This window comes from Leuconostoc palmae (assembly GCF_019656075.1).
In the GTDB taxonomy this organism is placed as follows: domain Bacteria; phylum Bacillota; class Bacilli; order Lactobacillales; family Lactobacillaceae; genus Leuconostoc; species Leuconostoc palmae.
Genome location: NZ_BPKZ01000002.1, coordinates 57672 through 115342, shown reverse-complemented (window position 1 = coordinate 115342; position 57671 = coordinate 57672). Strand labels below are relative to the sequence as shown.

The following is a 57671-nucleotide window of genomic DNA, read 5'->3' as shown; positions in this document are numbered from 1 at the left end:
AATCTCATTAGAAATGGAAGGCCTATTAAATTAAACGAACATTTATTAGTTACAGTAATGACTGGCATTATTGGCAAGTCAGTCATTGAGATCATAAGACGGACTTTTCTTAATTTAATGTATAAATATTGTGACAGCTTTTATAATATGTTATATTTGTCCTACTAAAAAGAATTGTTTTAGCGTGAGGTTAATAGCAATGAATCAAGAAGAAAAAAACAAGCGCCTGCAAAATTTGAATGCCAATGCGTATAATGTCACGCAAAATTCTGCTACTGAAAGACCTTTTAGTGGTAAGTATGATAATTTTTACGAAGACGGTATTTATGTCGATATTGTGAGTGGGGAACCGCTATTCACATCACGTCAAAAGTATGATGCTGGTTGTGGATGGCCATCTTTTTTTTCAACTCTAGATAACAATATCAAAGAAAAAAGGGATCAGACTCATGGTATGGAAAGAATTGAAGTGAGGTCAAAAGAAGCGGACTCACACTTAGGTCACGTTTTTACCGATGGACCTATTCAAGAGGGTGGTTTAAGATATTGCATCAACTCAGCTGCCTTAAAGTTTGTACCGAAAAAAGATATGGAAAAAGAAGGGTATGCGAAATACCTACATTTAATCTAGTAGTTTTATTGTTCAATTAAACTGTAGTTTAAAATTATATTATTTATTTCCGAATTAGTGTAGAATATCTATTATATAAAAAATATTTGAGGGTAACCATGACTAGTAAGATTGTGGCTTTTTTTTTGACTTTAACAATGATAATAATATTAATATGTGGTGGTTATTTTCTGAAACAAAATGATACTTTGAATCATAAAGAATCAAAAATACAGAACAAGCAATCTGCTACAAAATCTATTAAAAAGGAAACTATAGGAGAAAAATCAAATACTAAGAAACTTGATACAATTGTGAACAATCAAGAAATCGATGATTACATTAAAAATAAAGATTTTTCGGGCACTATTATGATTGTTAAAGATAATAAAGTTGTTATAAGCAAGGGTTATGGTTTGGCTAATCTATCTAACAATAACGTTAATACACCTAATAGTGTTTCTCCAATTGGCTCAACTGAAAAACTAATGATAGCAACGAGTATTTTACAGTTGCAAGAAAAAAAATTATTAAATGTTAATGATCCTGTGGCCAAATATATTGGAAATTTTCCAAACGGCAATAATATCAAAATTAGTAATTTATTACATCATACTTCAGGTATTGTTGGTCGTGATCAATCAAATGCTAATGTAACTAGTGATGAGATGCTTAAACAAATTATTGATAATGGTATAAGTGAACAACCGGGAAACTGGCATTATTTAGATGCGAATTATGTTGTTTTAACGAAAATACTTGAAAAAGTATCAAATACAGATTATAGAAGTTATTTAAAGAAAAATATTTTCAAACCTAGTAAACTATTGTCAACTGGATTTATGTCTGATAATTATTTAAAAATACCTAATGCATCAATTGGGTATCAAAATAATGGCACTCAATTGGTAAAAGGCGTATTTCCTAATTTTTCACAGTTATATGGTGTCGGAGATATGTATATGACTGCAAATGATATGTATCATTTTGATAAAGCGCTCTATGATGGTACATTAATTAGTCAACAGAGTAGAGACGAGATGTTTAAACCTGGTAGTGCATCACATTACGGTATGGGATTGTATAATGACCCAGCGCTTATGGTTAATCGTGGTTTTTTGGCTGGATGGAGTATTTCAAATGGTTTCAGCCACGACGGTCGTATCTATATCGTATTGTTTTCAAATATTAAGACATCAAGAACTTCTCTTAGTGAAATGAATGGTTATATTTACACTCATTTGGCAGAATAAAAAAGTGTGTTAATGCACACTTTTTTAATTTAAATTTTAAAACATGAAAAAAATTCATCTTTTAAAGAAAACGTCTCCTCACAGAGCTTATGGATTTAGGTTACTATTATTTTCAAGAGCCAAGGAGGATACATTGAAATGACAATTTCTAAAATTGCTACACGAAATAAAATGACAGCATCATTAAATATGGACAAAATATTTGCAGAAACAGCTGACCCTAAAAATATATCTTTTGGCATGGGATTACCTGATAAAACTATTTTTCCAGATCAAGCTTTAAAAACTTCATTCATGAATACCTTTAATAATCAAGGACCTGATATTTTTCAATATCATTCAACTCAAGGACCTGTAGCACTTAGAAATAAAATTGTGTCGCTCGTAAAAAAATATTATCACATCGATGTTAATGGTAGTAATATTATTTTAACTCAAGGTGGGCAACAAGCTATTGATATTGTTGGTCGTACTTTTTTAAACAAAAATGATCATATTGTTGTTGAAGGGCCAACATATATGGGTGCTTTAGAGGCTTTTGATGGGTATGAACCAATCTATCATGAAGTTAACGTTGAACATGATGGTATGGATATGACGGTTTTGGAACAAATTTTGTCGGAAACACCGAATATTAAATTTGTTTACACGATACCTGATTTTCAAAATCCTACTGGGGCAACCATGAGTTTAGCTAAGCGAAAAACTTTAATTCAATTAGCTGAAAAATATGATTTCTATATCGTGGAAGATAGTCCGTATCGTTATTTGAGATATTCTGGTCAAGAAGAGCCGTCTTTAGCTGACTTAGATACAAATGGTAGAGTAATTTTGATATCGAGTTTTTCAAAAATTCTTTCTCCTGCATTGCGAACGGGATGGCTTATTGCCAATGATGAATTAACTAGTATTTTCCTATCCGTCAAAGCGGCTTTAGATGTTCAACCATCACATATTAATTTGATGGCAATTGATGATTTTTTAGAGCATCATAATATTGATAGGCATATCGCAAAAATTAATACGTTGTATCGTGAAAAATGTCTAGCAATGTGTGATAATCTTGATAAATATTTACCAGAAAAGGCGACTTATATAAGGCCTGAAGGCGGTTTTTTTGTCTGGGTTACTTTACCGGAAAGTTTTGATACAACAAATTTATTGTTGGACAGTATTCTTCAAGACGCGAATGTTGTTTATGTACCATCAGAGTTACAGTACGCATCAAGAAGTATTAAAAACAAATTCAGATTGAATTTTACGAACTCTTCTTATGAACAAATCGAGACAGGAATTAAAAAATTATCTGAAGCATTAGAAGCTGTTTTACAATTATCATAAATAAAAGCAACTACTTTTTAGTAGTTGCTTTTATTTTAAATGAGATTTTATTTCTGATACAAGACTCGATACTGCCGGTGAAACAATGTTATTTTTGCTTTGAACTAGTGAGATAGTGCGATAAAACGGCTCGTCAAAGGGATAAATACTGACATCACCACTTAATTTTCTGAGGGCTAAATCAGGTAAGATACCAAATCCTAAGCCGGCTTCAACCATCGATACAATAGATTGATCATCTATAGAAAAATTAATAGTATTAGGCTGTACATCATAGTAATCTAATGTCTTTTTGGTGTCACGGTCATAATCTGCTTTTTGAAGCATAAATTGAAAGCCTTGTAAATCCTGCTTAGTAATTGATTGACCATTGTGTGGATGAAAATTAGAAGGGGTAACACATTTGATTTCATCTTCCAACAAATTAGTTACATTGACGTTATTCGTCACAGGCAACAATGTAAATCCGAGATCTAACTCTTCATATTCAACAAGTTGACTAATATCCGAAAAATTACTTTGTGTTAACGCAATTTCAATATTAGGGTGTTTTTTTGAAAAATTTCTCAAGATATCAGGTAACCAATTGATACAAACACTACTAAAAGCACCAATCTTAATAATCCCTGATTCTAAACCACGAATAGCTTGCACATTTTTTTCAAGTTCTTTTTCTTCGGCAATTATTTTTCTGAGTACAGGATAAATTTTTTCGCCACTTGATGTTAATTTAATTTCAGATTTATTTCTAATAAAGATAGGAAATCCATATGTCTTTTCTATTTGATTAATAGCGTGGCTTACAGCACTAGCAGTGACATTTAGTTTCTCTGATGCACGTTGAAACGATTTTTCTTCAACAATTGATACAATCGTTTCATATATAAATGTATTCACTCTGAAACTCCTATAATGTATTATATTAATTCATTTCACAAATATAACATAATCGTACCATACTTTTTAGATTTCTTCATGAATACTATGATATTGAAACAGTGATCAAACATACATAACTTAATTGATGAAATTGCCTATTGAAGAGACTTCAATGGCATGAATCAATGATATGCAGTGTTACAATGATTATTGTAAGTTACTTGCAATTAAATTAGTGTTAGCAAGTTAGAATGCTCAGAAGTCAATAAATTGGACTATTTTTATTCAGTCAATTAGGTTATGACCCATCAGTGATTAGTCGTGAATTAGACCGTGGCAATGTGCTAGACTTCTCTAATCTAGACCGTCACTCTTTATTAAGAATGAACATTCATGCTCGTATTAAGTATTCGGCGCAACGCGGTCAATATATTGCTACTAAAAAGCGTTTTCGTATGGGACAAGGACTTTTATTAACACCAGAAATAAAAGAACTAATTGAACACTGGATTAATGTGGAACACTGGACGCCTGAACAAATTGCCGGCAACGTGCAAGACGTAGAAGTATCGTCCTCAACCATTCGAGACTGGTCAAAAAGAGGGTTGATTAATATTCGTACCCACAAATATCATCGTCAAGATGGTTCTCCTAAACAACGTGAGTTAGCTAAAAACCAACGTGCACGCCAACGAGAGATTGCTCGCAATTGGAGACTTTTTATGAAATTATTACACAGTATTCTTTTGAAAATTGCTCTTAGTATGGGAGTTATCATGTATTTGGCTTATGCGATTCCAACGAGTCAGTACACCAATCGTTATTTAATCGGCATTAGCATATTTACAGCACTATTTTTACCTATATTTACATTTGTTAGTACCTATTTGGAAAAACAAACGTTCAGACTTACTGCCTCGATGTTTGCTAGCAAGTTTGCTAAATTTGTATGGCAAAGCCTTTATAATCTTTTTGCTCTTGGACTACTTATCAAAGGGCATGTCATCGATGAGACTAATTTACGAATGGTTGGTGGTTTAGTAGGCGCAGTGTGTTTAACTTCTTTGGCTTCACAAGGGTTACAATATCTTGCCATCATGATGAGCAACCATGCTAAAGGTAATCGATTTGCTAATATTTTTTTTGCTTTGAGTTTTAATGTGATTATTAGTGCGTTAGCTGCAATAGGTTATAAAAAAATTCAGATAATTTTTATCGTATTGGGACTATTACTTGGTATTATTGGTATATTTATAAGTTTAATAACAGATATTTGGGGCCTCATACCTTCTAAAGGTGGTGTCGGTTTATTTCTTGGTACATTTAATCCTGTGCACAAATCACATATTGCCATATTAAAACAATTTATAAATGAACGTCAGTTAGATAAGGTATACATTCATCCGACCGTTATTCCAAAAATGCATCAATATCTTTTAGATAAAGGTATGATTGAAATTGTTAAAGAGGAAGCGGGTAAGCGCTATTATGAAAAGTCTGCATCAGCTGACCCATTAGTTAATTTTTTTCCCACTGGCAAAGTTTTTTACGAAGCTGAAAATCGCGTATATATGCTAAAAACAGCGATTGAAGAGGCTGGTCTAGCGAAAAAAGTAGAAATCTTGTTTGAACCACAACTTTATCAAGATGATGGCTTTTATGCTATTATCAAAACTATTCGGCAGAAACATCCACATATGAGACTGCACGGTCTTCTCGGTACAGACGAGGGATGAATGTTGCTTCATGACATTTACGATGAAACAGGTGTCAAACCATACATCGTTTTAAGGCGAGACAATATCTCGGGTACCGCCATAAGAAAAGGAGCGCAAGGTATGACGATGCCAAAAGTAACCGAAGTATTAAACTTTTTGACTACTTTCAAAGACGGACACAGTGGCATATTACTGGGCAAGAAAGTAAATATTATAAATAACCGTTTGGAGGTTGTCGATGATTGATCCAAATAGTCTCAATTTAAGTAAAGGTCATAAACTTGTTGTGACAAAAGGTATGTTTCAGAAATAAATATCTAATTTTGTATCAGAGGTATATTTTAACCAAGCTAATTTTCAATTTAATCAATCGTTAAATGAGCTAATAATTGATATTATGAATGAAGACAAAATACTTGTCTGCCATTCAACGGTTTTTACAATTTATAACGCTGAACAGCAATGTCAGCTAACTGCTCGACTAATAAAAAGCAAGAAAACTTACAATTTATTTTAGAAGGAAAATTTCAACAAATAATTGAAAAAATGTCAAAATAGGAATAATTAACCTAATAAGTAACAAAAAAGAACAGCTTAATAGCTGTTTTTTTGATAAACATCATAAGGAGAATATAATAATGGTTAACAAATTTAATAAATTATCACTACAAGGCAAAAGCCTAGGCAAATTAACCTATGTAGGTCGTAACAAAGTTGGGATAAATGGTGACATTTCGGTTGCTGTGTTGAATATCAATGACACTTTAAATACTGAAAACATTACACCACAAGCTGGATTTAATTTTGCTAAACCTTTTTCATGCAACAAAGCATGTCAGGAGAGACTAACGATGATGATACGTTCCGTTTTATTACAGGGCTGGTTTGATACTAAGACCCAGAAATTAGTTTCTATCAAAATAAATACCACCAACTAATGTGTCATATATACTTGACACATTAGTTAAAATCTTTTAGACTAGTATTAGTCATATATAAATGACATTGGAGTTCAGTATGAATCATATCAAAGAGTATCGCAAAGCAAAAAAGATGTCACAATACGAATTATCACAAGCAATTGGGGTAGCGAGACAGACCATTAATTTGATTGAAAATGATAAGTATAATCCATCATTATCGCTTTGTTTGAAATTAGCTCATGTGCTTGGAACTGATTTAAACGCACTTTTCTGGGAGGAAGACAATGAAGACTAAAGAAACTTTAGCAATAAAACTACTCAAACGCTTTTATGGCGTTCAGGGGGTATTAGACGAGTATAGACGTAATGAAATTTATAAAATAGGAAATATCGGCTTCATCGTCATGTTTTATTATGCCTTAATTAGTAACTTTATTGTTTTATTAGTTTTTAGTCTCGATAACCATCGGCATACTGAAGATATCTTAATGTGGTACATTATAGCGAACATGATTTTCCTAATATGGGGTATTTGTGGGTATGTACTGATTACAACACGCCGTCGTCATTTATTAGAGAATGAAGTTCAAGATATTGAAACTCAAAAGAAACATCTTAAATACTTAGCCATACGTCAAGGAATTTTCTTCGGAGTGTTCACTCATATTTTAAATACATTCATGTCTCGTGGATTTAGTGATTTCTTTTCTGTGCGTGCAATGTTTGGAGTATGTTTTGCAGGTGCCATGTTTGGCTCAATGATGTACTTATTTCAAAGAATGAATTTAAAGAAAGTACAGTAAATTAATAGTCAAGTGAATAACCAATTTGAGTAAAGTGAGTATCATAATTAAAAAAAGGAGCGCATCATGAAGCAGCGTATTAAGTGAATTGATAAAAATAAACCATCAAAATCGCTAACAAAAATAATAATCATCAAAGTATTACCAGTCATTGCATTACTAGTGGCTGGTTTTTTATTGGTTCCGTACGGATCAATGTACTTTCAAAAGTTCACATTGTCAAAAGATCTATCCCAAAATATTTTGGCATAATATCTTGAACTTTAAAAATGAATCGAAACAAATTCAGACAATCAATGTACAAAATACCAATAACAAGCACTACGTAGCTGACTTTGCTATCAAGCCACACCGACATTTATGAAAACAACCAATAATGAACGAAAATGCGTATGTAGACAGCACGAGCTTTAAAGATTTAGAACATGTACGAATTAAAGCAGATTAAAAATATCACGGAATCTCAAAAAATACAGATCATCAAAACCTTTTACTTTCGATAATATATATTATGTAAACTTAATAAATTACGGTATTTGTCAACCCAAAAAGTAAAAAATAAACTAAAAAAATTGATTTTATTTTGGCTAATCCGTTGTCGCTGTTGTGATAGCGAATTTGTTTACAATCTGATTACAAAGACTGTTTTTGTGCTATTTATGGTTTTGCATTTCTAAATTTTAGCTACCATAATTTATTTTTGATTTTGGTCGCATATTTAGTTTTTGCATTGCCATTTTGACTTTTTTTAAGCCAATCAAGCACTTAATTCGTGTTTATCTGGTTATTATTATCGCAAAAATGCAGCTCAAAGCTATTGACTTTGAACTGTCTTAAAGTTGCAAGTCATTTACCAGATGTTTAATCAATTGGTAAAATTCCGGTTATGCAAATTCGATTTGCTTAGTATCTGTATTTTTTATATGCTATAATTATAATCTTTCACTGATTGCCATTGTGAGCGCATTTCTATCATTTATTGTTAGTGCAGCTTGAACATACAAACTCCAAGCAATAAAACGACAGTTTCCAATTTTACCAGTATAAACAGTACATTTTCTACTATCTAACCATATAATTTCTGTGGTTTGCACGTTAATGTCACTATAATAGGACTTTACATGTTCAAAAGCACCATTACCATTGATAAACAGGTATTTTAATTTTCCTTGCTGAATAATGTAGTCTGAAATGTGTTGACTAGCTTTGAGTACTTCTTGCTTTGTTACTAAATTTGCCCATTTTGGATAAGTAGCCCAAGGTGTAATGTCGAGATGAATTAACGAATTTTCAAAATAAGAAAATCCTAACGGAGATAATATTCGATTTAGCTGATTAAACCACTGTTTATAAGGAAATTTGTTAAAATAATTGATACAAGAATTATAAACTTTTTCAGCTTCTTCTAAACTCAAATAATCAGTATCCTTTTTGTGCAATATATCACGATCGACTAATCTCTTTTTATTAGCAGTTAAAAGTTGTTGTTTATTATCACGAAATTCTAAATCAGATGGATTCAAGCTGATGGTTGCCGAACGCGCTGTTTCAATATTGCCAAAAAATAATACAGGCACAGATTGTCTGATTACACCAATGTTATCAGGAATTGGTTGCCTAATAAAATTTATAATTTTGGTTTGTAATGACGTTGTTGATATTGGTGCCCCTTTCACTTCTAAATCAAGTAAATCTGTAAGTGATTTTGTAGTAGCAGGATTGGCTGTTTTATAATTAAATTTTTTCCTTTTAACGGTGTTTTCCCTTCATAAGGCTCCAAATCAAACCAGACCCTGCCTTTATCTAAACCAGTTAAATGATAACCAATCCGAGCTCCTAAACAATAGTCTGCTATGACCACTTGATGATACATGACAACAATATGATTAATCTTATTATTGATAATTGTATCGATTTTTATTTTCCATGCACCTGAAACACGCTGTCTCAATTCTTTTTCAGTACTAAAATTTTTATTTAACTTGATAATCATTACTTTTGACTTAGACATTTTCAGCTCCTAAAGTGTTGTGTAATTCTAATTCATATTAGAATAGAGGACAAACAAATTTTAGCATACAAAATTGATAATTTATTCAATATATTTTTATTTTAATCGTTGTTTTAATTTATACGATATCTCTGCATTGGGTTATATTCCTTATCAAACAACTCAATCGGACTCTTACCTTGCATTGCTATTCTCATAGGCATTGCGTTCATTTTATCTGCCACTTCATCTAGTTGTCGTTGCTTCACTGGCTTAAAACTTGTGCCTTTGGGAAACCAATCACGCAGTTTACCGTTGCGGTTTTCGTTAGAACCTCGTTGATGTGGTGATGATGGTGTGCAGTAATAGAGCTTGATTTTAAGCTCTTTTTGAACGTACTCCAAAAAATCCCAAGAGATGAATTCAGAACCGTTGTCAGCGGTAATCGTTCTTACTGCTTTACCATAACGTTCATAAAATAATTTAAACGCTTCAATCATATCTTTAGATTGTTTACTTTTAACTTTGATTAAGGCATAAAAGCGTGTTTTTCGTTCAACAACCGTCATAATGGCTGAATGGTCTTGGTATTGATTGTTATTTTGTTTCATTGGTAACACTAAATCAATTTCCCAGTGACCAAATTGTTTACGCTTGGCCACGACTGGCGAACGATCATAGATGGAATGACGGACTAATTCACCACTTTTTTGTAAGTTTTCTCGTAATCTGGCAATTTCTCGTTGTCTTGCTCTTTGATTCTTGGCTAATTCTCGTTGCTTAGGTGAACCATCTTGACGATGATATTTGTGGGTACGAATATTAATCAACCCTCTTTTTGACCAGTCTCGAATGGTTGAGGACGATACTTCTACGTCTTGCACGTTGCCGGCAATTTGTTCAGGCGTCCAGTGTTCCACATTAATCCAGTGTTCAATTAGATCTTTTAGTTCTGGTGTTAATAAAAGTCCTTGTCCCATACGAAAACGCTTTTTAGTCGCAATATATTGACCACGTTGCGCTGAGTACTTAATGCGTGCATGAATGTTCATTCTCAATAAGGTGTGACGGTCTAGATTTGAGAAATCTAGTACATTGCCACGGTCTAATTCACGACTAATCACTGATGGGTCATAACCTAATTGACGCCCAATATCAGTTTGTGAGAGTTGTTCATTATTTAGTCTCAGGTTTACCTGTGTTTACTTTCTCCGTAGATTTTGGTTCTTTTGGTGTTAATGGTACTAGTGTATCAGCATACACTGTCCAATCAGTCGCGTTATTACCAACAAAAGCAAACTTTAATCCTTGTGGCACTAATTTTGTACCAGGTTTCAAATCAACTTGTAATCTTTCACTTTCGGTTGGATCAATTAAGATACGAATGAATGTATCATCATCGTTAATTTCTCCTGACTTGCTTTGTTGCATGAAATTAAATTGGTAATTTGAAATGATTGGTTCACCATTATCATCACGAACTGGATTATTTTGATTATCAAAAGGTTTAGCAAAATCAAATCCGGCTTGCGGTGTAATATTCTCGGTATTTAGAGTGTCATTGATATTTAACACAGCGACTGAAATATCGCCATGTGTCCCAACTTTATTACGACCTACATAGGTCAATTTTCCTAGGCTCTTGCCTTGTAGTGATAATTTATTAAATTTGTTAACCATAATTTTTCTCCTTTGATATTTTTATACAAAATAAAAGAACGCCTAAAAAAGACATTCTTTGCAATAATATTTAATTCCACAAATCTTCGGGTGGATTTTCTGAATCTACATAAGTAAAATTCATTGTTCAAAAAGATACTATCAACATTTTCATACTTACGATTATTACCAATATATTCTTTGGCTTTTTCTAAATCCGATGTTAAGTAGAATCCGGCTCCAAAATCTAAGGCATTATTTAAATTATAATTGACATCAATGCCTTTTTGTAAGGATGTAAGCTGACTTTGTGTCGTTGCATGATACCACTCAGTAGCTTGTAATGCTTTTTTTATTCGATTTTGGTATTTTTTAGACAGATTATTAAACTCGTCAATTGTGGTCAAAATAAATTCCTAATTTCATTAGTTTCAGTACTAATTATAACATTATTCAATGTGATTTATATTTAATATAGTATATGTTTTATATACTGTAGCACGTGTCATATCATTCTTTTTATTGACTAAATCACTTTCTTTAGTTTTTCACTCACTAATGATATTTCACGACATAAGCCTTAGGCGCAACTTATATGCCACTATAAGTGCTCATCTCATTGGTCTTATGATTTTCTTCAACACAGTACCAGACTTTTCTCTCTGTACCTGCGCTTGATTGTTGGCTGATAATCATATAAAATTAGGTTATTGAAAATAACTTTAAATTTTGATTCTCATTAATAACGTTGTCGAAGGCATTATTTTATCAATCAAGAGTATATTTAGTTTTCAATGTACTGAAACACAGCTAGTAAATCTAGTTGTGTTTTTTTGTGCTGATTTTAATGTTAATACTTTCTTAATAAATATTCGTATTTAACAAAAAGAATAAGCACAAGGAATGTTACAGAAGTATTTAAACTACTGTTTCACACCTTATGCTTATAAGTTTATACTTTAAGTGAAGTCATTTACCAGATGTTTAATCAATTGGTAAAATTCCGGAAATGTTTCTGTAATTTCCCTGATTCTTTTTTTATTTGTAAGACACTCCTTATTCTATTATACCAATGTCATACACCAATGTTAAATCACTGTCCACGCTTTCTAAAGCTTATTTTAAGGCTGTTTAACATCTTGATTCCTCAACTAAGTTGCTAAAAAAATACAGATACTCATTATGCAAATTCGATTTGCTAAGTATCTGTATTAAAGTACCAAGATTAAACAGTGGCCTTAGGGCATTGTTTTTTTGTCCTTGTTGTTACTTATGGAACCACTTCTTGATTGGCTTGCGGAACCCAAATGCGGCGCCTACTAATGAAATATCACCATATAACCAACCCTTTGGCGCTTCACCATAAAGTATTCAGTGGTTAAGCGCGTTGTAAATACCATTGCTGTAATTTACGTGAAGATTATGTCATGGACAAATTTATTTAGACAGCAGTGATCCGAGTTTTTGACCTAATAATGTATGCCTATGCCCTTTAAAATTATTTTTTTAGGGCGCTAAATGAGCTAAACAAAGAAATAAACAACAACACACAAATATTAAAAAAATAGCAAAAGAAGCGCAAGAACAGCAGGAAGTCCTTGCATAATAATAATTTTTCTGGCTGCAGTGAGACTACCATAGACTGCCGCTAGCAGAACAAAAAGCATTTCTAACCTTAGCATTACTAATTGTTGTGATCCTGTCAAAAGCAAAACTGTTCCAATAATCAAGGCGCCAAAAAGTCCATTATATATACCTTGATTTGCTAATAAAGTTTTGACTCCTGGTAATTTCACAAAAGCTTCTTCCAATTCAAATGCTTTAGCCTGCTGGCCCGATGAGCCAAACATTTCTAAAATCATGATACCAATGGCCTCGATAGCCACGAAAATAACTAAAATAGTTCCAATCATACATTTCTCCTTAGTGATTTAAAAATTTAAGCTTTATCTTTTATTTTAACAACTACTTTCCCACGGGCATGATGTGTTTCAATACGCTTTTGGGCAGATTGAATTCCGTCGGTAGTAAACGGATAAGTACTGTCTAGTACGACTTTCAAATGATTACTCTCAATTTCATTAGCTAATAACGCTAAATCCTCACCATTAGGCTGTAACCAACCTGCCATGACGTGCTTATCCGATATTGCTTTTTGATCATCAGTTAATGAACTTGAGATTGTCACAAAATGTCCGCCGCTCCTCAGTATGCTAACCCCACGTTCAATATCGCCTACGGTATCAAGCACAGCATCATAATTAGACAGTACTTCATCAATGTTATTTCTGTGATAGTCAATCACTAAATCAGCGCCTAATGATTCAACAAATTCACTGTTATTAGCACTCGCAGTAGTAGCAACGAAAGCACCCATTTGTTTGGCTAATTGAATCGCAAAAATTCCGACTCCTCCTGCACCACCTTGAATCAATATTTTTTGTCCTGCTTGCAAATTAAGTTGCCTCAACATTTGCAAAGCTGTTAAGCCTGCCAAAGGGACCGCAGCGGCCTGTTCAAAATTAATATTGCTAGGTTTTAAAGCTAACTTGTCAGCTTTAACAGCAGTATATTCTGCGTAGGACCCGTTTAAACCAATAGGATCAATATCTGGACGAGCAAAAACTTCATCTCCTATATTAAAATCTGTTACTTGATCTCCAATGGCAACAATTTTACCAGCTACATCCCATCCCAAAATTACTGGAAATTGCCAGTTAAACATTGATTGAAGTAGACCTTGACGTGCTTTGTAATCAATGGGATTGATACTCGTAGCCACGTTTTCAACTAAAACTTCATCATTATTGACAACAGGTTTATTGGTATTCGTAATTTCAAGTTGTGTAACATCACCATATTCTTTTATAATCGCTGCTTTCATTAATTCTCTCCTAGGCTAAATAATTGGCAATCAGGGGCAATATAATTCCAGAATGAGTTGGAAAGGCAAAAATTTGGCTATGTATGTCACGGGAAGTATACTCATTATTAATAACTGGAACCAGTGCATTAACAACCTCTGGCGCGAAATCACCAATTAGAGACGCGCCCACTAATTTTTTGTCTTGGTCAATTACAAGCTTAATTTTTGCTTTAACGTCATTCAATGTTTGAAAGCGCATGAGTTGACCATAAGGAATTTCCTGAATCCGTAATCTTTTATCATTTTTCGCATCATCAACTGAAATCCCCACTTGAGCCAGTCGTGGAAGTGTAAACGCAATAGACGGTACTACGGGGTATTTAATGGGATCTGAATCACCCGATAATTTTTTTGCAATATACTGTGATTCAAAGGTAGCAGTGGGTGTGAGACGTGGTATAGCTTTCGCAATGACATCGCCACTTGCATAAATATTAGGATTAGAAGTTCTAAGATAGTCATCAACAACAACACCACCCTTATTATATTCAACACCCGCTGCCTTCAAACCTAAATTATCAATGTTAGGAACGCGTCCTGTTGTGTCCATCACATAGTCAGCATTATATCTTTTACCTTGAGCTGTCTCGACCAAATATTTTTGCTTTTCATCAAGTGCAACATGAGATACACGTTGTCCAAAATCAAAATGTATGCCCCTATCAATCATATCTTCTACCACTTCTTGAGAATATTCTCTATCAAAACCAGATAATGCATGATCACCATATTCAATAACGGTTACTTGACTGCCAGCAGCACGAGCAATTGAAGCAAATTCCATTGCGATATAGCCTCCACCAATAAACACAATTGAATTTGGCATTTCAGGCAATTCTAAAAATTCGGTGCTATTATGTAGCAATTCAGCTCCTGGAATTGCTAATTTTGCGGGCTTTTGACCTGTAGCAATCACGAACTTATCTGCTTGATATACTACATGATTAACTATTAATGTTTGTTGACCAGTAAACTCAGCGTGACCTGCAATAATGTCAATACCATCTACCGAAAGCATGCGCGCCAAGCCGTCAGACAATGGGTCAATCACTTGGTGCTTATATGCCATCAATTCTGGCCAAATAATATTTGGTGTATCGTTAATACCTATACCATGATAGTGATGCAAATGATGAATTAGTTCTGCTGGTCCATCCAATAAAATTTTAGCGTTACACCCAAAGTTTGTGCAAGTCCCAGCCAGTTTATTTTCTTCTATCAAGGCAACTTTTTTTCCTTCACGTGCTAAGGTTTGTGCACCGTGCCATGCTGCATGTCCGCTACCAATAAAAATCACATCATAATTCGTCATTAATTTTCTCCTCTATTTTATTATTGTGCGATAAAATCATTGCCCGTAATGTCTTGTTTAAAGACTCATTTTCGGTAATCATTGAAATTACAGATTTTTCGCTAGCCACCACTAGTTCATCTCGGACAACTGCAACATCTGACAGTATGTGCTCAAAAACTGGGCGTTTCGATTCAGATATTTTTAGATATTTTACACGTTTGTCCAATTCACTAGGTACTTTTATGAGCCACTCTTTATTAACTAATCTATCAATAACGGGTGTTAATGTATTACTGGACAACTCTAACGCCTCGCCAATATCCATCAACTTCGCTTTTTCTTTCTTGTAGATAATGAGCAATGACATATATTGTAAATAAGATAACTCATAACCCCCTAACAGTTCTGCATACAAGCGATGAAAATAACGATTTGTATTATATATCGATAAACACAGTTCGTCATATAATTGTCCTTTTTTAATCATGACTAACTCCTCTGGAAATAATTATATCGTACGCGACATATTTACTCAATATAAATTTTATTTACAGAAATTTTTTACAAGAGGGAAAACAATTATGAATCGAATTACTAAATCTATTACGGATCTTGCCACAGATGTTTTCAGATTATTGTTTTATTAATGGTTATCCAACCACAGTTGATTGTCATGTCTGCACTTTCCACAAGCAATCGCATTTTGGTATTAAGAATCTATTGAATTATCCCTCAGTGATGAAGAATCCTTTTTCACTTTGTCTCACACAACTGTATGATTAGGAGGATACAATCATGTTAATCTTTTGTGCATGTTTATTGGCGATGTTCTTGTTCTGATTGCCTGGAAACATCCTTGACACCTTCCTGTATTTAGGAATCTTATTTGTTGATCACTGGATTTCATATTGGTACTTTTATTTACCACTTATTATTTTGATAAGTCTAGCTATTGCTTTTGGCATCAAAAGTGTTTTAGCGATGCTGGTGCTAATTATTCTCATTCTTTCACTTGTATTAACACTAATGATATATTGGCCGCGTCATCACAATTCATAACAAAAAAAGCCCTGATAATCAGAGCTTTTACCAAACTATAATAGTCGGTATCCAATGGTTAAGCGCGTTGTAAATGCCACTAACCAACGTAAATTGACCATACTAATTGAACAAGATTGCGTTCTATCAAATCAATAGTCTAATTCAGCTTTTAAACAGCACTTGATATCACGTCAGACACAAAAAAGGCTGGTTTGAGTGTCCCATCAAATTAATTAGCATTATATAAAATATCCAGAATTTTAACTTTTTCATCAGGACTAGCTTTCTTATATCTGTTTTTCAGTTCATTAACACTCTGTGTTCTCGCCCTGTAAGCTGCCATATCTTTTTTCAAATTAATGACTTTTTTCTCGCCAACACTAAGGATTGTTTGCAGGTCACTGTTTTTGTAAATCAAGTAAACATCACCATTTTTATCAATCCAATTATTCTTAATTGACAACAAGAAACGATCACGCAGAATTGCATAAGCCATTTTTGTTTCAAGTTTCATGTCGGCATAGAATTCATTTTCAAACAGTGCTTTTGGAATTTTATAGAATCGTTCATTAGTTTCTACTTGATTTCTACTAACACGCTCCATTTTCATGGGTGTATCTTGATCACTTATCATTAGCAGTCCCCTCTAATGTCGCAACAATCTCTTCAAATGGCACATCCATAATTTTGTAAAATTTGATGAACGTCGTCAGTTTCGGATTATAACTTGGATCGGTTTCAGCTTTTGAAATCGTCTCCGTTGATAACTCCCCTTTTGATTTCACAGCTAATTCCAATTGTGTGAGTCTTTTTCGTTCCCGATAAGCTTTTACAATTGACCCAAAAGAATGTTTCATGTTGTCTCGTTCTCCCTTGTTTTAGTTGTCAATTTCCATTGATTTTATTACAAATAATTAACCGTCATGAAGACGGTTTCTTAACAACTTCTTAATATTTAGGCTGTTTTTAAGCAAAAAAAATAAGCCCACACAGGACTTATGAGCTTTTAAAACAACGAATGTTACAAATACGTTACTTTATTTCAATCTATTGACTTCGGATTTTTTTGAAAACGTGTAATCCTTTGTGCGCCAACGTATCAACAAGCCTCTGTTACGTTAGATTATGCACGGTACACTAAAACGTTTGTGGCGGATTGCAAGTCATTTACCAGATGCTTAATCAATTGGTAAAATTCCGGAAATCTTTTTGTAATTTTACTGGTTGTTTTTTTATTTATAAGACACTTGTCATACATTAGTTCCCTTAGAGAGCAAAAAAAACACTCATGAAAACCATGAGTGATTAGTTATATTGAGTTATAAAAATTACATAATGGCAAATACTGGTCTACCAGCGTTCCAATCGTTCCTGTCGTGACTCAAATTATTAGATAGAGTGCTCACACCATACCAACCATTATAATAATACTTACTGTATGGGTCGTATACTTGTGTTGCTCCATTATTATAACCATAAGTAGCTATGGCATGTCCGATATTTCCCGCAACATTGACATAGAATATTACTGGCACACCTTGTTGCAATAGTTGTACTGTTCGTCCCAAAGTATTGATCTGTTCAACTTGGTGTCCATAATATTTAACTGTATTGATTAAGTCAACACCAGTTGCACCGAATGAAGATACGCTAATATTGTTCATGACGTTTCTAACATCATCAGGGCTAACGCGTACCCCATAAGAACCATTTAACACCATAGCAATACTTGTAGGGACACAACCTGCTTGCCCCATTGTATAATCATTAAATCGATGACTAGACCAACGACCGTCTAATTGTGAAAAATAAGTTGGCTGATTTGCAATAATTAAATCGCCATTACTACCAAAACGATAATTACGTCCATTAATCGCTATAGACATATTTCTTAATTGTTTGAAATTTGTGCCGTAGTATTCTACTTGATTTGGTTGATTCCCATAATATCGAAAACCTGTTAAAGCATCACCATATTGTCCTATGAAATAATACGTATTACCCGTACGAACATAATTGTTACGTACTTGTTTAAAGTCTTGATCGTAGTATTCCATTTGGTGATTGCCGTAATAGCGTTCGCCTGTTAACGCATCACCATATTGTCCAATAAAATAATAGGTGTTGCCAGTACGAACATAATTGTTACGTACCTGCTTAAAGTCCTGACCGTAGTATTCCATCTGATGATTGCCGTAATAGCGTTCGCCAGTCACAGCATGACCATCTCTAGTATCAAAATACATGTAAGTGTTATCAGTCTTTAGGTAACCATAATACATATGACCTTTGTTATCATAAAAAACTGTTTTGTAGGTTAAATTTGTTAGACCTGTAGAATACAGACCTGACTTGTCAAAATTATACCAATAATTATCAATCTTTTTTTCGCCTGTCACGAGATTGCCGTTTTCATAATAATAATTGTTACCATTGTTTAGAACCCAACCATTTTTTACTGGTTCTGTATCAGGTGTTTTTTCATTTGAAGCACCACCATTAGTATTATTAGTTACAGGTTGATTTGTATCAGTTGTTGCAATATTGTTTGAAGCTCTATCAGTAGTAACGTCAGTTGCAGGCTGATTTGTACTAGTTGTGGCACTATTGTTTGAAATCTTATCATTAGTCACATTAGTTGTAGGCTGGTTTGAGCCAATCGTTGCTTTATCACTAGTATTATCAGTTGCTGGTTGAGTTGTCCCAGATGTCATATCACTGTTTGAATTCTGATTATCAATGACATTAGTTACAAGTTGATTTGTATCAGTTATTGCACTGTTGTTTAAAGTTTTATTATCAGAAACAGTAGATATTTGTGTATTATTATTTTTAATGGTATCGGCATTTACCTCAGTTAAACATGAAGTTAATATGATACCAGCAGCCAATACAAGGCCAGTAACTAAAACCTTGCCAGCTTTATATAGTTTATAATTCGTCAATTTATTTCCCTCTTCTTACTCAAACAATAGCGTTACTTAATTATATAACTATTTACTTTTTCAGCCAACAAACGCTTAAAAAATCACATCTCCGTATTTTGAGAAGTTTGGCGTACCATCTTTGAATTGGAAGTCTTGTCTATCGCTTTCTAACTATTTAATATACAGTTCTAACTGTTCTGGCTGTAACCATTTTCCCTTTCAAGTTTCAGTACAGAAAAAAGCTAGTACTTCTGTAAGCACTAGCCTAATAATTAATATTATTGTTATTAGTATAAAGAATTTCACTCAAAATACTATGATTGATTTATTTCGGGTATATATTTGGATAGTATGTTGATTGCTGCTTCTTGATTATATTTTCCCTGATTTAAGCTGACAATATTACCTTTTTCATCAAAAAATCTGCCTGTCACATCACTCAAATTTTCATCCAGAGCAAGATACTCACCCACTGGCACTGATGTATTACCTAAAGAATGTGTATACGGCATTAGATCACTTCTTACATCTCCTGGAAAAAAACTATTAACAGTTGATTGCTGTGTTGCTAGTTTATCTATTAAGAGCTGAACTAGCAGTGTTTTGTGAGTAACAGTCCATGCAGCACGCATCATATCATTTAATTGCTGTTCGCAAATAGGTGCTATTTGAATGGCTTGTGGATTACCGGTTACAATTAAGACACGACTGCGATGTAAGACATTCAAAAGCGCCATTGTTAAATAATAATGAGATAACAAATTGTTATCAATATTATCTTGAGCATTTGTTGGATATATTCCAGCACTATGAATTAAAATATCTACTTGAACTGTTTTTTTTAAAATAAACTCAGCAACGACTTTACGGCCTAAAGTCGTTGAAAGGTCACCAACTATATAGTCAACATTTCTTCCAAGTTCTTTTTTCGCCAACTGTAATTTATGTTGATTACGACCAATTAAAATTACTCGGTTATCTTTAGACAAGTCTCTTGCTATGGCTAGACCTACACCCGAACTACCACCACTAATCACAACATTCTTCATTATAAACAATTACCTTCCAAAAGCTGTTTTAACAATAAAGTGTATCTTCAACTTAAAGATACACTTTATTAACTATTTATTTAATATTATCTAGCAGACCCCACTTATTATTTATTACACTATCTAATCTAGTTAAACGCCCCAGATATAGTCTTGATTCATTACAAAATCATGTTAATCCATATTTTATGCTGACTTCACATCGTATTTACTTCGCAATGTGCTTTCAGACGAACGCTAGTTGATAATGCTTTTTACGCGTACAACCTATAAGTATTGGCTATGCAATCCTCAGATAGACGGCTCATCAATTGAATAAAGCGACACCAAATACCACAACCAACACAATCGATACTACTATCGTCAGGGCCATACCGATTGGATTTCGTGGGTTAACTGCCCAACCAAAACCAATAACTTTGGGAACAAATAATGGCGCTTTCATCCCTGTTAGTTCAGGATAAGTAAGCCAGCAGCGATAAGTCGATAACGCAATCAAAATTAATACTAGTAGGCCGATAATAACCAGAGCAAGTTTTTGAGCCGTAGGATGAAAGATTACTAAGCTCATTACAACAAGCAACATGAGAGCCATTAAGCTAACTAAAATAATATCTAAAATTTTTAATTTTTTCTCTGAATTCATCCTATCAATACCTCTTATTTTAATACCCACTCATTATCAGATGATTAGGTTTAGAAAAATCAGACACGCTATTACCAAAATTTAAACCGTCTTATAGCAAAGCTATTTGATTACTCTAATCAAATTTGCCGAGCAAAATTAAAAGTGATGTACACACTTTGATTGGAAAGTATATATTTTTTCTACTCTTCTTGTCTTCTACACTCAAAAAACTGTTACCAAAAGTTTTTAAGTATTAATGTTTATTAGTCGATCAGGTCAGAAATCAAATACCTGAAATTACTAATATGATGTTAGTTCGCTCACTTGATACTTTGTTGTCTGAAAATTTTATTTCCAAATCAATGTCTGACAATAAAGAGCCATTCCATTCAAAATACTATTTGACCGATACAGCTAAGGAGTTATTACCGCTACTTTTGAAACTCAATACGTTGGAAAATGATGTAAATATTAGACCAAGATAAAATCTAAAGTTAAATACTTACTTACCTAATTAATATCAGTCATTAATTGATGTCTAACGACTTGTGCGTTTTTCTTATTCATCCTAATATAAACAATGTCTCCAGCTCGCAAAACTAAATCCCCCTTTGGTATCAATAGATAATCAGATCTTTTAACTAACGTAATCAAACTATTGGAGATTAACTTTAAGTCTCTAATATATTGATCTTCAAGGTTACTACCCGCTAGTATTGGCACTTCTATTGTTGTCATGCCAGATACCACTGTATTTTTGGTGTTTCTTTTTAGCAATCGTTCTAATAAAGATTCATATATTGGTGCCCCATTCATTAAGTCCACAACTAAATACGCCACTAAACTAACTAGTGCTAGCGGTAAGATGTGTGTTACACTACCAACCATTTCAAAAATGAGAACAATTGCTGTAAACGGTGCTTTCCCAATACAAGCAAAATAACCTGCCATGCCAATGACAACGAAATTCAAAATATAATTTCCAGACATCAGATTTAAAGATACAAAGATCTTAGCAATTATGGCACCACTCAAGGCACCCAAAGTTAAGATGGGCAAAAATATGCCTCCTGGCAAACCAGAACCATAGCTAATCAAGGAAAAAACAAATCGAACTATTAACACTATTACGAGCAACTTAATGCTTATAGAGGTATCTTTTAGAGACAAAATCAAACTGTTACCACCACCTAAAAAGTTTGGCCAGATAATCCCAATTGGTATGACTAAAATAAATGGCACAATGCCATAGAGATACTTTGGTATTGTCAATTTACTATACATAGTCAAACTAAAAAGTAATATTTTCTGATATGCGAAGCCAAATAAGCCTAATACTACCCCGAATATTAATAGTAAACCATATGATTTTACAGGAAACACATCTAAATGGCCAACAGACAAGACCGGCGTTTGCCCGAACATAACCGTTGACACAAAGTCAGCAACCGTTGCACCAGTCAGCGCTCCTACCCAAACAAAAGGCGAGATACTATGATAGACTTCTTCTAAAACAAACATAACACCAGCTAATGGTGCATTAAAAGCAGCAGATAGTCCCGCAGCAGCACCGCTAGCTATTAAACCTTTTGATTGATTGTGACTTAAATTACGATAAGTAGCTACACCTTGTCCAATTGATGCACCTAATTGTATAGATGGACCTTCACGTCCTAACATTAAACCGCTACCAATAGAAAGGATACCTGCAACAAACTTCCGCCATAGTGTTGACCACCAGTTAACGTCTATTTCACCCATTAACAAGCCTTCAACCTGTGGAATACCAGAACCAGATATATTTTCTTCCTTCTGTAGCATCCATGCAGCAATTAAGAAACATACTAAATTGAGCAATATGACGATGATTAACTTTTTTATACTGCCATGACCAATTGCAATATACATAGTTTGAAAGTAGACTAACAATTTTTCAATTGACCATCGGAAGAGACTAACAACTATACCTGTAAAAAAACCAATAACAGCACCATATATTACTACGGATAATTTAGAAGTGTTCAATTGCAATCTTTTTTTTAACATAGCAACAGTGTACAACAAAATTTGGCGGCAATACAAATATTTACGGAACTTTCAAATAAAGAGATTAAAAACATGATCTTAGCGTCCTATCAGTTAATCTTTAATAAATTACCTTTGCCCATAAAGAAAGAGCTAAAAATTTAAATCAAATTATGTTCGATAAAAAAGCACACGTCCAAAAGTAGCGTTTGAACGTGTGCTTTAAAATATTTAGTTATCAATTTATTATAATATCGATTTTTTACCAATCTTAAACAAGAGTAAACCAAAAATAATATAGCTACTCAAAATAATAATTGGATAGGTAATGGCATAACCATCAAAAAAGGCAATGTTTCTGAGTAATGTTCCAGTTGCTCCAGGTGGCAAAAGTTGCCCAACTGTTCCCCAACCAGAAGGCAGCATTTCAGGAGCAGATGTTAATCCTGACAAGGGATTTCCTAATAAAATAAGTAGTACAGCAGCCATAGCTAGTCCGGCATTTCCCAATATTTCTAAAATACCGAGCACTAAGAATCCTGTAGCAGCAATACCAAGCATTGCTCCTAATGATGTTAACAGATAGTTACCATCAAATGTACCTATACCAAATTGGATTACTGCGACAAGACCTAATCCACCGACAACAGCAAATGCTATAAGGGCATATAATTTTTGACGCTTACCTTTTACAAAATTTGCAATGGCTACTGTGCCAATCCATCCCCCTAATGCAATTGGTAATGCACCTGCTGCTAATCCTGTTCCATTTGGATCAGCTTTTGGAAATGATTTTAACTCAATAATTTTAACTGTTTGATGATTGAGCATAGTTAATTTTTGGTTTAGGACTTTAATTGTAGTAAGGTCAGTAGTTTGATTTAATAATTTTTGAATCTGCTGTGTGCCAAGAAGTTTTTGTTGATCAACAATCGTATTTCCTACTTGCGTTATAGCTTGTGCAACAGCTGTTGAAGCTGCGGTTGCTTTATAAACAATGACTTCTCCAGAACTATCTAGTTTTATAGCTCCATAAATTTTTCTGTGATTAATGTCGTCTTTCATTGTCTGTGTATCATGGTATTCCGTTACCTTAAAACCTTTGTCTTTTAAGGTATTTGTTACTTTCTGATTCATTTGTTCACTATTTGATACTATCCCTATTGGTACGTTGTGAATGCCTGAATTGACAGCTGGCAATGAAAAAGCCGCCATCATAATACCTAGTACAGCTGTTAATACAATTACTAACAGCAAAATAAATTTCGATGATGATTTCATGTATAATGTGCTCGCTTTCCGTTGATAGTTAAATCGTAACAAAGCCATTAAATCAAAAAAACCATCAATATACGATAATTGTTGGATAAAATCAATTTATTAAATCAAGATACAATTTTGGTATGATTTTACTGACAATTTCAGCAAATTCATCAGGACTTTCTTTAAAATCATTTAATACCCAATTTTTAACTAAATTCATAAAGACGCTTTCTATAATTGAATAAGCGTAAATAGTTGGAATTTTAAGATTTTTGTATAATATCGGTCTCCAGTAAGAAGTTTTTCGAAAATTTCATGAGACGATTCATGAATAACGCATCAGATTGATCACTGAAAAACAAATAAATAATTTGCTTATTAGCATAAATCCTCTCAATTAACATTCTAATACGTAAATTAATAACCTCAACATTGTTCAGTGCGTGCATATTTAGTTCAGGCAAATTATCTATCAATTGTAATATTAAATGGACTTCTATTTTCTCAATCAAATCCTCCTTATCAATATAATGATCATAAAATGTTGAACGGTTAATATGCGCTACTTTAATAATTTTACTAATCGTTATTTTCTGATAACCTTCAGACTTTAAAAGAGCTAGAAAAGTTTCTCTAATTTTTGTATCTGTTTTCTTATAACGTAAATCTTTTTTATTGATTGTCATTTTGTTTTTCTTGGATAAATTGACTAATTCTAGGAATTAATGAGGTTAGTATATCTGTATCGTTCATAGTATATATATGAATACCATCAACACCATGATTAATTAAATCACAAACTTGATTATAAGCAAACTCTATGCCTACCTGCTTCAATAGTTCAGGATGGTCAATGTTGACTAAAAATTTTTCAGGGATGGAAAAGTTCATTTTATGAATTAAGTTATAAATTTGCTTTTCATTAATTAATGGCATAATTCCTGCAGAAATAGGAACTTTGATGTTGTATTGATTTAATATTTGTAGCATATGATAATATTTTGTGTTATCAAAAAAAAGCTGTGAAATTAAAAAATCAGTACCCGCGGTAATCTTATCTCTTATACTGAGCACATTACATGAATGCATTGATTCCTGTAAGAAATTTTCCGGATCAATTGCTGCGCCAATTGTAAAATCATGATCAGTCTGAATAGCAGAAATAAGATCTTTTGCATAAGGGTAAGCACTATTGTTAAGATTTTTTACAGATGTATCACCACGTAACACGAGCAAATTTTGAATATGATTTAATTCAAGATTATCTAATATTTTTGCCAACTCTTGAGGTGTTTGATTGATAGCAGTAATATGATGCAAACTAGGTACGTTATAAGTGTTTTGGATATAATGGGCAATGTTCGTTGTTTGCTCATTATTAACTCCTCCACCAGCATTATAGGTAATACTGATGTAATCCAAATCAACAGTAATCTGTTTTAGCGTAGCTATATTATTGTACAACTCATTCATTTTAACTTGATTTTTTGGTGGAAATATTTCAAATGATATGACGGGGGTTAACTTATTACTATAAATTTTATTAATTTTTTTCATAATTTTTTATCTATCTACTGGAAGTTGATACTTGATCATTAAGCTAATTTTTCAGACATTTTTGCGTTAAAAAGTTTATATTCATTAATTTACCAGTTGACAATACAACTAAATAAACCAAATATCACTTGAATATCTTAATTTTAATCAAAATTCGTTTTCTGATGTTAAATGAACACGCATAGTCATGATAAAACGAAGAACTACCTCTAACTCCTCGTCTTTAAACTGATTAAATACCATTTGATAACCTGAAATGGCTTTTTGATGTAACTCATTATGCCTGGATACTAAATTCTGTCCTGCCTTAGTCAGTTTAAAATTTTTAGTACGTTTATTTTGTGATTCTCTGATAACTATATAATCGCTATCTATAAGTTTACTGACTATTCTAGACACTGCTGGTTTGCTAATACCAAAATTTTGAGACATTGCACCAACGGTATTGACATGATGTTTAGCTATAAAAGAAAGACATTCTAATTGTCTTAAAGTTGTTTGCTTGGCATTCAAATTCTTACTGAAATGATCTTTCCTATTTCTTAGGGACGCCTGTAAATCAAACATATCAATCAGTGATGATATAAGTTCATTTTGCAATTTTGGTGTCATTTAATACGTCCTATATCATGTAATTCGTCATCATCCAACGACTGGGTTAGTTCTTCACATTTCACAATTTTGCTATTGTTAAAAGTAAAAACAGCGAATACTTCTACGTGGCTAACTTTTCCATCTAACTTAGTAATATCTACAATATAATGTAAAAATACCTTGCTATTCGTTTCATCAAACATTTTTTCTTTAAATTCTTTGATGAAAACATGTTTCACAACTTTTTTTAGCATCTTTAAATGGCAAATAAATTCGTTATAATTTGACCTTGTATTATCAGTTATTTGATTGTATTGACTATCAAAATATTTTGGTACACTCTCAATATTAAATTTATTCAACACTTCATCGTAAACTGCATTAATAACATTAGCCATATCTTTTTTTAACATACTTTCTCCTCTACCCTAATACAGTTAACATGTTAACTGTATTAGGGTGCTTTTGTCAAAATAAAAAGAATTAGTAGTTCATTAATATTTGTGTATACTGATTTTATATAGCATCAACTGATTGATCAAGGTAATATATGGGTAGACACGAATGCTATGCTGGAAATTGGTAGAGGATGGTCAGTTGGACGTATTCCCTATCTAGCTTACATTTATAATGTCTGCAGTAAGTTCCTTTCTGACGATATTATTACTGATCAGTGCTTATTTTTTTGCTAATCATGCTTTCAAAAGTCTAATCGATGTCTATTTTAAAATGAATATTACAGCATATGGCGGTAAATCATCTATTTTCGAAAGACTAATAGCATTTAAACATGTATCGTTTGACACAATTATTAGTAATAGTTGGATATTTAGTTTAGCCTTAACTAGTATCTTAATCTTATGGGTATGGCAAAAAAAATTAGCTGTCTTACTCATCTTGGTATCTGTAACAACATTTGTTATTACGTATGGTGTTGGTCAGGCAAGATTATACTCTTTTTTACATTTGTATGCAGTTCTCGTGTTGATAGTTATTATTGGATCAATAACATTAACTATACAATATAAGTATTCCTACGTTTTACTCGTATATTTGTTTTTATTTTTTTCGATTATACAAAATCCGTTTTTTGCTAAGATGCCCTACTTTTGGAAAAAAGAAACAATCGCTCCACAATCATTTGGCACAGTAATCACAAAAGATACAGGCACAAGAGATAAAAGTTTAATTTACTACAACATAATTGATGCAGGAGTTGAAAGATATACAAATGTGCAAGTCGCAAAACGTTTTAAGTATTTCGAACGTACCAATGTACCCGACAAATTATATCCGCAACAGCAAAAATATTTAGAACATGTCATTAAAAATTCCGAATCGACATATGTTGTTGGTTTGAACTGGGGTGCTCAACAAGCTATTAATTTAAAAGATGATAAAATTGTGGAATCACATATCCCACAAGAAGTCTTACGCAATTATAAGTTAATAGCACGTGACTATTCTTACTATCCAGTTGAAACCGACAAAAATCAATTTCAACTGGCTTTGTTAAAAAGACGTTAACCATATTTTTTTGTTATTAACGTCTTTTTTGATTTTATCCAAATATTAGAAAATTTTGTCACTCAAATGCCTTATGGTTCAACCTAAGAATATGATCAATTTTTATAATACGTTCATTGTTTCTAAATTTTTGCGTAGCAGACTCAAAAACCATTAAACAACTTGTACCATCAAATGATATTTGTTCAAGGTATGGTGGTACGGTTATTTCTTTTTTTAAATCAGCATTCAAGAATAATTTATCTTTATCGTAATCATTGTAGACTAGAATTTTCGAATTTTTACTACCGTAAGATTGAGAAAAAATAATTTGATTGTTATAAAAAGTAACCCCTTGTATCTCAGGTTCAATCTGGTCATCAAAAACATCAGCATCATCTCGAACCATTACATGATGATTTGATTTTTGGCTGATTGAAGATTTATGATTGATAGCGTAACCATATAACTGGCCTTCACTCTTTTTGAAAAAATCGCCAACTACAAGGGTATTTTTGTTTATAGCAATAAACGATGCTTTACGAGTTTCTAGTAAATTAACTGATTCTGTGTACTTTATTGGTTTAAAATTTTGTCTGAAATTATAATTATTTATTGCTGATAAGCTAATAGAAGATACTCGACCATTTTTTGCGTTCTCTTGATTATCACAAAACCATATTTTTTTATTTTTGTCGTCGTAAGCAATTCCCCCTATATGTGGTATGCCATCCAACACAATTGTTTTAATATAATTCCCTGTTTGTTTATTAAATACATAGATGACAGAATTATATTTTTTGTCGTGACTGTATGCAGAAATTAAAATATAATTATCCGTTGATGTCACACCCTGAGGATCCATTGATGCAGACACGCCCGGTTCATACTTATTAGATGATATTTTACGCGATGTCTCAGTTTTTTTCAAACCAGGAACAACATAAAAGCCATTATCTTTAAGGATATTATTATAAAAACTAGGCATTTTTTCAAGAATTTTTTGCTGTTCTTTTAAAGAGTACAGTGTTGCATTAATATTTGTTTTATCAGGATTGACTGACTAAAAACTAATAGGATAACCAAACATAGTCCCGCTGTTACAGCAGTCATTCGAAACAATTTTTTAGGCATAAGACATTTTTCCTCTCGTAATTTCAGATCAATACAACAAAATTTAGTTTGAAATGGATAAGTTAAGATTATTATACTTGTTTTTTTATTTACAAATAAACTTGATTGATAAGTTGTAATCCTATAAACTAACAATATCTCAAATTATGATTATGCTCTTTTAAGATAAAGGAAATAACAATGACACCCCGTCAATTTTTAAAAAAACAAACCAACCAAGTTATTAATCAATCTAGTCGCTCAATTACACAATTCAGGCAATTTTTATTTGCTCCAAATCTACTAACATTTGTGATATCAGTTGTTGTTGGTAATAGTTTTGGCTCAACTATCAAAGAACTCGTTAATACAATTTCAGGGACACTTGATTTTATACATGTTTGGATTTTTAGTAAAAATCATCTTCTTAATTATGCATTGATTTCCAAACCATTTGGACAATTTTTTAATAGTTTAATTACTATGATTTTTATCGCATTCATTGTGTTTTATACCATTAAATTTATAAACGATAAATTAATTGTTAAATCCGAAGAAAAATGGGGCTATAATCAAGCACATGATGATGCACTTAAACTGCATAAACAACAGGAAGAAACAATTGATTTACAACGAAAAATACTTAAACAACTCGAAATCATGAACAGTGATAAACAAAAAGAGAACAAATAATTTGTTCTCTTTTTGTTTATCTTTAACCAGTAACAATCTGCTGTAGTTCTCTTTGTACAGTAACTATATCATCCCCATGACTAATCAATTGATTAGCGGCAAATGTTTCAAATAGCATTGACTTACTATTGGTTACAATCAACATAACTGTATCGTCTAAATTAGCTTGTTGAATAATTTTAGTATCAAAATTTCCTAGTAAATCACCAGCAATTACTTCTTGTCCAACTTTAACATTTTCTGTAAAACCCTTCCCATTTAGAGAAACAGTATCAATGCCGATATGAACCAGCATTTCTAAATTGTTAGCTGTTTCTAAACCAAATGCATGTCCAGTATCAGCAACTACTGTCAGTTTCCCACTCTGAGGTGCATAAATATTAACCACACCATTTTCAGGTTTAATTGCGACTCCTTCGCCCATTATCCCTGAAGAAAATACAGGATCTTGAACATCACTTAACGCGACAGTAGTTCCAGAAACTGGAGAATATATCTTGTCATCTTCAATTACACTAATTGTTGATTCATGTGGTTTATCTTCAACCAATATTTCTTTTGGAATGGCAAACATATTTGTTGCCACAAAAGCAACTAGAACGGATGCTATTGAAACTAATGCATAAATAATCAGGAAACGACCGTTATAAATGTACATCAAATATGATAGTATAACAGCTAAACCATATGTGTTAGCCGCAACATTTAGCATACCTAACACCGCTGCTCCACGTCCGCTTGTCAAAACAGTTACAATCAAAGGTTTAAAATTATACCTGATTAATATACCAAATAGTGTTTGTTCTGAGACACCAAATAGTTGAGATGAGAATGCACTGATAAATGTCGCCTTAGATTTTTTTGATTTTGTTCTGAAAAACATTGCTAAAGCGACACCCAAATTAGCGAATCCGTACAATCATATTAGGTGTCAAAAAGGATTGCGCTAATCTCCCTTCGGCATCTTTATTTAAAATAATAGTTTTTGCTCCCCACTCTATTACTGCAGATTTGTTGAGGTTAGCTAATCCGCTGGATAAGCCACTCAAAATGATTAATAAATAACTGACCAAAAAAATTAGTACCATAACTAAACGATATCTTAATTTTTCATGTTTTATTTCTTTAATTGCTAAAAGCATGCTTCACCCCTTATGATTTTTAGATAAAAAAAAAGCTAACAAGCCTATCTTTTAATTAGTATTAGTTAGCCATGAATTTTATCTTGCAGTTTGTCGCCTAAATTATCAATCCCTTTGGCTGTAAAAATTGTACCGCCAATAATGACACCGCTAATAATTAAAGTTGATGCGATCATAAATTTAAAAATACCTTTTAACATATGTGACCTCCTTTATACAATTATCTATTGTGTTGGATTTCTGACTAAAGTATAACTTTAAAAACTTCAAATAACAAGTTTTTATGTGAACTAACTTATCATTAAGGCGACAACTACTAAATAAATTGACCAAGACCATACTGCATGCCCTAAAATTTCAGATATATGCTCTGACAAAGGTTGGTTCATAGGACTTGGGATAGTTTTAATCACTGGTAATAACACAATGTGAAAAACAAACCAGATAATTATGCCATATAATGTTCCCTGCCACAATGAAATAAGCGGCCATATTTTGTAAAAAAGAGCAAAACATTCAGCAAAAAATATTGAAAAGCCAAAGTGGAGAAATAATGCCACATAATACACTTTTTGATCTTGTGAAAAATAAAAATAAGCATGCGTAAATTGTCTTGAAAATCCTAATTGTTGCAATAATTTTTGTGGTGGATTGACTTCATTTCTTGACTGGGTTCTTGGAGGCAAGATAACTTCCCATCCAATTTTAACCATACCTGAAATCATACCAGCACCAAACCCAACTGCTAATAACTTAAATAACATAATTTTTCTCTTTCTTTAGAAATTTTATTCTTTGGATAGTATCATTATAATTCAGGATTATACTTGCCTATTACCCTTATAAAGCGAAACATCTAACATATAAATAGGCTCAGTCTTTTCACCTTTAATTCTAGTTTCTAAAACTTGTACGGCCATACTTGCCATCTGTTCAATTGGTTGCACAATTGATGCCATTCCTGGCAGTATAGCTCGCATTAATCTGGTACCATCAAAACCAATAACTGCTATGTTATCAGTCTGTTCAGAATTTAAAGTGGCCATTAGTTGAGCAGCATCTGTATCATTACCAGCAAAAACAGCCTCAATCTGAGAATTTTTTGATAACATCTTTTTTATTGATGATCGTTTTTCATCAAAAGTTTTTTCAAAAGAAATTTGCCATTGCAATGGTTTTAGACCATGATTTGCCATTGCATCTAAATAGCCTTGATGTCTATAACTACTTGGCATACTTTCAGATATATCACCTACTATGTGTAAAATATGACGATATCCTTGATTGATTAAAAATTCTGTGGCTAAAACACCCCCTTTATAGTTATTAACCGATATAGTTGGTATTTCATCAGTTAGAGTTCTTTCAATTGAAACAATAGGTAAGCCACTATATTTTTTATATGTTGATATATTAAAATTATGCGTGCCGATAATTAAACCATCTACCTGATGAGACAATAATTGGCTTAAATAATCTTCCTCTTTCTCAGGATTTTGCATTGAATTACCTAAAATCACTTTATATCCTTTTTGATACAGAATGGTTTCTAGGTGTTCAATTAGCTCACCAAAAAAAGGGTTTGATGCTGTTGGAAAAATTAATCCAATTATTTTTGTATGTTGGCGTTGCAACTGTTGTGCTGCTGCATTTGGCTGATAATTTAAATCGGCCATTGCTTTGTAAACTTTTTCAACAGTTTTATTGCTCAAGTATCCTCGTTTATTAATAACTCGTGAAACTGTTGTTTTGGAAACTTCGGCTAGTTTGGCAACATCTTCTAATTTATATTTAGTCATCGATTTCTCCCCAAAAATAAAAAACCGATTAGGTTTAACTAATAAGTTTGATATGATATGCTTTATTATACTATAAATTATTATTTCCTTTTATCCTTCTAATAAAAAGTCATACGCTTCAAAACAAATTGGTTTTTTATTACCACTCATATAAATATTTAGTGGACTATCCACATAATATCTCTCAGTAAATACACCCTCTCCGTCTTGAACAAAGATTTCCATGATACTTTTATCAATAAAAATATCTAGCTTTAGTTGGTCACTAGACTGAATATGACAATAACGTCTGTCCTTAGGATGATCAATATGCTCTAACGCCAGCCGATTAGTATTAATATCAAAGTCAAGTTTTATAATTGTATCTTTTTGATTATCTAGGAAATTTATTGTAAATGATTCTGTTTTCATTTGAATTTTGAATTCACCGGACAGAATTTGTGAACTATTCAGTCAACTTTTCTAAACGTTGTTTGAATAACCATCCTTGTTCTTGGAACGAATAAGCATTTCCATCTGTAATATAAGTTGGTGGAAATTGATTGGTCAAATGATTAACTAAGGAAGCCGCTTTTAATTGGTGCGATTGCTGCCAATTTTTTTGTCCTAATTCGCTCCATGCAACTGTATTAACAAACCACTTCATTATGAATGAATCTGATTTTTTATGAGTAACTTGTTCTAAATCAACAGGTCCACAATAAGATATTGCACCAATGATCTGATTTTCATTAAGCAATTGTTTAAACTGAAGCTGATGAGCATATTGTTTATTTGTTTGAACCAAGGCATACTGTAAAGCAATTTGTGCTCCTGCGGAGTCACCACCAAATATAATTTTTTCAGTATTGAAATGTACCTCTTGACTTGCTTTTAAATATTCAACAACTTCATTAACTTGCTTGAGTTGGATGGGATAAATTGCTGATGGTGCTGTTTCATAATTCATACTGACAAAAACAACATTTGTATCGCTCACTAATCGCGTGGCAAATTCTTTCATCCCTGATTTATCACCACCAACATATCCACCACCATGAACCCATATTAAAATTGGTGTTTGTTGCGTTAACTTTTTTGGAGTATATACATCCAAAAAATTATTTTTAGCAGTCGAGTTATAAGTTAAGTTAGTATGAACATTAACATTTTTTTAGCTTTATCAAAATACTTTTGGTCCTTGATATGCACAGTGCCACTAAATTGTTTTTTAATAATTAATGCACTTGGCCAAGGTGATACTATAAATGCAATTGATATGAGAACTGAACTAAAAAATAACAGTAAAGCAACCCTTAAGAATACTCGTTTGATAAGTTTATTCATTTTCAAGTTCTCTTTTTCAAAGATAGGTTATTTTTGACGCTTCTCTTTTATTTTTCTGTCAATTACTTGATAAACGCTAAATAGGAATTGCCCAATAGCAAAAATCAGAGATAGTTTTCCCCCAAAACCCATGTTTTCTTTTTTCTTCATAATCATTCTCCATATGTCCTTGCAGCTTATTTTGACAACTACTATTGTAATTTACAGATTCAAATGTCGAACAAACTATTATCACATCTTTTTTATCCTCATTTAAATCCACAATCATTATATCTTTTTTTGGATTCATTGTTGCAAAATAAAAACCTGTCTGTTACTTAACAAACAAGTTTTATTTATCTGATATACATATCAACAGTTTTTTTAATTATTTTTTGAAAGGAAACATACCTTCTGATAATGCTCTGATGTTACATTATCATGATTAAATTGATTTTTCAGGTTCACTCAAATGTCTTGGACTTGGATTTTGGATTAACGCTTTCCCCTAATACCCAAAACATATGAGATAATCAAAACAAGAATGACAGCACCAATTATTGACGGAATCAAAGCCATACCAGCCAGACTTGGGCCCCAGCTTCCAAATACCCACTGACCAAATGAAGACCCAACTAATCCGGCAATAATATTGCTAATCCATCCCATTGATTCACCACGATTTGTAATGGCTCCAGCGATTGCCCCAATAATAGCTCCTACAATTAATGACCAAATCATAATTAAAACCTCCATATTCTTTAATCCATATAAGTAGCGCTACTTATTATCACAAATATATCACAAAATATTATCTTTCTCAAATTTTAATAACATTTTGAAAATTTTTACTCTTTTAATTTTTAATAATGCTATAATCAAAATTATGAGAGCGATTACATTAACAACTGAATGGTCTTGGAAAGATGTAAAGCGGATAGACATTGTGCCATCTTCAGAAGAAATGGTATCTGTAAACTTCTGTCCCAATAAAATTGCCGTTAGCCCACAATATTTTTTGCAAGGATTACCCGGCGCTCTCCCAGAATTATACTTAAGACGAAGTGTATTTAAAAAAATTTTATTAGCAGCTAATAATTTACCAACTGGCTATAAATTCTTGATCTATGACGGATGGCGTTCTATAGAAACACAGCAAGCTATTTTTGATATTTTTTTTAATCAAAATGCACTGTCAAACCCTAAAAAAACAACTGATGAACTCACAGACCAAACTTTAAAAATTGTGGCACTGCCTTCTTCAGATCCCAAAAAACCTTCACCACACAGTACCGGTGGAAGTGTTGACGTAACAATACTAGATGAATCTGGTATTCCCTTAGATATGGGTACTAAATTTGATGACTCTAGTATTGCTTCATCAACAGCCTATTTTGAAAAAGTTGACGATATTATTACAGAGAATCGCCGACTTTTATATCATGTCATGACCGAACAAGGATTTACCAATTATAGTGAAGAATGGTGGCACTTTGACTATGGCAACCAGAATTGGGCCTGGGTTTTAGATAAGCAACATGCCATTTATAGTTTTACAATGCCTAGTTTTGCTTGGCAATCACCATTTAAAAAAAGCGATGACTAAGATAAAACATCGCTTTTTTTAATACTTTTACTTTTTTTATAGGCTTCAATCGCTCGGATTCTCGCAGATGCATGGTTAACTATAGGCTTTGGATACGTATCACCAATAATAATGTCAAGTTTTTCTTGATCAGATTGTTTTAATTTATTTGGTTCATGAATATTTTGAGCATCTACTTTTTTTAATTCTGGGACATATTTTTTAATGAAGTTTCCATTTTTATCAAATTTTTTGGATTGAATTGTCGGATTAAAAACCCTAAAATAAGGTACACTATCTGTCCCTGTAGAAGCTGCCCATTGCCAACCTCCGATATTACTAGCTGGATCATAGTCAATTAATTTTTCTTGAAAATATTTTTCTCCCCATCGCCAATCAATTAATAAATCTTTAGTTAAAAAAGACGCAACAATCATTCTTAACCTATTATGCATCCATCCTGTAAGGTTAAGCTGTCTCATGGCTGCATCTATAATTGGAAAGCCTGTTTCACCTAATTGCCATTTTTTAAAATCATCCTGATTGTTAAGCCATGCTACATGAGTAAACTCACTTCGAATTGGTTCATTTCTTTGCTTTGGATTCATTGTATAAATCATATTGTAATAATCTCGCCAACATAATTCTTGAATGAATGTATGTTGTCCATTAGAATCAGGTGCTTGTCTAACAGCTTCGAAAACTGTTCTGATAGAAATTTCACCAGTTCTTAAATATCGTGATAAATGGCTAGTATTATTTTTATGAGGGAAATCACGGTCAGTATCATAATGCTCCAAATCATCTTGAATGAATTGTCGAAGCCTAATTTGCGCATGTTGTGAACCAACTCTGTTCTTAAAAGCAAATTCATGTTCATTATCAATCAGATCATCCATTCGCTCATTTCCTAATTCACTATCAAAGATGGCTTTTTCCATTAAATCATCATAGGTTACTTTATGGATTGGATTTTGTTTAGGCATTTGTATCCATCTTTTGTAATATGGTGTAAAAACTTGATAACCTGAACCGTCTTGTTTTTTTATTTCTTTTGAACCATGCAAATTAAAGTCCATAAAAGGATGGGCATCAACACCTAATTGTTCGCAATAAGAAACTACGTCTTGATCCCTTTTCCTACCATAACCTCTTTCATCAAAATTAAAATATAAATCATGCCATTCAGGTAAATGGGTTTTAATTTTTTGAAATACTGAGTTTAACTCCTCTCGAAAAATGTGAATCTTAATCTGCTTATTTTGTAATTCATTTTTAAAATGATTTACACTTGCAAAAAAAGCACTTTGACTAACCGTTGGTTTGTCTCTTATCTGTTGGCTATCAACATTGAAAACCATCATAACCTGATCACTGTTTTCCAAAGCATGTGTCAGTGCTAAATTGTCTTCTAATCGTAAATCTCTACGGAACCAAACTACACTTGTTTTTTTCAACACAGTCCTCTTCATCTTTTGTACTTAATAATAACGTTCTTATATTCTATATTAAAAAAGCACTATAAAAGCATGATTCCTTAGATGAATCATGCTTTTTAATACTTATTTAACACTATGTGCTTTATCAGCTTCATAAATGTATGAACGTGTCATTGGAAGGTTTTCCCCTGATGGTCCCTTAGTCATCAAATACTGAATAACATCAATATTGCCTGATTCAAATGAAGCAGCGCAAGCTTGCAGATATAAGTCCCACATACGATAGAAGCGTTCTCCATATTTTGAAATAACTTCTTCATCAACCTTATGGAAATTATCACTCCAAATTTCTAAAGTTTTTTGATAGTGGCGTCGTAATGGCTCAATATCAGCAAGTTGCATATTTGCATTCATGATGTGTTCAATATTTTCTGCTAGGTTAGGAATATATCCTCCTGGGAAAATATATTTATTAATCCAAGCATCAACACCATTACCAAAGTGCTGTCCTGTTATACCATGAATCAATGCGGTGCCATTTTTGGTTAACCTATTATTTATTTGAGCAAAGTAAGTCGCAAGATTTTCTTTCCCTACATGTTCAAACATACCAACTGAAGTCACGTGATCATAAACTTGTTTAAGTTCACGATAATCTTTTAAATAAACTTTCACTTGGTTTTGTAAGCCTTCGTCAATAATACGTTGTGATACAAAATCAAATTGTTCTTGGCTTAACGTCACACCAGTTGCATTAAGACCATACTCTTTTGCTGCTGTAATAATCAGTGTTCCCCATCCACAACCGATATCTAAAAGCGTTTCACCTTTCTTAGCATTTAGCTTATTAAGAATATGACGCACTTTATTCCATTGTGCATCTTCTAGTGAGTCTTTTTCACTAACAAAATATGCACATGAGTATGTTAAAGTTTGATCAAGCCACATCTCATAAAAATCATTTCCAATGTCATAGTGACTTTGAACATCTACTTTGCTATCTTTTTCACTGTGAGAATGCTTTGGAATGAACTTGGCAAACTTTGAATTATTCAAAAAGCTATCTTTTGATTCATAAATAATCTTAATCACTTTTTGAACATCACCAATGATATCTATCTTGCCATCCATATATGCTTCGCCAAAAGTCAAAGATGCATTAGACATAATATCTTTAATTGGTATAATTTCATGTAAAATTACTTTAGCAATAGGACTACCTTCGCCGTAACTTACCTGTTCTCCATCCCAAAATTCAACGTCGATTGGGGCGTTAAAACTTGCTTTAAATATTTGCTTATAAATCGTTTTATCTAACATGATTTCCCCTTTACTTATATACAGCATTTTAGAAAAAAAATAGACAATTGTCAACATTAATTTGTTAAACGTTAAACAAATTAATGTTAATTCTGAAAATTTGTTTACACTTACGTAGACTATATTCACTTATAGATAACCATGAATTAGAAATAGAGAGTTAAATTATTCAAAAAATTGCTCGAGGAATATTTTAATCACACACCCAATATTGTTAATATCGTTTAAAAATTACCGATAATTAAAATACATAAGGCAAAATTTTGATCAACAATTTTGTGATTCTTCTAGTATCCAATATACTAGTTTTTGAAAGCTCTTGAAAATCTCTTAATCGCATTACCAAGAGTTCTAGCTGAAAATTTAAAATGGTTTGAGCTGCTCTACGAATGCAGATTTATTTAACTAAATTTAATCAAAGTTATGCTGCCTAACATAACTAAAATACCAATGATTTGAAAACGACTAACTACTTGTTTTGGTGATTGCCAAAGACCAAATTGCGAAACAACAATAGACCCAATAATTGATCCACTTAATCCTAACGTCACTGTCATACCAGCACCTAATATAGGGACTAAAAATGTTGTTGAAAACACAAAAAATGCGCCCAAAATGCCACCTGTAAATAGCCACTTTGGTTTACTTAAAATATGTATATTTGGAGGCAATATGCTATGTTCCTTAATTAAAACAATGAAAAAAATGAAGATCGTACCAATAAGAAAAGACATACCCGCACTCGCTATAGGTGAATTAATTAAATGTCCCACCCTACCATTAATTGCTTGTTGCAAGGCAGAAATTGCACCGACTATAACACCCCAAACACGCCAAGAATTGATATGACTGTTAATTTGATTATGTACTAACTTATTATCGAGGCTGCTCCTATTTGTTAACACGACAGCAATCAGCCTACTCATTGTTAGTGGTATTGGTTTAATACTGAACCAACCAAAAGTATCAATCAAAAGACTCATCATAACCTGACCAATAATCGGTAAAATGATAGTCTGTATCGCACCGAGTTTAGGGAACATCAAAATATTAGAAGTCAAAAAAATGACACCCAAAAATCCTCCTGACCATATCCACCACGGATTAGAAACAGCAACATTGGTAATAGGATTCATTTTTTGATCCGAAAAAACATAGCAAATAATTAAAAAAATTGTGCCAACAGTAAAAGACAGCAAACTGGACCGAAATGGTGAGCGCAATAATGAACCCAATTTTGCATTGATAGGGCTTTGATTTGCCAAAGTAAATCCCGCTATTAATCCTAAAACATACAACATCAAATATTTTCCTATTAAACATAGTTAACTTCACTTAAAAGTATAGCGCAAAATAAAGAAGTTATTAGCACACATCGTTCAGATAAAATAAAAAGCACCTTTGGTGCTTTTTATTTATTAAACTCAACTTTTGAAAGTGCCTCTTGTGCCAAAATATTAAGATAGTTTAGTGGGCGATCAAACCACGGTTGAAATAACATATCTACAAATGCCAAATCTGTTAATGTCATATTATTTTGAATAGCTACTGAAGCAGTATTAGCAGATTGAGAAATATCATATCGGCTTTGAAGTTGAACACCAAGTATTCTTTGCGTTTCTTTTTCCCAAGTAATTGACATAAGGACTGGTTCTGTCGAAGACATAAATTCTGGTCTGAAATTATCTGTCATTGTCAGGCTATCAACATTTAATCCAAGTTCTCTAGCATGATTAGCAGTTAAACCTGAAGACGCCATATTTAAATCATATAGTTTCAAACCTGATGTGGATTGTGTACCCATGTACTGAACTATTGGATTTAACAGATTATATCCCACCAAGGTACCTTGTCGAACAGCATTAGTCGCCAATGGAATATACGCATTATCTCCAGTTGGGTTGTAATGTACGGCAACTGAATCACCAGCAGCAAATACATCTGGATGACTTGTTTGCATATATTTATTTACCAATAATGCACCGTTAACCGTTGTGTCTAATTGTCCCTTAAATAACTCCGTATTTGGTTTGAATCCAACAGACATAATTACCAAATCAGCTGGATAATCACCGTCCGTTGTCTTAACAATGACACTTTCAGGTCGTGTTTCAAAACTGTTTACTAACTTTCCAGTTTCAACTGAAACGCCATGACTAACAAATAATTCGGCAACGTTTTTAGTAAAAGCATCATCAAAATATCTATTCAGTACTGTTGGCTGATTATCAATGAGTGTCACTTGGCATCCTTTTACATTAAACGCTTCAACAAGTTCAGTTCCAATATATCCACCCCCAATAATCACAACACGCTTGATTGTTTCGTCATTAGCATAGTTAATTAATGCTTTGGCATGTGCATAATTTTTTGATAAAACAATCCTCTCATCATCAATACCAGGGATCGGTGGCATGATCGGCCATGATCCCGTAGTAGCAACTAATTTATCATAAGTTTCAACAAAGTGTTCCCCCGTTACCAAATTAGTGACGTTTATCGTTTTTTTTGTAACATCTACAGCAGTTACTTCATGGTTCATGTGAACATTCGCACCTGATTTTTCAAGTATTTCTGGAGAGGCGTAGAATAGATCATCGATGTTTTTTACTTCCCCTTGTACTGTTAAAGCGATACCACAAGAAAGGAAAGAAACATTATCATTTTTCTCATATACATCGATTTTTACTTTAGGATGACGCTTTGTTATAGTTTTTATAGCGGCTGTCCCTGCATGTGTAGATCCTATTACAATAACTTTCATTTTGTCCTCCAACATTGAGCTAACTTTATATGTGGCTTTATTGTATAATTAAATTAATCATTAAAAATTGATCTATATCAAGAAAGAGTGAAAAATGTCACATAATTCTTTTGCTTGTGTTAAAGCTGCCCCTATATTTTCTTATTTGCCTGATGATATCATTTCACAACTAGCTAATATTTCTACGCATCAAAAATTTTATCCTGCAGGAAGCTATATTTATCGCCCTAATGATGAATTATCAGCATTATTTGTTGTTGACTCTGGACAGGTTGATATTTTCAGTAGCAATGAAGATGGACAAGAATTACTTCTGTATTCTCTAATTCAAAATCAAATGGATGTTGAAGCTGCACTATTCACAGATGAAAAACATCATCATTTTGCACGTGCCAAATCTAATTCAAAAATTTGTTTTATTCGGCGTCATGATTTTCAAACATTACTTAAAAATCACCCAACCCTAGCTATTCAAATGTTAAATAGTTATGGCAAAAGATTAACAGAGCTGGAACAAAAACAAATTAATTTATCCTTAAAAACAGCTGAAGAACGTTTGATTGATTATTTTAAACAACAATCTGAAAAAACAAAGAGTAAAAAAATCAAATTACATATGACAAAAAAAGAATTAGCAAAATCACTTCACATGACTCCAGAGACACTGAGTCGAATATTTAACAAATTGATCTTAACAAATATTATCTTAGTTCACAATCGTGAAATAACAATACTATAAAAAGAGAGACTAATCGTTAGTCTCTCTTTTTATAGTATTATGGTGCTGCAAGATATCTTGAACTGGTTTGAATGATCGACGATGTATAGGAGTTAATCCTTTCTTTTTTAATCCAGCCAAATGCTTTGATGTGCCATAACCTGAATTTTGCTTAAAATCATATCCTGGATACACGATGTCATAATCTGCCATTATTTTGTCACGGGTTACTTTTGCAATAATACTAGCTGCACCAATTGAATTACTCAATGCATCACCTTTAATCAGAGATTGTTGCGGAATATCTAGGGATAACGTCATAGCGTCAATCAACAAAGTGTCGGGCTGTGGGGCTAAATTATTAATTGCTTTGGTCATGGCAATTTTGGTAGCTTGATAAATATTAACTTCATCAATCATTTCAGCATCCACCTCGCCAATACCAATCGAAATAGCTTGTTCTATAATTGTTTGATATAATTCGTTTCTTTTTTTTACAGATAATTGTTTTGAATCAATGACATCAATAGCATCAAAAGTTTTAGGTAAAATAACGGCAGCTGCCAAAACTGGGCCAGCTAACGGCCCACGGCCAACTTCATCAACGCCAGCTATGAACTGATAATTTTTTGACCAAAGTTCACGTTCGTAACTGAATCTTTTTAAAAAATTATTTTTTTTATTTATCTGGCTGGTCATCTTTTTTTCCCAGCTATTTAACAATTGATGCACACCTTTACGAGGATCAGCATATAACAAAGCTATTTGAGGATCATCCTGATTTGAAATATTGGCTAACATTTGCTTAATTTCTTGAATTGTTTTAGTCATCGTTTTCAGATACCAAATCTAGTGTGAATTTCCCTAACTTACCCTTACGCAGATCATTTAACAATCGTTCACTAGCTTTATCATAATCATCTTTAAATCCTAATTTTTGCGTAATTTCAAGTAAGATATCAACATTTGATTGTTTTAAAAAATCCGATTTGGTTAAGTGGTATCTATCTATAATGGCAGCAGGATTATTTATTTTAAAAAAATCAATCAGATATAATGCCGCATCATCTTTTGAAAAAATCGTATCTTTAACAGCTCCTGTCAAAGCAAGTTTCATACCAATCGTTTGATCTTCAAATTTTGGCCATAATACACCAGGGGAATCCAATAGTTCTAATTTTGTAGGTGTTTTTAACCATGCTATTTTCTTAGTAACACCAGGTCTGTCAGCCGTTGGGGCAACATTTTTCATAACTAAATGGTTCAATAAAGTTGATTTCCCAACATTTGGTATGCCAGTTATCATCGCTCGAATGGGTTGATCTTGAATACCTCTTGCCAAATTAGCTACCGTCTTGGATTCCACAGCTTTTCGAGCTGCTTTTGTAACGAGTTGCGGTGTTTTAGGATCTCTTGTATCTAAAACCAAAACTGTAAAACCTTCTGATTCAAACTTTTTTTTCCAATATCGAGTTTGATCTGGATCAGCTAAATCAGCCTTTGTCATAATTAATAATCTTGGATGGTCTCCGATTAATTTATCTACTTCGGGATTGCGCGAACTTTCTGGAATTCTCGAATCAACCAATTCGAAAACAACGTCCACCAACTTTAGGTTTTCACGCATTAAACGAAAAGCTTTTGCCATGTGACCAGGAAACCATTGAATAATTTGAGCCATTTATTTAAATTACTTTGTTGCTATTCTAAGCAACATATCCCTTCCTCTTTATTTTTGATTTAAATACTGCTCCCAAGCATTATCAAAAGTTGTCATGCTAATCAGATAAGCACTGTTCTCTTCAAGATAAACCGACAACTCCTCAAAATCATGGCTTTGTTTTGGAAAGCCAGAATCTAAAAATGCATTGTTAGCAAATTGTTGTATATCATCAGTAGCAATGGTATTACGATTTGTCATTAACCAGTCATAAAAAGATCTGTCATTTTTGATCATCAGATAGTCCTCCTTCAAAAATAAATTGATCAGTAACTAAATTTATCTTCTTAGCTTTAAAAGACATTCCCTTTGTAACTGGAAGCTTAGACATATTGACAAAAAATTGTTTCTTTTTAGGATTTATTGTAACAAAATCAGGCGCATGATAATGAAATTTTACATATGTCATTACTGTGCTAATGGGTAATGACATATTTCCTACAGACATTTTTTTAGCGGTCAAGATCACATTTCCATTCTCTGTTACCTCAGGAATTAAAATCACACCAAAACGGAAATTTTGCCCCAAGGCTTGCATATTTCCGTACATCATAACATTTTGATCAACACGAAACTGATAGTTATCTGTATGTTGATCACTTAAATAATGGGCTACCAAAGCGTTAACTTGCTTTTTATTTAGAGACACATCAAATGTCGCATCTGTTTGAGCTATTTTCGATTTTTGATCAATTACTTCAACATTTTGACTGGCTAAAAAAGTGACAAATAATGCACTTAGAATTAGCATTACAAATAGCACCCAAAAAGCCCAAAACCAAGGTGATTTTTTTCCTTTAACTAAATCTTTAGTTTTTAATTGGCTATTAACCACTTATACTGCACCGCCTTTACTCTTTTAATTAATTGTGACGTCATATAATCATAACCTTTACTGTTAGGGTGATAATTATCCTCGGTGCTTATGAGGTTATTTTTTATATACTTTTTTTCCTGATTAAAGAAATCTTGATTATTCGGATATTTCATACTTATTCTTTTATCTTCCTCCTGCAATGCAGATTGCTCCTCTTTGGTTTTATATTGACCAAACGTTAAATTAAAAATATCAACATAGTAACTCTCTTTGTTTTGATCCACAACTTGTTTACTAATAGTGTTATATAATCTGACATCGTCATTCAAATCTAAGCGATTAGGAAAGTAAACAAAAATCGGATTATAGTTTCCAAAAAGAAAAATTGGAGCGTCACTATTATAATGGCGAATAGTAGTAAACAGTCCTAAAAGGCTTTTCTTATAATTTTTCTGACTATTTTTAATAGCTTGCGATAGCTCGTCGGGTGATTTAGTAAAGAAATTTTGCAAAACTTGTTGCTGCAAATCGTTTCCGCCAACTGATACAACAACAAAATTCGCATGTTTTAATCTATCTTTTATTTCAGATGAACTCTCTATACGATCACTAACTTGTTGAGCCGTATATCCCGCTTTGCCAAAATTATAATTTAACACATCTCTACCATAATTTATCGCTAATTCACTAGATAAACGTTCTGAATAACCTTTTTTTAAAGCATCATCACCTATTCCTTGAGTTAATGAATCTCCCAAAGCTACAAAACTGATTTTTTGGGTTCGAGTGATTTTTTGAGTTTCTGACGGAAGCGCTGTTCTAATTATTAACCGCCTATAGTTCATAATACATATTGCAGTGATGATAAACAAGATAGCAACGATAACGACTACGATAATTTTTTTCTTCATGCTTAATCCTTAATTGGTTACATTCTATTGTAACAAAAAAGAACTATTGCGACATCTAGCAATAATTCAATCAATTATACTATCTAATTTTTTGCTGCTAACAACACAATTTTTAAAATGGTATCAGTTGCCTGATACATTACTTGAGTTGAAATGTATTCGAAACGACCATGCATATTTTCACCACCAGCAAATAAATTAGGTGTTGGTAATCCCAAAAATGTGATTTTTGAACCATCAGTTCCCCCTCTAACTGGTTCAATTATCGGATTAATACCTAATTCACGCATTGCACGTTCAGCTAAATCAACAGGCATCATATTATCTTTTAAGATTTCACCCATGTTATAGTATTGATCTTTTATCTCGACTAAAATACGATTTGTACCCAAAAGTTTATTCATATCTTCAGCAATACGATCCATAAGTCTTTTTCGTTCTTCAAATTTTTCACGACTATGATCTCTAACAATATATCGCATCACTGCTTTTTCTGGGTTTCCTGTGATCTCCATTAAGTGCCAAAAACCTTCTCGTCCTGAAGTTTTTTCTGGTCGATCATTACTAGGCAATCTGTCGTGAAAATCAAATGCTAATTGTAAAGCATTAATCATTGTCCCTTTTGCTGTTCCTGGATGAACGTTTCTACCTTGAATTGTTACGGTTGCTCCCGCAGCAGAAAAAGTTTCCCATTCCAGCTCGCCTAGTGGGCCACCGTCAATGGTGTAGGCAAAATCAGCATCAAAATCTTTGGTATCAAAATTATCAGCGCCAATTCCAATTTCTTCGTCAGGCCCAAAAGCAAATTTTAATTTACCATGCTTTACTTCAGGATGCTCAATAAGATATTCTGCCGCAGAAATAATTTCGGCAACTCCTGCTTTATCATCGGCACCTAATAATGTGGTTCCATCGGTAGTAATTAATGTATGCTGTTTGTATGCTTTTAAATTAGGAAAATCTATAGGATTTAATTCATAACCACTATTGCCTAACTTAATAGCTGAAATACCATCATAGTCTTTGACAATCTGCGGTTTAACATTTTCCGCAGTAAAATCTGCTGTATCAACATGAGCAATGAAGCCAATTGTTGGGATGTTTTTATTTTCCGAATTACTATCTAATTCAGCAAATATGTAACCATCTGCCATTGTTCGCACTTTTTGTAAACCAATGCGTTTTAATTCAAGCGATAAGTCATTAAGAAACGCAACCTCTTTTGGTGATGACGGAATAGTTTTTGAGTATTCATCTGATTGTGTATCAACTGCAACATATTTCAAAAAACGGTTTATAAGATTTGGATAGTTATCGTTACTCATTTTACACACTATTTTCTAATTATTAATTAAAAACCTTTCTTAGAAATTTTGGTCAGCTTTCAAAAACTAGGACGTACCCTAAAAAACCTATACATAATTATAGGGATCAGTGTTAATTGACGTTTCAACAACTGAAACTGAATCACCAAACCAATCAACTATACGCGCAACCATATATTTATTTGCAATTGCTTCCATATGGTGATCTGGATCAATGACTGAAAAATCAGAGGCTAAGATATCATGTCCTACATGATAGTAAACATCTGCGGTAACGAATAAATCAGCACCAGACTGCTGAGCTATTGGCCAAAACTTGCCACCATCTCCACCCAAGACTGCAATTTTCTTTATTTTTTGATTGAGATTTTTTGAGATGACACGAACTTGAGTAACTTTAAACAATTCATGCATTTTCTCAGCAAATGATCTAATTGTCAATTCGTCATCTAAGGTTCCTATTCTACCAAGCCCTGTTACACCGTCATCATTAGGTATTAAAGGGACAACATTTTTAATACTTAGCGTCTCTGCGAGCCAATCATTCAATCCATTTTTGGCACTGTCTAAATTAGTATGGGACGCATAAACTAAAATATCATGCTTAATTAAGTCAGCGTACATTTTATTTTGTGGGTCACTCAAATCTAAGTTCTTTGCAGGGAAAAACAAAGGTTCATGGTGAGACCAGATAAAATCAATTTTTTTATCAATGGCCTCTTGTACAACTTCTGGACGGACATCTAATGTGGTCATAATCCGTTTAATTGGTTGCTTTGGATTTCCTATCTGCAATCCGGTCGGGTCACCCTTTTCAGCAAGCTTTATTGGTGCAAAGTTTTCAATGGCATCAATTACATCCTGAGCAACAATCATGATATTTCCTCCTGAATCTTAGCATACTTATTTTCCCATTCAGAAAATATGGGTGTCTTATTTTTATCTGCTTGGTTTAATTTATCCAAAATTAGGTGTATCCTTGATAGTTCTTTTTGCCATTTCAAAACAAAGGCCGAAGACTTCTCTAATCTCAGAAAAGGACCGAAAAATACATCGTCATCTGTCAACTGACTTTCCCCAGGAGTAGCTACTATAACTTCGTAAAAATGTTTATCCTCTTGCACAATTGATTCATTTTCTATCTTATAATTATGTTCAATTAACCACTTTCTAACAGCATCTTCATCTGTATTAGGTTGTAAAATTAATGTTTTATACTGATTATGCTTTGCCAAGCTAGCATTTAAAATAGTTGTGATTAACATTCCGCCCATTCCAGCAATAACAACTGTATCTATAGCATCCTGGGGCTTAATTGCTGACAAACCATCAGCTAATCTTAATATAGTTTTTACTAATAATCCCCTTCTTGATAATTCATGTCTGGCATTTGCCAATGGTCCAGATGCCACTTCACCAATGACAGCAAAGTTAATTTTGTTGTTAATTAGTAGGTTTGCTGGTAAGTAACCGTGATCCGAACCAATGTCCGCTAATCTAGCATTTTCAGGTACATAACTTGCTACAGCAGACAAACGGGGCGATAAATGTAAACTATCCATAATTAAATTTCCTTAATTTTTAGTATATCATATTTCATAAAACGTTAATATTTTTAGCCGTGTTAAAAGATTATTTCAGAAATAGTAAAACTTTCATTTAAATTAATACCCAACCCAGGTCTACTCGGAACAGTAATATATCCTGATTCAACATAGAAATTTTCCTGAGTAACATCCTTTTCAAAATATCTTCTAGAATCAGAAATATCACTAGAAAAAGTGATGTTTGAAAGGCTGGCTAATGCAAGATCTACTGAACGACCAATATTACTAGAAAACATACCACCAATCCAAGGCTGAATATTGTATTGATTACATAATTCAATTGCATCCAGTGCAGCCGTAATGCCGCCAATTTTACCTTGCTTAATGGTTAATGCTTTTGCAGATTTTAATGCAATCATTGTTTTAACATCATGAATATTATTGATACTTTCGTCCAAACTTAATAATTGTGAAGATTTTGCTTGAAATAATCCATGATCTACAAAATCGTTTTCAGCAAATGGTTGTTCAATAAAAGCTATATTTTTAGGCAATTCATTAAGTATTTTTGCATTATGATAATTAAAACTGCTATTAGCATCAATAGAAAATTGCTGATTCGGAAATTGACATAATATTTTCAAAAGAAATTTAAAATCCGTTCTCTCCGCATCAACTTTTAATTTAATTCTTTGGTAGCCTTTTTTAATTGCATCAATAATTAATGGGACACCAGCATTAATATTTAAAGCAATACTCACTGGTACATCATCGTGTAATCCGCCTATCATTGTTTTAAGCGATTTCCCTATAAATTTACCATATGCATCCCAAACAGCCATCTCAATAGCTGATTTCGCAAATGATCCAAAAAACATAACTTCGCCTAATTTTTTAGCAAAATCTCTTGGAGATGAAAAATATAGCTTTTTTAAATGTTTGGATATAACATTGCGAATTATATCCAAACTAGTTGCTTGTGCTTCAAGAGTGTAACGATAATCATCAAAAGATTGTAATTCTCCTAAACCGGTTTTAGTTTCATCGGTAGCAACATTTTTAACAATTAAGTTAATTATTGCTAATTTTCTAGTACTCATATGTTGATGTGCTGTATCAAAAGATGTTTTTAATTTTAATGAGACGGGTGTTAAATAAAGATGTTCAATCACATACATTTATCATCTCCTTTATCATCTCATCAGGTTGTTCAAAATGGATATTATGACCAGCATTGTCGATAATAACGAAACTAGCTTTACGCATCATATTAGTCATTTTAAGTGCAATACGTTGAAATTTCTTGTCATATTCCCCAACAATTATTTTGACACGTACATTTAAATCCGAAATTTGATTCCAAAAATTAGGTTGACTCCCTGTTCCCATGTAAACCAATGAATTGGCAACATTATATTTATTTTGGTTTAAACGTTGTGAACGCATCTTTTGCTGTTGATCTGCTGGTAATAATAATTGTGATTTAAATAATGGTAATTTTTCCCATTGCAAAACAAAATTTTCAAAATTTTCAATTATATCATTCGCACGTATATTATCTTGTTTCCGTCTAATTTCTCTATCAATGTTTTCACTAATACCTGCAGTGGCACTTTCTAAAAATAGGTAAGTAATGCGATCTGGTATTTCTAATGCTAATCCTAAAGCTAAACGCCCGCCCATTGAGTATCCTAACAAATTAAATGTTTGCCAATTGACATCGTCTAGAAGCATAGTAATATCATTAATTTGATTCTTCATTTTAAACTTTTCAGGATCATTAACTGTTGGCACATTTCTCCCGAAACCTAATAAATTAATCAACATGACTTGACCAGGTAGTTTGTCTTTAATAGTATCAAAATCATTCATTGATCCCATAAAACCATGAAGCAATAACCACTTTTGTTTAGAATTAGTATTTCTCTGAAACATTACTTCGTAAGGATATTGGTTGATTGAAATGATTTTATGCATTATATCTTAGACTCCCATTAAATTATTATGATTTTTGACATTAACTACACGATCACTTTTATACTCAATAATACGTGGCCCTGTAATAGACTGTTTTAAGATTTTATCTAACTCCTCTGATTTGTTAATTTTATAATAAGGTATATCATACAAATCAGCAACTTTAGCAATATTTAAATTGAGTGGCGTTGCAAACATTTTTTCAAAGTAATCTTTAGCTTCAGACTGTGGTAAAAATGAAAAAATAGACCCACCATTATTATTAATAACAATCATATCAAGGTTGATATGATATTGCTTTGCCATCATTAATCCATTCATATCATGAAATAAAGACAAATCACCAGTCAATAGAATACCACGTTTTTTGAAAGAAGCGGTCATTCCTAATGCACTGGAAATTGTACCATCTATCCCATTCACACCGCGATTAGCATAAATATTTTGAGTGTGTAATCCCGTAAAAATGTCGTCCATATCTCTAATTGCCATACTATTTGCAACAAAAATTGGGGTGTCTTTGGTGGCAAATTTATCAATGGCTTGTGAAATACCCATTTCACCAGTAATGTTTCTAGGCAATTGATTTAGCGATAACCATAAGCCATAAAATGCCATACTATTGGATATCTCGGCAGATGCCAAAAACGTTTTCGGACTTACATTAATAACTTGACTAATATGCCTTGTATGATCTTGACTAGCCTGTGCATCAACATACCATACTGGAATATGCTCCTTACTCAACCATTTTAAAACATTGGCTGAAACTGGTGTAGCGCCCATCCTAATAACCAATTCTGGAACATATTCGCTGCCAATCATTCCTTTTTTAAGTAAAGAATCAATACCATAGACTGTATCTGTCGTCCTTGCGCGACTTAACACATCAGCAACAATAGGAATGTGATACTTTTTTGAAAATGATATTAACATATCACGATAATTTTCATATTCATTTGGTCCTACCAAAAACAATACTTTCTTTTGAGATAAAATTTGCCGAGGGATATTCATTTCAATTGATTTAAAAGTAAGTTGTTTTATTTGAATAATGGATGTATCACCCATGACAGGCATCAACGGTTTTCTCAATGGCAGATTAATTTGTATAGGTCCCGAGGGATATACGTTTGATTCATGAACCAAACGCTGAGTCATAAAATCTATATAGTCTGTCATATCAGGATTTGAATCTTGAAGGGTAAAAGTTATCGCTTTTTTTATTAGCTTGCCGTAGATATTATGTTGCGGTATAGTCTGTGGCGCGCCATTGTCTTGTAATTCAATAGGTCGATCTGTTGACAATACAATCAAAGGAACATGTGAAATTTTAGCTTCAGTAACAGCAGAAAAGTATTCCGTAATTGCAGTCCCAGAAGTCCCAATCAACACAACCGGTTGTTGTAATGTTTTTGCTATTCCAAGAGCAAAAAAACTAGCTGATCGTTCATCAACATCAATATAAACATGTATTTCTTGATTTTGTGCTTCATACTCTGCTAATAATAATGCAATGGGTGTTGTACGAGAACCTGGTGAAATAACAAAGTAATGTACACCGCTTTGAAACAATGCATGGAGTAAATGCTTTGTATTGAATGTTAAAGTATCAATTGTCATAATTATAATCTTCCAATGCTTGAATCATTGCTTTAAACTTTAGTTCAGTCTCATTGTACTCCTCTAAAGCTATTGAGTCTTTCACAATACCTGCTCCTGCAAAAACGGTCGCAATATGCCTTTTTTGGTTAATGAGCATGGATCGAATACCTACTACGAATTCTCCTGATTCTTTTTCTATACTGTAACCCACAGGTGAGGCAAATAATCCACGCGGATACTGCTCATTTTTTTTAATATAATCCAATGCTAATATTTTAGGTAGTCCGCCTAAGGCTGGTGTGGGATGTAATAAATTGACAAGGTCCACCACATGACTAATTGAGTTTAATTGTGCTTTGATCGGTGTATATAAATGTTGAACTTGCTGATTTTTCAGAATAACTGGTTTACTAGGTACTGTAAGTGTTGTAGCTATCTTTTTGAGTTGTTTAGACAATTGGCTTACCACATATTGATGCTCACGTAGGTTTTTACGACTTGATAGCAACTTTTCTTCCAGCAATAAATCTTCAAAACTAGTTTTTCCGCGAGTAATTGTACCAGCAATTGCAGCCGTTTCAACTTGATTAAACTTAGAAAGTTTAACTAGGCGTTCAGGTGTAGCAGAAAAAAATATCTCGTCTCCTTTTTTTAAGACAACACGATAGCTATTATGTTGATTTTTTAAAACTTCCATCAAACGATAAATTTGCACCTTTTCATTAAATTCGATGGTTTTCTGTCGCCCAAAAACTACTTTTTTAAAATTATCATCAGCATTCAATATCTTTATCAATTGCTGAACGCGATGTACCCAATCTGAATCTTTATCTATCTTGTTAATGACTAACGATTTTCTAGTAGTTTGTTTAAATCGATTAAGCCATTCATCAAAATCAAAATCTATTCCTGAAAAAACATATATCATATGATTTTTAATTTCGACAAATATCTCAGGAGAAAACCAATAGCCATTCATAATATCTGATTGTTCAAAAAATTGATCATCAAATGGTCTACCCCCAAAAACAATTGTGTCATTAATTAAACTTGCCTTATTCGCTACTTTTTTTGCACCAAACCCAAATTTTATGCTGTCTGAATTAGGTGCTTGAAACATCGCACTAGAGTTATAATGATCCAGTGCTAAAAGTAGTTTTTGTTGATCGTTGTCTCGTAATTCACGAGAAAAAGTGTACTTCATTTTTTCCTCACATATTAAAAAGTGATAGGATAACCCATCACTTTTTAATTTTTAAAATTAATCTGTGGTATTTTGTTAATAACAGGCACCATTACTAAAGCAAGAATCAAACCCATAATAGATTGTGCTATATTGCCTAAGATGGAAGCCCAACCAGCAGCCCAGTTATATAGTATGACTCCTGCAAAAAAATAACCTATAATCATGATTATTGAGCCTAAAATCAAGCCAATAACAACACTGATATTTTTTTTCTGATAGGCAAAATAACCAACTACCCAGCCTTCAAATCCATGGATAACAAGAGAAAAAAACATCCATTGTGGATATCCTGCAAACAAATCTAATAACAAACCACTTAATCCACCTACAATCATACCGTTCTTAGCGCCACCTAATATAGCAGCAATAAATATACCCGCTTCTACTAAATTGACAAAACCGTTCGTTGCAGGAACTGGGATTTTAACAACATATGATAATGTAACATTAAAAGCAATGATTAAAGACAAAACCGTTAATTGTTTAGTATGTTTATTCACAATCTATTCTCCTAGATGAACCTTGCCAAACATTTCCAACATTATATCCTTTTCCAATAGTAACACCATGCTTAATACCTTGCCAAACAAATTTTTTAGCTTGTTTAGTAGATTCAACAATTTTCCCAGAACTTTTTATGTAACAAGTTGCTAAACTAGCAGAAAATGTACACCCTGCACCGTTATTTAAAGGGATGCTTGTTAATATTTTATCTTCTTTAAAGACTGTAACCGTTTTACCGTTGAACAAAATATCCACTGCTTTTTTACCAGGTAATCGTTTACCACCTTTAATAATTATATTTTTGGCTCCGTATTGATATATTTTTTTCGCAGCATCAATCATATTCTCTCGTGTGTTGATTGTTTTTCCAACAATAACTTCAGTCTCAGCAATATTTGGTGTAACAATTGTTGCAAGTGGTAGTAAATATTCACAAATTGCTTCAACCATATGTTTAGTATTTACTGCATTATTTTCTTTAAAAACCATTACTGGGTCTACAATGATCGGAATATTAGGATATAACCTAATAAAGTTAGCTACTAACTTAACAGTAGATACATTAGGTAATAATCCTATTTTAATTGCAACAAGATCATCAACTGTTGCAATAGAATCTAGTTGCGTAATTAAAATATGTTCATCAACTGGAAAAATGTTAAATTCTGTTGGCGTAACCGTAACGAGAGAAGTAATCACACTTAATCCAAAAAAACCATACTCTGAAAAAGTTGATAAATCAGCCTGTATACCACCACCACTCAGACTATCAGAACCACCTATCGTCAATATTTTATGTGGCATATCACACTCTTATTCCTTTTTTATTTTGATGATGCATCAAAATGTATATTTTGTCCATCATCTTGTACATTAATCACTATTGCATCTTTTTCCGTGCCGGAAGTTATTGACCAAGAATAATACCGTCCATGCGCCTTAGCCCAATTTATAGCCTCTGATAGAGATTTATTTTTCAACTGGTTGGCGTCTGTACGAGTATCACCTGTCTTCTCTTTTCGTGATGAACTATTACTCTGATTTGAACTAGATGACTGTTTTTTGCCATCAACACTCTGTTCATCTTGACGAGTATTAGAATCTACTGTTTCATTTATTGTTTGACTGTGCGATGCTTTTTGAACAATTGGTGTGCTGGTCTTTTGTGAAGAATTGTAACCCACAAAAATAAAAATACTCAGAGTAATAATAATTACCATAGCAAAAATAACCAGTAAATTACGAAAAAAATGATGTTTTGGCTGAAATTTTGGTCGTTGATAGTTTTTATCTGTCATAAAATTACCTTTCAGTCCTATTATTATAACAAATATCTAATAGCTTCTGCTAATGCTTTTTATGATAAGATTGAATTATTAATTAGGAGAAATTTCATGTATGAAAAATATTAATCTGTCAGCCATTGCTGCCAAAGATATTATAATGATAGCCTTGGGTACAGGATGCTATGGCTGGGCTCTGATTAACATCAATATCCCCAATCATTTAGCTGAAGGTGGCGTATCTGGCATCACTCTGATATTGCGTGCTTTGTTTGAATGGAATCCTGCCTATACCAATTTGATATTAAATATTCCATTATTGATTATTGGTTATCGCATTTTAGGCAGACGATCACTAATATATACAATTTGGGGGATTTTAACATTGTCTATTTGGTTATATATTTGGCAAATCATACCGATGCCACCAAAGTTGCATCAAGATATGTTAATTGCTGGTCTACTAGCCGGAATTATAGCCGGTTTTGGACTTGGTATTGTTTTTAGATTTGGTGGGACTTCTGGTGGAACAGATGTTGTCGCACGAATTATGGAACAAAAACTTGGTATTCAAATTGGTCGCACAATGTTTATTTTAGACGCTATTGTGCTGCTCATGTCGTTAATCTATGTAGACATTGTACATATGATGTATACCTTAATTGCCTCATTTGTTTTTGCACAAGTTGTCGGGTTAACTCAACAAGGTGCCTATACAGCACGGTCATTTATGATTTTTACAGACTATCCGGAAGAAATCTCTCACGCAATAATGTCTGAGTTGGAACGTGGAACGAGTTTATTGAAATCAGAAGGTGGTTATTCGCACCGTCAGCAACGAGTTGTATATGCTGTAGTAGATCCTAGTGAAGTCAATGTTGTGCAACATATTATCGAAAAAATTGATCCTAAAGCATTTGTGTCTATATTTACGGCTCAAGAGCAATTGGGAGAAGGATTTTCTTATATGCGTCGGAAAAGGAAATTTTTGTTATTTTAAAAAGGTATGCCGTTTAGGCATACCTTTTTAAATGCTTTTTTGCATATGTGTATAGTTGTGTTTACCAATTTGAATGCGACCAACAGCTTGATATCCCATTAATTCATATAATTTTTTAGCTTTTGGATTGTGATCATCAACATTCAACCCAATAGTTTTCTTATTCTCGTTCAAGGCTCTTTTTTCGGATGCCAGTAAGAGCTGCTTACCAATACCTTTTCCTCTTGCATTCTCAGAAACCACAATTGAGTCTAAATACCACTCATTATCAAATACTTCTGAATCTTCAAATAACCAACGATGATAGCTATATTCATCAGCAAGAACAGCTTGTATTGCATTATCTAAGTCCAATTCTTCATTGTCAGGATATCCAAAAGCAACACCCATAATTTGGCTATTATCGTCTTTTGCGACCAATGCTCGACTATAATGATAACGACTTTTGGCAGATTGTGCGACAGCTTTTTGCCAAGCTTTCTGCACATCCCCTTGAGATAAAACATCGTACACATCAAGATCCATATCATTAAATATGGTTTGCTCTAATGCTAAAATTTCAATTTGATCATCTAACGTTGCTCGTTCAATTTTCATATTTTTTCCTCTAATGGCACCATTGTTAAGGCAATACGTTTTCTTTTATTATCTATTTCTATAACCCACACATTAACGATATCACCAACAGCTACAACATCTAATGGATTAGCTACTCTTTTCTTTGATAAACGAGATATATGGACTAAACCATCTTGTTTAACACCGATATCAACAAACGCACCGAAATCCACTACGTTACGTACTGTTCCCTCTAGTTGCATACCTTGGCGTAAATCTTCAAGTTTAACTATTTCCGATTTTAATAAAGCTCCTGACATATTAGATCGCCCAGTACGACCATATTTTTGTAAACTACTAACAATATCATGTAACGTCTGTGTGCCAATATTTAGTTTTTTAGCAACTAATTCGTTATTCAATTTGCTTAAATCGATTCTACTTGGATTCTGTTTTACTTGAATCATATCAACATTTCCAATTGTTAAAAGTTTATGGGCAATATCATAACTTTCTGGATGTATATCCGTATTATCAAATATATTTTCACCGTCAACAACACGTAAAAATCCGACTGATTGTTCAAATGCTTTTGGCCCCAGACGTGGTACTTTTTTAAGTTGCTCACGTGATTTAAACGCTCCTAACTTATTTCTATACTCTATAATATTTTGTGCTAGTGTACTAGTAAGACCTGCAATATTTTCTAACAGATCAACACTAGCAGTATTTAAATTAATTCCAGCTTTATTCACCGCACGTTCAATAACTTGATCAACTTGTTTATCTAAGTCTTTGCTATTTAAATCATGTTGATATTGACCAACACCAATTGCTTTTGGGTTAATTTTTATCAATTCAGCCAAAGGGTCTTGAACTCTTCTGGCAATTGAAATGGCAGAACGTTCTTCAACATGTAGTTTGGGAAATTCTTTTCGTGCAGCATCAGAAGCTGAATATACTGAAGCACCAGCCTCACTTACAATCACATATTTAACGTTATTTGGCATATATTTGGCAACAAATTCTTCTGATTCTCTTGAAGCAGTACCATTGCCAATCGCGATTAAGTCTACATTATATTTTTTTATAAGTTCCTGAAACAAGATTGATGCTTCCAGTCTCATTTTATCACTGGCAGGTTTATGTGGGTAAATCACCATTTTTTCCAAAAATTTACCGTTTGAATCAACAACAGCTAACTTTGACCCTGTTCTGTAGCCTGGATCAAATCCCATAACAACAGAATTTTCGACCGGCGATTGCATCAATAAATGATACAAATTTTCACCAAATACCTTGATTGCTTGTTGC

At 32.9% G+C, this 57671-nt stretch carries 63 protein-coding genes and 6 pseudogenes (1 of these 69 only partly in view); 15 read left to right on the top strand and 54 right to left on the bottom strand.

The genetic code is table 11. The features are described from left to right. Positions 1-199: 199 nt before the first annotated feature. From msrB to K5Q12_RS02085, 3 genes are all read left to right on the top strand, one after another. The gene (gene msrB / locus K5Q12_RS02095; RefSeq protein ID WP_220742080.1) at positions 200-631 is read left to right on the top strand and encodes a peptide-methionine (R)-S-oxide reductase MsrB; all 432 of its coding nucleotides are present in this window, start codon (positions 200-202) and stop codon (positions 629-631) included. A 98-nt stretch (positions 632-729) separates the two neighbouring features. Then, positions 730-1863 carry a serine hydrolase domain-containing protein gene (locus K5Q12_RS02090; RefSeq protein WP_220742079.1) on the top strand — a complete coding sequence of 378 codons (1134 nt, stop codon included), beginning with the start codon at positions 730-732 and terminating at the stop codon, positions 1861-1863. Between the two features lie 138 nt (positions 1864-2001). Next, the gene (locus K5Q12_RS02085) at positions 2002-3204 is read left to right on the top strand and encodes an aminotransferase-like domain-containing protein (RefSeq protein ID WP_220742078.1); all 1203 of its coding nucleotides are present in this window, start codon (positions 2002-2004) and stop codon (positions 3202-3204) included. A 30-nt stretch (positions 3205-3234) separates the two neighbouring features. On the opposite strand, the gene K5Q12_RS02080 is transcribed toward K5Q12_RS02085, so the two are convergent. After that, complete coding sequence (locus K5Q12_RS02080) at positions 3235-4101, bottom strand: LysR family transcriptional regulator (RefSeq protein WP_220742077.1); 867 nt, start codon at positions 4099-4101, stop codon at positions 3235-3237. A 272-nt stretch (positions 4102-4373) separates the two neighbouring features. Here K5Q12_RS02080 and K5Q12_RS02075 point away from each other — a divergent pair. From K5Q12_RS02075 to K5Q12_RS07135, 6 genes and pseudogenes are all read left to right on the top strand, one after another. Beyond that, positions 4374-4790: pseudogene (locus K5Q12_RS02075) on the top strand (transposase family protein); the annotation flags it as partial. Between the two features lie 1029 nt (positions 4791-5819). Then, positions 5820-6047, top strand: coding sequence for a hypothetical protein (locus K5Q12_RS07140; RefSeq protein ID WP_246570450.1), 228 nt, complete (start codon positions 5820-5822; stop codon positions 6045-6047). 392 nt (positions 6048-6439) lie between these two features. Continuing rightward, positions 6440-6619: pseudogene (locus K5Q12_RS07240) on the top strand (hypothetical protein); the annotation flags it as partial. Positions 6620-6818: 199 nt separating this feature from the next. After that, on the top strand, positions 6819-7019 hold the full coding sequence (locus K5Q12_RS02060) for a helix-turn-helix transcriptional regulator (RefSeq protein WP_220742076.1): 201 nt from the start codon (positions 6819-6821) through the stop codon (positions 7017-7019). Then, entirely contained in the window at positions 7009-7527 is a 519-nt protein-coding gene (locus K5Q12_RS02055) for a DUF3278 domain-containing protein (protein WP_220742075.1), read from the top strand. The genes K5Q12_RS02060 and K5Q12_RS02055 overlap by 11 nt, the downstream gene beginning before the upstream one ends. An 87-nt stretch (positions 7528-7614) precedes the next feature. Continuing rightward, positions 7615-7941, top strand: a pseudogene (locus K5Q12_RS07135) (thiol-disulfide isomerase). Positions 7942-8459: 518 nt separating this feature from the next. Here K5Q12_RS07135 and K5Q12_RS02050 read toward each other — a convergent pair. The 14 genes and pseudogenes from K5Q12_RS02050 to K5Q12_RS01985 all read right to left on the bottom strand — a co-directional run bounded on the left by K5Q12_RS02050 (position 8460) and on the right by K5Q12_RS01985 (position 21059). Continuing rightward, a complete protein-coding gene (locus K5Q12_RS02050) occupies positions 8460-9203 on the bottom strand; it encodes a hypothetical protein (RefSeq protein ID WP_220742074.1) in 744 nt (247 codons plus the stop codon). Positions 9204-9205: 2 nt separating this feature from the next. Continuing rightward, complete coding sequence (locus K5Q12_RS02045) at positions 9206-9538, bottom strand: hypothetical protein (protein ID WP_220742073.1); 333 nt, start codon at positions 9536-9538, stop codon at positions 9206-9208. A gap of 113 nt (positions 9539-9651) precedes the next feature. Further along, positions 9652-10698 (bottom strand): annotated as a pseudogene (locus tag K5Q12_RS02040) (IS30 family transposase); the annotation flags it as partial. Next, the gene (locus tag K5Q12_RS02035) at positions 10694-11197 is read right to left on the bottom strand and encodes a hypothetical protein (RefSeq protein WP_220742072.1); all 504 of its coding nucleotides are present in this window, start codon (positions 11195-11197) and stop codon (positions 10694-10696) included. The pseudogene K5Q12_RS02040 and the gene K5Q12_RS02035, both read right to left, overlap by 5 nt. After that, the gene (locus tag K5Q12_RS02030) at positions 11152-11583 is read right to left on the bottom strand and encodes a DUF3990 domain-containing protein (protein WP_220742071.1); all 432 of its coding nucleotides are present in this window, start codon (positions 11581-11583) and stop codon (positions 11152-11154) included. Before K5Q12_RS02030 ends, K5Q12_RS02035 begins: the two co-directional genes overlap by 46 nt. A gap of 1149 nt (positions 11584-12732) precedes the next feature. Beyond that, positions 12733-13089 carry a DUF1304 domain-containing protein gene (locus tag K5Q12_RS02025; RefSeq protein ID WP_004915909.1) on the bottom strand — a complete coding sequence of 119 codons (357 nt, stop codon included), beginning with the start codon at positions 13087-13089 and terminating at the stop codon, positions 12733-12735. A 26-nt stretch (positions 13090-13115) separates the two neighbouring features. Then, positions 13116-14060 (bottom strand): NADP-dependent oxidoreductase, encoded by a 945-nt coding sequence (locus K5Q12_RS02020; RefSeq protein ID WP_220742070.1) that lies wholly within the window; start codon positions 14058-14060, stop codon positions 13116-13118. A 10-nt stretch (positions 14061-14070) separates the two neighbouring features. Further along, entirely contained in the window at positions 14071-15414 is a 1344-nt protein-coding gene (locus K5Q12_RS02015; RefSeq protein WP_220742069.1) for a dihydrolipoyl dehydrogenase family protein, read from the bottom strand. Next, positions 15401-15883 (bottom strand): MarR family winged helix-turn-helix transcriptional regulator, encoded by a 483-nt coding sequence (locus tag K5Q12_RS02010; RefSeq protein ID WP_220742068.1) that lies wholly within the window; start codon positions 15881-15883, stop codon positions 15401-15403. Before K5Q12_RS02010 ends, K5Q12_RS02015 begins: the two co-directional genes overlap by 14 nt. 783 nt (positions 15884-16666) lie before the next feature. Continuing rightward, positions 16667-17071: a replication initiator protein A gene (locus K5Q12_RS02005; protein ID WP_246570449.1), complete on the bottom strand. Its 405-nt coding sequence runs from the start codon at positions 17069-17071 to the stop codon at positions 16667-16669. Continuing rightward, positions 17061-17294, bottom strand: coding sequence for a helix-turn-helix transcriptional regulator (locus tag K5Q12_RS02000; protein WP_220742067.1), 234 nt, complete (start codon positions 17292-17294; stop codon positions 17061-17063). The genes K5Q12_RS02005 and K5Q12_RS02000 overlap by 11 nt, the downstream gene beginning before the upstream one ends. Positions 17295-17765: 471 nt before the next feature. Continuing rightward, on the bottom strand, positions 17766-19382 hold the full coding sequence (locus tag K5Q12_RS01995) for a KxYKxGKxW signal peptide domain-containing protein (RefSeq protein ID WP_220742066.1): 1617 nt from the start codon (positions 19380-19382) through the stop codon (positions 17766-17768). Positions 19383-19678: 296 nt separating this feature from the next. Then, a complete protein-coding gene (locus K5Q12_RS01990) occupies positions 19679-20413 on the bottom strand; it encodes an SDR family NAD(P)-dependent oxidoreductase (protein ID WP_220742065.1) in 735 nt (244 codons plus the stop codon). A 307-nt stretch (positions 20414-20720) separates the two neighbouring features. Next, the gene (locus K5Q12_RS01985) at positions 20721-21059 is read right to left on the bottom strand and encodes a hypothetical protein (RefSeq protein WP_220742064.1); all 339 of its coding nucleotides are present in this window, start codon (positions 21057-21059) and stop codon (positions 20721-20723) included. Positions 21060-21322: 263 nt separating this feature from the next. Here K5Q12_RS01985 and K5Q12_RS01980 point away from each other — a divergent pair. Further along, positions 21323-21526, top strand: a pseudogene (locus K5Q12_RS01980) (winged helix-turn-helix transcriptional regulator); the annotation flags it as partial. A gap of 25 nt (positions 21527-21551) precedes the next feature. Here the strand turns inward: K5Q12_RS01980 and K5Q12_RS01975 are convergent. From K5Q12_RS01975 to K5Q12_RS01945, 7 genes are all read right to left on the bottom strand, one after another. After that, positions 21552-23087, bottom strand: a complete 1536-nt coding sequence (locus K5Q12_RS01975) for a ClC family H(+)/Cl(-) exchange transporter (protein ID WP_220742062.1) — start codon at positions 23085-23087, stop codon at positions 21552-21554. Between the two features lie 225 nt (positions 23088-23312). Then, on the bottom strand, positions 23313-24347 hold the full coding sequence (locus K5Q12_RS01970; RefSeq protein ID WP_220742061.1) for an ABC transporter permease: 1035 nt from the start codon (positions 24345-24347) through the stop codon (positions 23313-23315). A gap of 91 nt (positions 24348-24438) precedes the next feature. After that, positions 24439-24582 (bottom strand): TetR-like C-terminal domain-containing protein, encoded by a 144-nt coding sequence (locus tag K5Q12_RS07235; protein WP_373306132.1) that lies wholly within the window; start codon positions 24580-24582, stop codon positions 24439-24441. A gap of 10 nt (positions 24583-24592) precedes the next feature. Beyond that, positions 24593-25015 carry a TetR/AcrR family transcriptional regulator gene (locus K5Q12_RS01960; RefSeq protein ID WP_220742059.1) on the bottom strand — a complete coding sequence of 141 codons (423 nt, stop codon included), beginning with the start codon at positions 25013-25015 and terminating at the stop codon, positions 24593-24595. Continuing rightward, on the bottom strand, positions 25002-25886 hold the full coding sequence (locus K5Q12_RS01955) for a methylenetetrahydrofolate reductase (protein ID WP_220742058.1): 885 nt from the start codon (positions 25884-25886) through the stop codon (positions 25002-25004). The genes K5Q12_RS01960 and K5Q12_RS01955 overlap by 14 nt, the downstream gene beginning before the upstream one ends. A gap of 147 nt (positions 25887-26033) precedes the next feature. Further along, positions 26034-26498 carry a MarR family winged helix-turn-helix transcriptional regulator gene (locus K5Q12_RS01950; protein WP_220742057.1) on the bottom strand — a complete coding sequence of 155 codons (465 nt, stop codon included), beginning with the start codon at positions 26496-26498 and terminating at the stop codon, positions 26034-26036. After that, positions 26495-26893, bottom strand: coding sequence for a hypothetical protein (locus K5Q12_RS01945; RefSeq protein ID WP_220742056.1), 399 nt, complete (start codon positions 26891-26893; stop codon positions 26495-26497). The genes K5Q12_RS01950 and K5Q12_RS01945 overlap by 4 nt, the downstream gene beginning before the upstream one ends. Before the next feature lie 217 nt (positions 26894-27110). Here K5Q12_RS01945 and K5Q12_RS01940 point away from each other — a divergent pair, with 217 nt between their 5' ends. Further along, positions 27111-28007 (top strand): hypothetical protein, encoded by an 897-nt coding sequence (locus K5Q12_RS01940; protein WP_220742055.1) that lies wholly within the window; start codon positions 27111-27113, stop codon positions 28005-28007. 58 nt (positions 28008-28065) lie between these two features. Here the strand turns inward: K5Q12_RS01940 and K5Q12_RS01935 are convergent, their stop codons facing one another. Further along, a complete protein-coding gene (locus tag K5Q12_RS01935) occupies positions 28066-28974 on the bottom strand; it encodes a YncE family protein (protein ID WP_220742054.1) in 909 nt (302 codons plus the stop codon). A gap of 326 nt (positions 28975-29300) precedes the next feature. Here K5Q12_RS01935 and K5Q12_RS01930 point away from each other — a divergent pair, with 326 nt between their 5' ends. Continuing rightward, on the top strand, positions 29301-29792 hold the full coding sequence (locus tag K5Q12_RS01930; RefSeq protein ID WP_220742053.1) for an MscL family protein: 492 nt from the start codon (positions 29301-29303) through the stop codon (positions 29790-29792). Positions 29793-29814: 22 nt separating this feature from the next. Here the strand turns inward: K5Q12_RS01930 and K5Q12_RS01925 are convergent. The 10 genes and pseudogenes from K5Q12_RS01925 to K5Q12_RS01885 all read right to left on the bottom strand — a co-directional run. After that, a pseudogene (locus K5Q12_RS01925) lies at positions 29815-30711 on the bottom strand (glucose PTS transporter subunit IIA); the annotation flags it as partial. Then, complete coding sequence (locus K5Q12_RS01920) at positions 30695-30934, bottom strand: hypothetical protein (RefSeq protein WP_246570447.1); 240 nt, start codon at positions 30932-30934, stop codon at positions 30695-30697. The pseudogene K5Q12_RS01925 and the gene K5Q12_RS01920, both read right to left, overlap by 17 nt. Positions 30935-30999: 65 nt before the next feature. Further along, entirely contained in the window at positions 31000-31134 is a 135-nt protein-coding gene (locus K5Q12_RS07185; protein WP_281418933.1) for a hypothetical protein, read from the bottom strand. Positions 31135-31224: 90 nt separating this feature from the next. After that, positions 31225-31698, bottom strand: a complete 474-nt coding sequence (locus tag K5Q12_RS01915; protein ID WP_220742051.1) for a DUF1440 domain-containing protein — start codon at positions 31696-31698, stop codon at positions 31225-31227. A gap of 57 nt (positions 31699-31755) precedes the next feature. Continuing rightward, positions 31756-32790, bottom strand: a complete 1035-nt coding sequence (locus K5Q12_RS01910; protein ID WP_281418937.1) for a LacI family DNA-binding transcriptional regulator — start codon at positions 32788-32790, stop codon at positions 31756-31758. Positions 32791-32823: 33 nt separating this feature from the next. Then, positions 32824-33150 carry a GH32 C-terminal domain-containing protein gene (locus K5Q12_RS01900; protein WP_281418936.1) on the bottom strand — a complete coding sequence of 109 codons (327 nt, stop codon included), beginning with the start codon at positions 33148-33150 and terminating at the stop codon, positions 32824-32826. 28 nt (positions 33151-33178) lie between these two features. Further along, positions 33179-33829, bottom strand: a complete 651-nt coding sequence (locus tag K5Q12_RS01895) for an alpha/beta hydrolase (protein WP_220742049.1) — start codon at positions 33827-33829, stop codon at positions 33179-33181. A gap of 29 nt (positions 33830-33858) precedes the next feature. Next, positions 33859-34059, bottom strand: coding sequence for a hypothetical protein (locus K5Q12_RS01890; RefSeq protein ID WP_220742048.1), 201 nt, complete (start codon positions 34057-34059; stop codon positions 33859-33861). A 27-nt stretch (positions 34060-34086) separates the two neighbouring features. Then, positions 34087-34209 carry a hypothetical protein gene (locus K5Q12_RS07180; protein WP_281418932.1) on the bottom strand — a complete coding sequence of 41 codons (123 nt, stop codon included), beginning with the start codon at positions 34207-34209 and terminating at the stop codon, positions 34087-34089. A gap of 324 nt (positions 34210-34533) precedes the next feature. Beyond that, positions 34534-34779, bottom strand: a complete 246-nt coding sequence (locus K5Q12_RS01885) for a GlsB/YeaQ/YmgE family stress response membrane protein (protein WP_220742047.1) — start codon at positions 34777-34779, stop codon at positions 34534-34536. A gap of 145 nt (positions 34780-34924) precedes the next feature. Between K5Q12_RS01885 and K5Q12_RS01880 the strand changes: the two genes are divergently transcribed. Next, positions 34925-35644: a M15 family metallopeptidase gene (locus K5Q12_RS01880; protein ID WP_220742046.1), complete on the top strand. Its 720-nt coding sequence runs from the start codon at positions 34925-34927 to the stop codon at positions 35642-35644. Here K5Q12_RS01880 and K5Q12_RS01875 read toward each other — a convergent pair. The 4 genes from K5Q12_RS01875 to K5Q12_RS01860 all read right to left on the bottom strand — a co-directional run bounded on the left by K5Q12_RS01875 (position 35641) and on the right by K5Q12_RS01860 (position 41146). Beyond that, positions 35641-37080: a cryptochrome/photolyase family protein gene (locus K5Q12_RS01875; RefSeq protein ID WP_246570445.1), complete on the bottom strand. Its 1440-nt coding sequence runs from the start codon at positions 37078-37080 to the stop codon at positions 35641-35643. The genes K5Q12_RS01880 and K5Q12_RS01875 overlap by 4 nt on opposite strands. Before the next feature lie 105 nt (positions 37081-37185). Next, positions 37186-38382: an SAM-dependent methyltransferase gene (locus tag K5Q12_RS01870; RefSeq protein ID WP_220742044.1), complete on the bottom strand. Its 1197-nt coding sequence runs from the start codon at positions 38380-38382 to the stop codon at positions 37186-37188. Between the two features lie 401 nt (positions 38383-38783). Then, a complete protein-coding gene (locus K5Q12_RS01865) occupies positions 38784-39683 on the bottom strand; it encodes a DMT family transporter (RefSeq protein WP_220742043.1) in 900 nt (299 codons plus the stop codon). Between the two features lie 110 nt (positions 39684-39793). Continuing rightward, positions 39794-41146: an FAD-dependent oxidoreductase gene (locus K5Q12_RS01860; protein ID WP_220742042.1), complete on the bottom strand. Its 1353-nt coding sequence runs from the start codon at positions 41144-41146 to the stop codon at positions 39794-39796. 94 nt (positions 41147-41240) lie between these two features. Here K5Q12_RS01860 and K5Q12_RS01855 point away from each other — a divergent pair, with 94 nt between their 5' ends. Beyond that, positions 41241-41885, top strand: a complete 645-nt coding sequence (locus K5Q12_RS01855) for a Crp/Fnr family transcriptional regulator (protein ID WP_220742041.1) — start codon at positions 41241-41243, stop codon at positions 41883-41885. A 9-nt stretch (positions 41886-41894) separates the two neighbouring features. Here K5Q12_RS01855 and rnhB read toward each other — a convergent pair whose 3' ends face one another. The 15 genes from rnhB to K5Q12_RS01780 all read right to left on the bottom strand — a co-directional run bounded on the left by rnhB (position 41895) and on the right by K5Q12_RS01780 (position 54814). Continuing rightward, entirely contained in the window at positions 41895-42695 is an 801-nt protein-coding gene (gene rnhB, locus K5Q12_RS01850; protein ID WP_220742040.1) for a ribonuclease HII, read from the bottom strand. Further along, positions 42688-43545, bottom strand: a complete 858-nt coding sequence (gene ylqF, locus K5Q12_RS01845; protein ID WP_220742039.1) for a ribosome biogenesis GTPase YlqF — start codon at positions 43543-43545, stop codon at positions 42688-42690. Before ylqF ends, rnhB begins: the two co-directional genes overlap by 8 nt. Positions 43546-43593: 48 nt before the next feature. Then, positions 43594-43821 carry a YozE family protein gene (locus K5Q12_RS01840; RefSeq protein ID WP_220742038.1) on the bottom strand — a complete coding sequence of 76 codons (228 nt, stop codon included), beginning with the start codon at positions 43819-43821 and terminating at the stop codon, positions 43594-43596. After that, positions 43808-44419: a YpmS family protein gene (locus tag K5Q12_RS01835; protein ID WP_220742037.1), complete on the bottom strand. Its 612-nt coding sequence runs from the start codon at positions 44417-44419 to the stop codon at positions 43808-43810. The genes K5Q12_RS01840 and K5Q12_RS01835 overlap by 14 nt, the downstream gene beginning before the upstream one ends. After that, entirely contained in the window at positions 44401-45312 is a 912-nt protein-coding gene (locus K5Q12_RS01830; protein ID WP_220742036.1) for a GDSL-type esterase/lipase family protein, read from the bottom strand. Before K5Q12_RS01830 ends, K5Q12_RS01835 begins: the two co-directional genes overlap by 19 nt. Before the next feature lie 83 nt (positions 45313-45395). After that, positions 45396-46637, bottom strand: coding sequence for a peptidase T (gene pepT, locus K5Q12_RS01825; protein WP_220742035.1), 1242 nt, complete (start codon positions 46635-46637; stop codon positions 45396-45398). 87 nt (positions 46638-46724) lie between these two features. Beyond that, positions 46725-47513 (bottom strand): Nif3-like dinuclear metal center hexameric protein, encoded by a 789-nt coding sequence (locus tag K5Q12_RS01820; protein ID WP_220742034.1) that lies wholly within the window; start codon positions 47511-47513, stop codon positions 46725-46727. Next, complete coding sequence (locus tag K5Q12_RS01815) at positions 47510-48199, bottom strand: tRNA (adenine(22)-N(1))-methyltransferase (protein ID WP_220742033.1); 690 nt, start codon at positions 48197-48199, stop codon at positions 47510-47512. Before K5Q12_RS01815 ends, K5Q12_RS01820 begins: the two co-directional genes overlap by 4 nt. A 62-nt stretch (positions 48200-48261) precedes the next feature. Continuing rightward, positions 48262-49362 (bottom strand): o-succinylbenzoate synthase, encoded by a 1101-nt coding sequence (gene menC, locus K5Q12_RS01810; RefSeq protein ID WP_220742032.1) that lies wholly within the window; start codon positions 49360-49362, stop codon positions 48262-48264. Further along, positions 49349-50161 (bottom strand): 2-succinyl-6-hydroxy-2,4-cyclohexadiene-1-carboxylate synthase, encoded by an 813-nt coding sequence (menH, locus tag K5Q12_RS01805; protein WP_220742031.1) that lies wholly within the window; start codon positions 50159-50161, stop codon positions 49349-49351. Before menH ends, menC begins: the two co-directional genes overlap by 14 nt. A 6-nt stretch (positions 50162-50167) precedes the next feature. Further along, positions 50168-51784: a 2-succinyl-5-enolpyruvyl-6-hydroxy-3-cyclohexene-1-carboxylic-acid synthase gene (gene menD / locus K5Q12_RS01800; RefSeq protein ID WP_220742030.1), complete on the bottom strand. Its 1617-nt coding sequence runs from the start codon at positions 51782-51784 to the stop codon at positions 50168-50170. After that, a complete protein-coding gene (locus K5Q12_RS01795; RefSeq protein ID WP_220742029.1) occupies positions 51774-52970 on the bottom strand; it encodes an isochorismate synthase in 1197 nt (398 codons plus the stop codon). The genes menD and K5Q12_RS01795 overlap by 11 nt, the downstream gene beginning before the upstream one ends. Positions 52971-53014: 44 nt before the next feature. Continuing rightward, positions 53015-53515, bottom strand: coding sequence for an ECF transporter S component (locus K5Q12_RS01790; protein ID WP_220742165.1), 501 nt, complete (start codon positions 53513-53515; stop codon positions 53015-53017). Further along, positions 53505-54320 carry a bifunctional hydroxymethylpyrimidine kinase/phosphomethylpyrimidine kinase gene (locus tag K5Q12_RS01785; protein ID WP_220742028.1) on the bottom strand — a complete coding sequence of 272 codons (816 nt, stop codon included), beginning with the start codon at positions 54318-54320 and terminating at the stop codon, positions 53505-53507. The genes K5Q12_RS01790 and K5Q12_RS01785 overlap by 11 nt, the downstream gene beginning before the upstream one ends. Positions 54321-54340: 20 nt before the next feature. Then, entirely contained in the window at positions 54341-54814 is a 474-nt protein-coding gene (locus tag K5Q12_RS01780) for a hypothetical protein (RefSeq protein WP_220742027.1), read from the bottom strand. Between the two features lie 100 nt (positions 54815-54914). Here K5Q12_RS01780 and K5Q12_RS01775 point away from each other — a divergent pair, with 100 nt between their 5' ends. Further along, positions 54915-55799 carry a YitT family protein gene (locus K5Q12_RS01775; RefSeq protein ID WP_220742026.1) on the top strand — a complete coding sequence of 295 codons (885 nt, stop codon included), beginning with the start codon at positions 54915-54917 and terminating at the stop codon, positions 55797-55799. Positions 55800-55826: 27 nt separating this feature from the next. On the opposite strand, the gene K5Q12_RS01770 is transcribed toward K5Q12_RS01775, so the two are convergent. Together K5Q12_RS01770 and K5Q12_RS01765 are read right to left on the bottom strand one after the other, a co-directional pair. Continuing rightward, positions 55827-56396: a GNAT family N-acetyltransferase gene (locus K5Q12_RS01770; RefSeq protein WP_220742025.1), complete on the bottom strand. Its 570-nt coding sequence runs from the start codon at positions 56394-56396 to the stop codon at positions 55827-55829. Further along, on the bottom strand, positions 56393-57671 hold the 3' portion of the coding sequence (locus K5Q12_RS01765; RefSeq protein WP_220742024.1) for a helix-hairpin-helix domain-containing protein. It continues 917 nt past the right edge of the window; the window shows 1279 of its 2196 coding nt (coding positions 918-2196); its start codon lies off the right edge, out of view — the gene reads right to left on this strand; the stop codon is at positions 56393-56395. The genes K5Q12_RS01770 and K5Q12_RS01765 overlap by 4 nt, the downstream gene beginning before the upstream one ends.

Bases quoted from the DNA above. Each gene is read 5' to 3' on its own strand.
- msrB (WP_220742080.1), top strand. From the start codon at position 200: ATGAATCAAGAAGAAAAAAACAAGCGCCTGCAAAATTTGAATGCCAAT.
- K5Q12_RS02090 (WP_220742079.1), top strand. From the start codon at position 730: ATGACTAGTAAGATTGTGGCTTTTTTTTTGACTTTAACAATGATAATA.
- K5Q12_RS02085 (WP_220742078.1), top strand. From the start codon at position 2,002: ATGACAATTTCTAAAATTGCTACACGAAATAAAATGACAGCATCATTA.
- K5Q12_RS07140 (WP_246570450.1), top strand. From the start codon at position 5,820: ATGTTGCTTCATGACATTTACGATGAAACAGGTGTCAAACCATACATC.
- K5Q12_RS02060 (WP_220742076.1), top strand. From the start codon at position 6,819: ATGAATCATATCAAAGAGTATCGCAAAGCAAAAAAGATGTCACAATAC.
- K5Q12_RS02055 (WP_220742075.1), top strand. From the start codon at position 7,009: ATGAAGACTAAAGAAACTTTAGCAATAAAACTACTCAAACGCTTTTAT.
- K5Q12_RS02045 (WP_220742073.1), bottom strand. From the start codon at position 9,538: ATGTCTAAGTCAAAAGTAATGATTATCAAGTTAAATAAAAATTTTAGT.
- K5Q12_RS02035 (WP_220742072.1), bottom strand. From the start codon at position 11,197: ATGGTTAACAAATTTAATAAATTATCACTACAAGGCAAGAGCCTAGGA.
- K5Q12_RS02025 (WP_004915909.1), bottom strand. From the start codon at position 13,089: ATGATTGGAACTATTTTAGTTATTTTCGTGGCTATCGAGGCCATTGGT.
- K5Q12_RS02020 (WP_220742070.1), bottom strand. From the start codon at position 14,060: ATGAAAGCAGCGATTATAAAAGAATATGGTGATGTTACACAACTTGAA.
- K5Q12_RS02015 (WP_220742069.1), bottom strand. From the start codon at position 15,414: ATGACGAATTATGATGTGATTTTTATTGGTAGCGGACATGCAGCATGG.
- K5Q12_RS02010 (WP_220742068.1), bottom strand. From the start codon at position 15,883: ATGATTAAAAAAGGACAATTATATGACGAACTGTGTTTATCGATATAT.
- K5Q12_RS02005 (WP_246570449.1), bottom strand. From the start codon at position 17,071: ATGATAAGTGATCAAGATACACCCATGAAAATGGAGCGTGTTAGTAGA.
- K5Q12_RS02000 (WP_220742067.1), bottom strand. From the start codon at position 17,294: ATGAAACATTCTTTTGGGTCAATTGTAAAAGCTTATCGGGAACGAAAA.
- K5Q12_RS01990 (WP_220742065.1), bottom strand. From the start codon at position 20,413: ATGAAGAATGTTGTGATTAGTGGTGGTAGTTCGGGTGTAGGTCTAGCC.
- K5Q12_RS01985 (WP_220742064.1), bottom strand. From the start codon at position 21,059: ATGAATTCAGAGAAAAAATTAAAAATTTTAGATATTATTTTAGTTAGC.
- K5Q12_RS01975 (WP_220742062.1), bottom strand. From the start codon at position 23,087: ATGTTAAAAAAAAGATTGCAATTGAACACTTCTAAATTATCCGTAGTA.
- K5Q12_RS01970 (WP_220742061.1), bottom strand. From the start codon at position 24,347: ATGAAATCATCATCGAAATTTATTTTGCTGTTAGTAATTGTATTAACA.
- K5Q12_RS01960 (WP_220742059.1), bottom strand. From the start codon at position 25,015: ATGACAATCAATAAAAAAGATTTACGTTATAAGAAAACAGATACAAAA.
- K5Q12_RS01955 (WP_220742058.1), bottom strand. From the start codon at position 25,886: ATGAAAAAAATTAATAAAATTTATAGTAATAAGTTAACCCCCGTCATA.
- K5Q12_RS01950 (WP_220742057.1), bottom strand. From the start codon at position 26,498: ATGACACCAAAATTGCAAAATGAACTTATATCATCACTGATTGATATG.
- K5Q12_RS01945 (WP_220742056.1), bottom strand. From the start codon at position 26,893: ATGTTAAAAAAAGATATGGCTAATGTTATTAATGCAGTTTACGATGAA.
- K5Q12_RS01940 (WP_220742055.1), top strand. From the start codon at position 27,111: ATGTCTGCAGTAAGTTCCTTTCTGACGATATTATTACTGATCAGTGCT.
- K5Q12_RS01935 (WP_220742054.1), bottom strand. From the start codon at position 28,974: ATGCCTAGTTTTTATAATAATATCCTTAAAGATAATGGCTTTTATGTT.
- K5Q12_RS01930 (WP_220742053.1), top strand. From the start codon at position 29,301: ATGACACCCCGTCAATTTTTAAAAAAACAAACCAACCAAGTTATTAAT.
- K5Q12_RS01920 (WP_246570447.1), bottom strand. From the start codon at position 30,934: ATGCTTTTAGCAATTAAAGAAATAAAACATGAAAAATTAAGATATCGT.
- K5Q12_RS07185 (WP_281418933.1), bottom strand. From the start codon at position 31,134: ATGTTAAAAGGTATTTTTAAATTTATGATCGCATCAACTTTAATTATT.
- K5Q12_RS01915 (WP_220742051.1), bottom strand. From the start codon at position 31,698: ATGTTATTTAAGTTATTAGCAGTTGGGTTTGGTGCTGGTATGATTTCA.
- K5Q12_RS01890 (WP_220742048.1), bottom strand. From the start codon at position 34,059: ATGAATAAACTTATCAAACGAGTATTCTTAAGGGTTGCTTTACTGTTA.
- K5Q12_RS07180 (WP_281418932.1), bottom strand. From the start codon at position 34,209: ATGAAGAAAAAAGAAAACATGGGTTTTGGGGGAAAACTATCTCTGATT.
- K5Q12_RS01885 (WP_220742047.1), bottom strand. From the start codon at position 34,779: ATGATTTGGTCATTAATTGTAGGAGCTATTATTGGGGCAATCGCTGGA.
- K5Q12_RS01880 (WP_220742046.1), top strand. From the start codon at position 34,925: ATGAGAGCGATTACATTAACAACTGAATGGTCTTGGAAAGATGTAAAG.
- K5Q12_RS01870 (WP_220742044.1), bottom strand. From the start codon at position 38,382: ATGTTAGATAAAACGATTTATAAGCAAATATTTAAAGCAAGTTTTAAC.
- K5Q12_RS01865 (WP_220742043.1), bottom strand. From the start codon at position 39,683: ATGTTGTATGTTTTAGGATTAATAGCGGGATTTACTTTGGCAAATCAA.
- K5Q12_RS01860 (WP_220742042.1), bottom strand. From the start codon at position 41,146: ATGAAAGTTATTGTAATAGGATCTACACATGCAGGGACAGCCGCTATA.
- K5Q12_RS01855 (WP_220742041.1), top strand. From the start codon at position 41,241: ATGTCACATAATTCTTTTGCTTGTGTTAAAGCTGCCCCTATATTTTCT.
- rnhB (WP_220742040.1), bottom strand. From the start codon at position 42,695: ATGACTAAAACAATTCAAGAAATTAAGCAAATGTTAGCCAATATTTCA.
- ylqF (WP_220742039.1), bottom strand. From the start codon at position 43,545: ATGGCTCAAATTATTCAATGGTTTCCTGGTCACATGGCAAAAGCTTTT.
- K5Q12_RS01840 (WP_220742038.1), bottom strand. From the start codon at position 43,821: ATGATCAAAAATGACAGATCTTTTTATGACTGGTTAATGACAAATCGT.
- K5Q12_RS01830 (WP_220742036.1), bottom strand. From the start codon at position 45,312: ATGAAGAAAAAAATTATCGTAGTCGTTATCGTTGCTATCTTGTTTATC.
- pepT (WP_220742035.1), bottom strand. From the start codon at position 46,637: ATGAGTAACGATAACTATCCAAATCTTATAAACCGTTTTTTGAAATAT.
- K5Q12_RS01820 (WP_220742034.1), bottom strand. From the start codon at position 47,513: ATGATTGTTGCTCAGGATGTAATTGATGCCATTGAAAACTTTGCACCA.
- K5Q12_RS01815 (WP_220742033.1), bottom strand. From the start codon at position 48,199: ATGGATAGTTTACATTTATCGCCCCGTTTGTCTGCTGTAGCAAGTTAT.
- menC (WP_220742032.1), bottom strand. From the start codon at position 49,362: ATGTATGTGATTGAACATCTTTATTTAACACCCGTCTCATTAAAATTA.
- menH (WP_220742031.1), bottom strand. From the start codon at position 50,161: ATGCATAAAATCATTTCAATCAACCAATATCCTTACGAAGTAATGTTT.
- menD (WP_220742030.1), bottom strand. From the start codon at position 51,784: ATGACAATTGATACTTTAACATTCAATACAAAGCATTTACTCCATGCA.
- K5Q12_RS01795 (WP_220742029.1), bottom strand. From the start codon at position 52,970: ATGAAGTACACTTTTTCTCGTGAATTACGAGACAACGATCAACAAAAA.
- K5Q12_RS01785 (WP_220742028.1), bottom strand. From the start codon at position 54,320: ATGCCACATAAAATATTGACGATAGGTGGTTCTGATAGTCTGAGTGGT.
- K5Q12_RS01780 (WP_220742027.1), bottom strand. From the start codon at position 54,814: ATGACAGATAAAAACTATCAACGACCAAAATTTCAGCCAAAACATCAT.
- K5Q12_RS01775 (WP_220742026.1), top strand. From the start codon at position 54,915: ATGAAAAATATTAATCTGTCAGCCATTGCTGCCAAAGATATTATAATG.
- K5Q12_RS01770 (WP_220742025.1), bottom strand. From the start codon at position 56,396: ATGAAAATTGAACGAGCAACGTTAGATGATCAAATTGAAATTTTAGCA.